The sequence below is a fragment of the Kordiimonas aestuarii genome (genome assembly GCF_025574465.1).
Classification (GTDB): Bacteria; Pseudomonadota; Alphaproteobacteria; order Sphingomonadales; family Kordiimonadaceae; genus Kordiimonas; species Kordiimonas aestuarii.
Map to the genome: position 1 here is coordinate 1 of NZ_JAOBPP010000011.1, position 56465 is coordinate 56465.

Consider the following 56465-nt stretch of genomic DNA (forward strand, 5'->3'; position numbering starts at 1 on the left):
AACAAAAAGGGGGAGCCGGTTGGCTCCCCCAGTTTTCTTGGTGCTTATTACCGAGATGGCTTATGCGATATCGATCGCCACCACGATCTCAGCGGAGGTAACGCCTGCCACGAAGATCGATTCGTCATCACTGGTGGTCAGCAACACACCACTTGTACCGTTGAGCGACGTATCGATCATCTCGAGGTCGTCCAGTTCGGTAATCGAGGTGATCGCCGTCAGGTCAAGCGTATCCTCATCAACGTTGAAGCCGTTGATGACGTCGTTGCCATGGCCCGCGCTGAAGATGAACGTATCTGCACCGGCTCCGCCATCAAGCGTGTCGCTGCCAGCATCGCTGGTGAACTCGTCGTCACCGGCACCGCCATACATCACATCGTTACCTGCGCCACCCGTGAGCGTATCGTCACCGGCATCGCCGTTCAGTGTGTCGTTACCAGCATCGCCAGACAGGTCATCGTTGCCGTCACCACCGGAAACAACGTCATTGTTGGCACCACCGGCCACAACGTCGTCACCAGCACCGCCGTCAAGCGTATCGTTGCCTGCGTCACCCATCACGCTGTCAACACCAGCGCCGCCGTTGATCACGTCCGCGCCTTCGTTGCCGTTCAGCGTGTCATTGCCTGCACCGCCCCAGATGGTGTCGTCACCAAGCTGACCGGTAACCACGTCGGCACCTGCACCAGCCCAGATAAGATCATCACCGGCCGCGCCATAAGCAAAGTCGTTGCCGTCGCCACCCCAGAGAGTGTCGTCACCAGCGTTGCCCGAAAGCGTGTCGATGCCGGCACCGCCGAAGATCAGGTCGTCGCCGTCGCCGCCACGGAGAGCATCCGTGCCGCTGTCGCCGCCGCCATAGATCGTGTCGTCGCCGTCGCCGCCGTCAACGTCGTCGTTGCCGTTGCCAGCACCGATAACATCATCGCCGTAGCCGCCCGTAACAGTGTCATCACCGTTACCAGCCCAGACAGTCGAATCACCATCGGTGTTCGCGCCCGTGCCGGAAGCAATGCTGTCATCGCCCGTGCCGCCGTAGATCAGGTTCGAACCGTTACCACCGGTGATCGTGTCGTCACCAGCACCGCCACCAATGGTGTCGTCGCCGTTGCCGCCTGCAACAACATCGTTGCCTGCGCCAGCCCAGATAACGTCATCACCTGCGTCACCGCTAAGCGAATCAGCACCGTTGCCGCCGTTGAGCGTGTCGTCACCAAGACCACCGTCCATGGTGTCGTCGCCGTTGTTGCCAACAAAGCGATCGTCGCCGTTGCCGCCGTCAAAGTCTTCGCTGTCTGCGTCGCCTGTGATCGTCGAACCGGTTTCAGCCGCATCGTAGTTATAGTCTTCAACAACCGTTGTCGTAACGTCCATCGAGATGGAAACGTCGTCGTTCGAAACGTCTGTCAGCGTGATCGTGAACTCATCATCAACGTTCGAGCTTTCGTTCGCAAACGCGGTCGAGGCTTTGAAGCTGATGCTGTCGATGTTGCCATCGCTGTCCGTGTCAAGCGCGGTGATCGTGCCGTTGTCAACAGCAACCGTGTCGCCGTTTGAATCAACTGCCGTACCATTGATCGCCGTGATACCCCACTCGGTACCCGCGGTCGCCGTCGTGACAATCGCGTCCGCTGAGGCGTCCCAAACCAGAACGTCGTCATTGTAGTTCGAACCCGTCGCCGAAGCGCCAGCCACTGCAGAGAGGCTGTTCGAGATCGAGAAGTTAACGTCGTCGTTCGAGCCCATGTCGATCGTTACGTTGTCTGCCTGGAACACTTCAACGTTCGTCACCGTGTCAGCGTTGCCGTCGCCGTCAAGGTCAATCGTGACCGTGCCGCCCGATACCGTCAGGTCCGTCGTCTCGTCGATAGTACCGTCGATGACAAACGTATCGTCGCCAAGGCCGCCGTCTACAACGTCCTGGCCTGTGCCATCGTTGAAGACGTCATCGCCGTTGCCGCCGTCCATCGTCTCTGTGCCGGAAGCGCTGCTGGCATTGCCGCTCGAGAGCGTGTCATCGCCTTCACCGCCGATAAGGCTGTCGTCGCCGTTGCCGCCGGAAATGTCATCCGCGCCGTCACCGCCGTCAACTGTATCGTCGCCCGTGCCGCCCGTCAGAACGTCGTCGCCCGGACCACCATAAACTTCGTCGTTACCTGCGCCGCCGTCGACTGTATCGTCGCCGCCGTTGCCAGATACCTTATCATCGTTCGCACCGCCGGAAACATTGTCGTTACCGTCGCCACCAACGAGGCTGTCATCGCCTGCGCCGCCCGACAGTTCATCGTCGTTCGCGCCGCCTGTCAGCGTGTCGTTGCCTGCCTCGCCATAAAGCGAGTCATTACCTGTACCGCCAGAAAGCTGATCGTTGCCTTCAGCACCATACGTGACATCGTCATCCGCCGTGCCGAAAATCGAATCGTTACTTTCCGTACCGAAACGTGTGTAAATAGCCATAGTGTTCCTCCTAAAAGCCCTTCGAGGTCGATTTCACGGGTGACGAACAGACCACCCCCCTTGACACTCGCTAACTATATAAGTTGCACATTGTCAACCAGATACGCACTAAAACAGTCGTTTTAGCGCATCTTGTTGCAATTTAACCCAATCATTTCGCATCGTTATACATATTCGACCGAAATTTAACTCATTACCAACATCTTATTTTGACGAGCGTGTTACAAAGGTTACAGGTGCTACACGAATTAGGCGAAATTATGCTCAAGTGCGGCACCACCCGTCATTATCACAAGCGCAGGATAACCCCCGCCGACACTGCAATCTGATACAGCAGGCCAACAACATCCTTTGCCAACTGGAAATTCTTGGTCTGAACCCGCGGCAGAACAAAAATCTCATCCCCCGGATTAAGCTCTATCCGTCGGCTGTCGAGATCGCCATTGTCGAGCTTGTCGAAGGTCCCGTCGCGGTGCAGTATAAGCACATTGGTGCTGCCGCGCGTCTGTACAAAACCACCCGCCATATCGATATAATCCTGCGGAGTACGTTTTTCGGCAAAAGCCATCGCGCTCGGGAACAGGACATCCCCATGCACCATGACGAGATTGCTCCGGCGCGGGATGCGGATGATATCGCCGGCTTCCAGCAGGATATCATCGCGAATATGGTCACCGCCAGCAAGCGCTACCTGCCCCCTTGGCTCGATGTCCTTGGCGCGCGCAACCCACTGCATGACCAGTTCCGCCTCACGTTGGCGCAGTTCCGCTTCCTCGTTGGTTTTGGACCGCGCGGTCAGAACGCTGCTTTCCAGTGCCTGCAACTGGGCCATCAGCATTTCTTTCTGGCGTACCTTCACACTTTTGCGGAACAGCTGGATCGCGCCCTTTTCCGCGTTGGGTGAAAATTCAATCTTCGCCAGAACATCAGATAGTTTTGCCCCATAGGGCAGGATATATTCCTGACGACTCTGGTGTTCCCCTTCCACACGCACCGCGATCGTGCCCGGCATCTTGTCGGAGGTCGCCTCGATCACATCCCCGGCCTCGACGATGACATCGTCCAGTTTGCCAAGGGAGTAGTATTCCACTTCCTCTTTGATGCGATTGTTGCGATGAACACGAACATGAGTTGCCCGCGAGGTTGGGCGCGCCATTTCAAGGATCTTGTGCGCGGAGACCGGGCTTTCGCTGAATTCAAATACAAACGGATTTTGCACAAGGCCGAGTACGCCAACCTGGGCCTTCACGCTCTTCACCAGAATGGTGTCGCCGTCAAAAAGCTGCTGCGCCGGCAAACGGCCCTCAAAAATAAAATCATAGAGATTGAAGGATTTGACAACCTCGCCGCGGCGCAACAGTTCAAGGGCGATAAAGCTACCGCGCGCCGGATCTATCCCGCCCGCCAGGTCAAGAAAGCGGAGCACACTGTCAGAAGAATGGCCCGCGTAAAGCCCCGGCTTGCGAACAAACCCGGTAACAAAGACCTTCACCGGCTCGGCCTCCGCAAGGGACGCGTAAACCCCGACATTATTCTTATAGACTGTTTGCACCGCCTCGGTGATCAGTTCGTTCACGTCGGCATTGCGCACACCGCGCACCTTCACAGGCCCGACCTTCGGCAAAAAGATGTTGCCCTGATTATCAACAATCAGGCCACCCTGAAAATCAAAGCCACCCCATAGCTGAATGGCGATCTGGTCGCCGGTCGCCACGCGATAGTCCGGATTAAAGCCGGTAAATTGCTGCTTGGAAAACTGTCCGTCGAAAATCCAGTCACCAAAGACCCGGTGCCCTTCAAGGGCGCGTGTTTCGCCCGTCTGGGCGGGCGAGGCATTCTGGCTGATAGCCTCCATCTGTGCGTGCGCACCGGAAACCGGAGACAGGCACCACATCATAAGCAGCAGCGCCGCGGCAAATGCCCGGCGTAAGGTGGCCTGGAAAGAGCCCGCGCTCAGGCTGGTTCTGATCATGTGTTTATTCTTATACATCACGGTGTTCCCTTACCGTCGCAACAACCAGTGCTGTGATACCGTATGCGAGGGTCATCAGTACAAATATTGTCAGCAGCATATAAGCCCGCCGCGGGTGGGCGGCTTCCTCAGGCAGTGATGCAGCCTGTACCACCACCAGATGCTTGAGCTTGCGATAGGCGTCCACCCGGGTCTGCTCAAGCGTGGCGAATGCGGACTTATAGACATCCATCGCAAACTGCAGTTTAAGCTCAAGCTCTTTGTAATCCAGATTAACCTCACCAAGCGTCTTTTCGTTGGTTTTGCCGGTGGTCAGCTTGTCCTGCTCTTGCGCAAGCTGCTCCTCGATCGCGGCAATACGCGACCGCATGGAGACAACCTCAGGCGCTTTTTCATTGAGATAGCTTGTCAGTACCTTTTCCTCGGCCCGCAGGCGAACAAGCTCTGCCTTGAGGCCCGACATCACTTGCTGGAAGGCCTGCCCCTCTGCTTCAGGACTCAGTGTCTGGTACTGCGATTGAAACATCAAAAGCGCGCGCTGGCGCTCCTGCAGTTCAAGCCGTGCACGATCAAGCTCGCCTTCCACGAAGCGGATTTCCTTCAGGGCGATATCCTGGCCAACCTTGTTGATAAAGGCCTCGCCCTCAACAAGGATATGCTGCGTCAGCTTCATGGCATATTCAGGTGTGAACGCCTCCGCCTTGATGCTCAGGATGCCGCTTGACTCATCAAGCTCCAGCTCAACATGGTCACGGTAATAGTCAAGAAAATCCTCCTCCGAAGCGCTACTCGGCAGGCGGGAAAGAAAGTCGGCTTCCTCCGTCTGGTAATGTTCCCTCAGGCTGATCTTTTCTTCCAACTGCATCAACATGTCATGGGAGTGCAGATAGCTTTGCAGCAGTGCAATATCGGGCGTGGTCGTCGCTGTACCTGTCAGCACCGAGAGCGCCGAAAGCTCCGTCGCCTGCTGCATCTTGACCGACTTGACATAGACCTGCACTTCAGGTGCATAGCGGTCCGACGCGATCAGCATGTAATAGAGAAAGCATATAAACCAAGCTACAAGCACCCAGAAAAAGGGCTTCTGCGCCTTGAAAAAACCAGCCGCGCGGCCGATCCGTTTAGTTTCTAATTCCACGAACGTTTCCACCCTCAGTCACCGGAGGTGTATCCACCGTTTTCGACTGGTTATTATCGACCGTCACCGGCCTGTTATCGACAGACGCCTTAAACGCTTGGATAGCATCCCGTCGATTGTCGTACAATCGACCAGATTGACCATCGAGCACAAGTATATAAGCATACTCCCTGCCTATTTCTTTTGGCTTGCCCGTCGCGAGAATGATAGAGGACTGCGACATTTTTTCAGCCATTTTCTCCTCAAACCGCTCCTTATTGGGCAAATTATTGAAACTGGGCTTACCGTCCAGCAACATGATATCGAAAGAAAAGCTCAGGCTGAGCGCCACGTTCAGCAGCCGCTGCTCGGGCTGGCGAAGCATCTCAACCGGGTTGCCAAATTCGCGCTCGAACCCCGTCAACTCATGGACCTGCTGCTGAATATCATCAAAATCGCGCACCCCCTGCACACGGCAGAGGAACCGCAGATTTTGCGACAGCGTCATCGACCGTTCGTACCGCATCTGGCCAAACGGCCAGGAAATTGTGCCTGCCCGCCTGATCTTGCCTCTGTCGGGATAGTCCACACCGCCGATCAAATTCACAAGCGTGGATTTCCCGCTGGCTTCGCCACCAATGATGGCCAGGTTGCTGCCACTGGGCACCTCGAACGAGAGATCACGCAGGACCCGCCGTCGCCCACCTTTCATCAAAAAAGATTTTGTCAGTCTGGTTACTCTGATCATGCCGCAACAATCTGCCGCCAGCGCAACCGGTAACACGCCATGGCAAGCGCCCAGAGACAGACGAGCCAAATGCCGTAATACCGAAGATCAAGCACCGGGCTGGTATAATGCGAGAACCACATTTCCCGAATCATCTCCATCGGATGCACAAGCGGATTATAGGACAGGTAGGTCCGGAAGGGTTCCGGCACGATGGTCATCGGGAAAAATACCGCGGACAAAAACAGAAGCGGCAAGTTGATAAGCCCGGTGATCTTGTCCATTTCCTTGGCAAACGAACCCAGTACACAAAAGATGATGCCCAGTCCAAAGCCAAAAAGCATGATCAGCGCAAGGCCAGCCAGGGTTTCGATCAAACGGTCAGGCACCGGATCATAGCCTACCCACGCAAGCCCCAGCGATATCACCACAAGCGACAAAAGAGCCGTCACACTCGTCAACAGGATGCGCGCGAGCATAAGGTCGAACAGGCTGACCTGCCTGAGCGCCTTGAACGCGCCGATACCGCGGCCCGACGTATTCACATTCTGCAGACTTTGGGTAAAAAGCACTTTGAAAGGCAGGAAGGAGGCGAGAATAAAAAGCGGCGGATCAATAAAACCGAACTCGCCACGGCCGCGCGCACCGAAAATCAGCATGAACACAAGGATCATCATTATCGGTTCAATCAGAGCCCAGACGACACCCAGTTTATAAGCGCCGAATTTACGGTACATTTCCCGGACTGCAAGTGCAAAGACAACACCCGACTGCACCGCGAGAGCAGACCGGACACGGTGTCCAAACTGTTGCTCCCGCGTAACCAATGCTTAGTCTCCGTGTTTGTAAATCCCGGCATAGCGGCCATGTTCATCAACCGCGACAAGGAACTTCACCTCGTCAGCACGCATTGTGCTCTCTGCCTCGTCTACAATAACATTCTTGCGGATGACAGAGAATTCCTTGCTCATGCACTGGTGTGCGGCAACTTCACGCACTCGGCGGGTCACCCGAAGAGCCACACCAAGCTGTCCTTTTGTCACAACACCAATGGGCTTCTTGTCGTCATCCACCACAACTGCGACGCCCGCAGGCCCACCAGCCATTTCAGCGGCAAGCTCCAGCAACACCATCCCTGGCGAGACCACAGGCACGCTTGAGGTCAGCATCACATCTTCCACTTTCATCAACAGGCGGCGCCCAAGCGACCCGCCTGGATGATACCGGGCAAAATCCTTGGCGTGGAAGTCACGAAGCTGCATCAGCGAGATCGCAAGCGCGTCACCGATCGCAACCGTCACCACAATAGAAGTGGTCGGCACCAGATTGTTCGGGCAGACTTCTTCCGCAATTGGAATTTCAAGCACGACATCAGATGCCCGGCCAAGGGTCGAGGATTTGGCACCGGTGATGCTGACGATCTTGTTGCCAAACGCCTTCAGGGACGGCAGCAACTGAACAATTTCCTGCGTTTCCCCGGAATAGGAGATCAGCAGGAGCGTATCGTCGGCGGTGACCATACCAAGGTCACCGTGGGATGCTTCAGCTGGGTGCAGGAAAAAAGAAGGCGTGCCGGTGGACGCTAGTGTTGCGGAAATCTTCCGCGCGACATGACCAGACTTACCCATACCAATAACGATCAAGTGCCCACGGGTTTGAAGCGCCACGCGAATGGCTTCCCGATAGGTATTTTCGTCATAGGTTTGGGAAAGACGCTCAAGCGCCTGCCCCTGCTTCAGGAAACTTGCACCAATATTTTCAAGAGTATCGTTTAGATCCGCCTTCACACTGTTGGGAAGGTCAATGATATTTTCGCGAGATTGAGTCTCGTCTGCGGAGCTTTTCATATAAGATCCCCAAGCTCTTGTATTTGTTATTGCCCGACCAGATTGCCAACGCCTAGCACTACAAAATACAAATGTGGCAATTTGGTGCTTTTAAGGTGTGTCCGGAAAAATCGCCGCAAGCTATCACAGGGCTTTTTTATTCTCAACTGCCAAATTCGGCCGTCTCGATAATTCACACTGCCCTTACATGGAACGCCTGCTTAAACCGGCTCATACCCCCCTTGTGACCATTGAAAACGTCTTGCCCAAGAATATAACGAAACAGGAAAACGCTACCACAGTCTTACTACAATATACTGAACGGAAACAAAAATCCTTCGCGTTATCAGCCATATATGAATAGAGACACTTTCTTCTCAGGTCAATTTTGCATGTTAAATTTTAATTAATAATTTTTTTAGGTAGTTTGCATCGTGCCCAAAGAACCGAATTTGTCACTCATGTTAAAAGTCACTTGGCTGACAACGTTAAACCGTTTGAAAGCCGGGGACGGTTTTGCTACGTGAGGCATGAACACAAGATGAACGGCGCTTTAGCGGCGCACAGTCCGGAAGGCGGGAGACGGAATGCACGCTGAAACATCGCTGGGGTCAACGGCCACCATGGCGCGCCTCAACGTCCTTTTCCTGCAAGGGTTGGCGACCCCTTTTTTTGCCCGCCTTGGCGAGAAGCTTGCCGCAGATGGGCATACTGTTCACCGGCTCAATTTCTGTGGCGCCGATTGGATTTTCCGGCATGACCGGCTCAATAACATCATCCAGCACCGGTTTTGCGGTAAAATGCAAACGTTGCCCGCTTTCTACCGGGATTTTTTCAGCCGCAAACGTATCGATGTCATTATTCTGTTCGGCGACTGCCGTCCAGTCCACCGCGTTGCCTGCGAAGCAGCACAAGAGGCGGGCACCACAGTATATGTGTTTGATGAAGGCTATATCCGTCCCGGTTTTGTCACGCTTGAGCTTGGCGGCAGCAATGGCTATTCCAGCATGCCCCGCAGGATTGCCCCGATTGAAGGCCTGTTTACCCGGCGTCCGGCGCGCCATGGCCCCGACCTGCCGCCCGTAGCCACCAACATGGGCAGGCGCGCCCGCATGGATATCGCGGGGCACGCCGCCAATCTAATGTATAAGGTGCGCTTCCCTGACTACCGTGGGCACCGGCCCGCAACATTGGATGCGGAGGCCAAGGGCTGGTTCCTGCGCATCCTGCGCACAGCACGCCACCGCCGCGCCGACCGCGCCACCGCCACCCGGTTCGAGCAGACAGACAAGCCTTTTTTCCTCGTCCCCCTGCAACTGAACAGCGATTATCAGATCCGCGTGCATTCACACTATGGCGGCGTTGTGCCTTTCATCCACGAGGTGCTCTCCTCCTTTGCCGCCCATGCACCTGCGGAGCACAACCTTTTCTTCAAGAACCACCCTCTTGATAACGGCATGATCGACTATCGCTCGCTGATCGCCGACATGGCTCGGGAACTGAAGCTTGAGAGCCGGGTTTTCTTTGCTTCAGGTGGTGACCTTGAAGCGATGGTGCGGAGCGCACGGGGCGTAGTTCTCATCAACAGCACGGTCGGCTACGCAACATTGCGCCTTGGCACCCCTATGAAGGTGATGGGCACTGCCCTTTATGACCTGGAGGGCCTGACCGATCAGCGTTCGCTTGATACCTTCTGGCAAAACCCCACTCCGCCACAACAAAGGCTTGCGGACGAATTCCTCACTGTTGTAAGGACATATACGCAAATTCGGGGTGACTTCTTCTCAGACGCAGGCATCGCGCTCGCAGTTGGGGAAGCCGTCAAGGTCATAAACGGCGAAATCCCCCGCCTGCCCGCCGCCTGAAACGCGTCAGGCCTGACCGGCTATTCTTATTTCGGGTAAAGTGGTGACTGTGGCTATATTTCTGACAGCATTTGTCCTCGTGATCCTGCCGCTTCTTCTCGAGGCTAAAGTGCATGTGGGCTTTCGGTGTGAAAAAGGGCCCCGGCACCCGCTTTTTTATGTCCTCACTCCTGTTGTCTCGGGCATCACCTATATCAGTTTTGCCGTGCTGCTGGGCCACCCGGTTATTGCCTTCATTGGCTGGATGTTCATCTATGTCAGCCTGACCGCTGTTTCCAACCTGAAGAATGCCGTACTTGGTGAACCACTTTGCGCTCCGGACCTTGAAACCACGCGCCACCTGTTCATCTACCCTGAATTTTACGTGAATTATGTCGGCTCCGTCCGCTTCGCATCGATCCTCGGCGGCTTTTTCCTCGCCATTCTCCTGAGCTATATTTTCGAGACTTCCTTCGCCAGTCACCAGACCCTACTGCCAAGCTGGGCAGCGTGGCTTGCTGGTGTCATCGTCTGGTTTGGTGGGGTTTTCCTGTTGGCCAGGCTGACGGCAAGGTTTTTCACCCACAAGCGGGCGCGTGCACTGGGCCTGAAGTTCGACATCAACCCCGATACCGCGCGTTTTGGCTTTTTCCCCCTTATGCTGCTTTACGTCCTGCTGTTGCTGGACAAAAGTGAAAAAGCCGCGCCTGACAGCGCGCCAAAGACACTGACGCATGACGACAGACTGCCAGATATCATTGCCGTGCAGGCCGAGAGCTATTTTGACCTGGACCGGCTCTACCAGCGTATTGAAGGCCATGAAAACCATACGTGGGCTGCGCTCGAACGACTGAAGGAAGCCGGGGCCACCACCGGGCCGCTGGCGGTTGCCGCATGGGGCGCATCCACCATGAAAAGCGAGTTTTCCTTCCTGAGCGGTATCGCGAATACCGCACTGGGTATTGACCGCATCAACCCCTATCAGCGGGCAGCACACACCGGCGTGGAAACCATTGCCATGCGCCTGCGCGCCAAGGGCTATCGCACCGTATGTGTGCACCCGGCGCGCAAGGAATTTTTCCGTCGCAGCACTGTCATTCCCAAGATGGGCTTTGACGACTTCATCGGCCTGGAGGCTTTCGGTGATGGCCAGCAATTTGGCCCCTACATCTCTGACGCGGCGCTGGGCGACAAGGTGGAAGCGCTGATGGCCGACCATAAAGCACACTGCGACCAACCCATTTTTGTGTTCACCATCACGATTGAAAGCCACGGACCATGGGAGGCCGGGCGCCTTGCCAACTGGCTTGATGAAGAGGCGGCAAGCGGCGCTGACCCCAGCGGCGATCGGTCGTTCGCACTTTACCGCACGCATATGGACAATGTACTTGAGCTGTTTGCCCGGTTGGGTCCGCAGGCCACACTGTCTGAGAGCCGCCCACGCACCATGGTGCTTTATGGTGACCATCAGCCCGCGCTGCGAGACCTGTTTGACCGGCACGGCCTGACAGATGAAGCGGTCGACTATATCCTGTGGCACAGCCACACCAGCGCCGGTGAGCATGGCCCGCTTAGGGTGGAAGAGCTTGGCGACAAACTGCTTGAGATCGCGGGTTTTCGTACTGCCCGCTAGAAGCGTCAGCTTTGCAACAGCCCAATCATCTCCTCGCGGGCGAGGCGGGTTTCCGGCATATCAAGCATCACCCAGCAATGGAACATATCCTGATACTGGCGGAAACTGTATTTAACCCCGGCGGCGGCCAGCTTGTCTGCGAACAGTTTGGCGTCCGGCAGCAGGATATCCCGCGTACCCATCAGGATATGGGTTTTGGGCAAACCTTCAAGCTTGCCGAAGGTGGGGCTGATGCGTGGGTCTTTAACGCCCCAGTCGCCAGCATAGCGGCGGCCCGCTTCTGCAAGCCCAACCTGCGTGAGCCAGGGGTCGCTGGCGTCAAGCGCTTTGATATCCGGGTTTTCCATCGACACATCCACCCATGGGCTGACCAAAATCATCCGGCGGGCGGCACATTTACCAAATTCAGCCACTTCGGCCTGGGCCAGCGCGACCGCAAGGCCAGCGCCAGCACTGTCCCCGACAAAATGGATATGCATGCCCTCAACCCTGTCATCAAGGTGACGGTACACCTTGCGCACAAACGGTAAGGTAATCGCGGCGTCATGTTCCGGTGCCAGCGGATAGATTGGCACCGTGACCTGCGAATGCGTGCGTGCCGCCAGATGCGCGATAAACTCCCACTGCTGTGGCAGTATCTCGCCCACATAGGCGCCGCCATGCAGATACAGGAGATGCTGCCGCACCGATGTGCTTTTTTCTCTGAGGGTGATTACGGGGAAGCCGTCAACCACCGTTTCCGTGATTGTAAAATACTGCGCAAGGTCCTTGGGCGGCTGGTAATTATCCTGCTTGCGGCGCTTCGCGATATCCTGATAAAACGCCTCAACCGTCGCGCGGTTGCGCTTTTTGCCCATCAGTTTCAGCATCAACACCCAGTATCTGGACTTCAAGCTCGCCATACATCCCCCGCTTGTTCTTGTAGCGCCATACTGGCAGTTAGTGTTTCGCTCGCGCAAGAAAATCCGGCACTCTCACATTAAATTCATACGAGCTTCCATGCCATTAGATGATTAGGCACGCTGAATTCTAAAATTTTAACAATTGTTCAGCCTCTGCCCGCCCTTGTTTCGCGCAGGTAAACCGGCAGGTCGGTGGGGATAGGCTTGATAGGGATCTGGTTCAGCATGTCGCCGACAAAACCACGGTGATACTGCGTGTGGGTCGCGAGGTGCAGCAGCATCTCGGCCCGAGTCATCTCACCCTGCCCGCCGTCGACAAAGTCGAAGGTGATCACCTCGTCAAGTGCTGCTTCACTCACGCCTTCGGCATAGTCCACATACCACGCGTCCAGCGCCTGCTGCTTTTGCCACAACTTCGGCACGCTGGGGCAGTCCGCCGTGTTGCGGCTGGTATAGTTGTGGCGAATGCCCGTCAGATGCGCGCGGAAGATATCGTCAATGACATACACATGGTTGAGGGTAAAGGCGATGGAGCGGAAGTGTGTCTTGCGTTCGCGCGTCACCTGCTCCTCAGGAGCATCCAGCACCACCTCATACGTCCGCGCATTGGCCCACGCACGGTAGCGCGTCATCATCACAACGGTCTCTCTCAGGCTCATTCATCTCTCCTCACCTCATAAACAAAAAAGGCCGGGGAGAACCTCGGCCTTTTCTATGTCTCTCAATGCTGCCACGGATCAGGCTTTGCCGTTTCCGTTCGCGCTCAGGTATCCGTTTTTCTCCAGATACTCGATGATCTTGTCCGCGCAGTCTTCCGCACTCATCTCATCGGTTTTCACGTGGATGTCGGCGCTTTCAGGTGCTTCATAGGGGCTGTCATAGCCGGTGAAATTCTTGATCTCGCCTGCCTTGGCTTTTTTATACAGCCCCTTGGGGTCGCGGCTTGCGCAGACTTCAATCGGCGTATCAACGAAGACTTCAACAAACTCGCCGTTGTCCACGAGGCCACGCACCATGTCGCGCTCGGCCCGGAAGGGGCTGATAAAGCTGGTCATCACCATCAGGCCCGCGTCGATCATCAGCTTCGACACTTCGCCCACCCGGCGGATATTTTCCACCCGGTCGACATCGGTGAAGCCAAGGTCGTGGTTCAGGCCGTGGCGCACGTTGTCACCGTCCAGCACATAGGTATGCCGGCCGCGCGCGAACAGGCGTTTCTCAATGATGTTGGCAATCGTCGACTTGCCTGAGCCCGAAAGGCCCGTGAACCACAGGATGGCCGGGCGCTGGTGCTTCAGCTCAGCGCGTGCGGCTTTGTTCACATCGAGCGCCTGCCAGTGGATGTTCGACGCACGGCGGAGCGCGAAGTCGATCATGCCGACACCCACGGTGGTGTTGGTCAGCCGGTCGATGATGATAAACGCACCGGTATCGCGGCTGGTGTCGTAAGGATCAAACGCGACACGGCGGTCAAGCGAAATGTTGCACACGCCAATCTCATTGAGGTCCAGATGCTTGGCGGCCGTGTGTTCCATGGTGTTGACATTGACCTTGTGTTTGAGGTCCGTCACCTGCCCTGGTACAAGCTTGTTGGCGGTTTTGAAAATATAGGGCCTGCCGGGCAGCATTGGCTCGCCCGACATCCAGATGATCTTGGCTTCAAACTGGTCAGCCACCTCTGGTGGGTGGTCCTTGCCCGCAATAATGTCCCCGCGGGAGATATCGATCTCGTCCTCAAGGGTGATGGTCACGGCTTCGCCGGCAACCGCCTCGTCAAGGTCACCGTCATAGGTGACGATGGATTTCACCCGGCTGGTCTCGGCGCTTGGCAGCACCTTGATCTCGTCACCCGGCTTGACAGTCCCCGCCGCAATGGTGCCGGAGAAACCGCGAAAATCAAGGTTCGGGCGGTTCACCCACTGCACCGGCAGGCGGAAGGGCGCAGAGGCGCGCATGTCATCAACCTGCACCGTCTCAAGGTGGTGCATGAGGGTCGGGCCGTCATACCATGGTGTGGCGTCTGACTTGGTGAGGATATTATCGCCCCGAAGCGCGGACAGCGGGATCGACCTGATTTCCTTGAAACCGAAGTCTTTCGCAAACTCGCGGTATTCTTCCTCAATCTCGTTCAAGACCTTCTGGCTATAGTCCACAAGGTCCATCTTGTTCACCGCCAGCACGACATGCTTGATGCCCAGAAGCGAGGCGATAAAGCTGTGGCGGCGGGTTTGCGTCAGCACCCCCTTGCGCGCGTCAATCAGCAAAATCGCGAGGTCAGCCGTGGAGGCACCCGTCGCCATGTTGCGGGTATATTGCTCATGCCCCGGCGTATCAGCGACGATGAACTTGCGCTTGTCGGTGGAGAAGAAGCGGTAAGCCACATCGATGGTGATGCCCTGCTCGCGCTCAGCCGCCAGGCCGTCCACCAGAAGCGCGAAGTCAATCTCCTGTCCCTGGGTGCCAACCTTCTTGCTGTCGGCTTCAAGCGCCGAGAGCTGGTCTTCGAAAATGAGCTTGCTGTCATACAGCAGGCGACCGATGAGCGTGGATTTACCGTCATCCACGCTGCCGCAGGTGATAAAGCGCAGCATGGATTTCTCTTCCTGCGCCTTGAGATAGGCGGTGATATCTTCAGCAATGAGGTCAGATTGGTGGCTCATTAGAAATACCCCTCTTGCTTTTTCTTCTCCATCGAGGCGGCGCTGTCATGGTCGATCACCCGGCCCTGACGCTCGCTCGATTTGGTGAGAAGCATTTCCTGTATCACTTGTTCAAGCGTGTCGGCGGTACTTTCAACCGCCCCCGTCAGCGGGTAACAGCCCAGCGTGCGGAAGCGCACCATCTTCATCTCCGGCGTCTCACCGTCGCGCATTGGCATGCGCTCGTCATCCACCATGATCAGTTGACCGTCGCGTTCCACCACCGGGCGTTCCTTCGCCAGATACAGCGGCACAATGGGGATGCTTTCAAGGTGGATATATTGCCAGATATCAAGCTCGGTCCAATTGGAAAGCGGGAAGACACGGATGCTCTCCCCCTTTGCCTTGCGGGTGTTATAAAGGCTCCACAGTTCAGGACGCTGGTTCTTCGGGTCCCAGCGGTGCTGCGCGGAACGGAAGGAGAAAATACGTTCCTTGGCGCGGGACTTTTCCTCGTCGCGCCGCGCGCCACCAAAGGCTGCGTCAAAACCGTATTTGTCCAGCGCCTGTTTCAGGCCCTGTGTTTTCATCACATCGGTGTGGTAGGCGGAACCATGGGTGAACGGGCCAACGCCCTCTTTCACGCCTTCCTCATTGATGTGTACAATCAGTTCAAGGCCAAGGTCTTTTGTCAGCCTGTCGCGAAATTCGATCATCTCGCGGAACTTCCACGTGGTGTCCACGTGCATCACCGGGAAAGGCGGCAGGCTGGGGTAAAATGCCTTCATCGCCAGATGCAGCATTACCGCACTATCCTTGCCAATGGAATACAGCATCACCGGATTGTCGGCTTCGGCCGCAACCTCGCGCATGATCTGAATGCTTTCAGCCTCAAGCCGCTTCAGGTGAGTAAGCGTTTTTGTCATGAAATCCGCACCAATATTTAAAAAATTTTAGACCTGCTAAGCCTCAGGGTTTTAAAGATGGGGCGGGTGTAACGCAAGGATAAGAGCTTTGGGAAATTATTTTTTCTTTTCTCGGCAGCCAGCCGAAGTTTATTAGTATATCTTTCCTATTTATCGCCATATCAAGAATTTTATTGCGCCATGAAACAAAAACCGCCCTCTACATTTCAAAAGCTGGCTCCGGTGTGCGCCACCCTGTGCCATATCTGGCCTCCGTCACCGCCTCCGGGTCGCGGGGCGCCGGGAATTTTTCGCCTTTAAATTCCATCTCGCCGATCGGCAGGAAAATGCTGGCATCTTCCTCATAAATCTCCAGCCGACGGTGCGGCCAATATATCTTTCCATCCTTGTGCCCAAGCACAAACAGGTCGATTGTCACCTCAGACTGCGAATAATGGATGATGGGTTTCGCGCGCTCCACCGGCTTGCAGGGGACCCCGTTTTCATTGAGAAGGGCGACAATTCTGTCGCGTTCCGCCACAAGGTCATCCGGCCCGACACCATCAACGATAATGGCCGTATCAAGATCATCGTCGTGCGGAATAAAACCCTTTTCGCGTATCGCGCCCAGAAGTGTGCCGTACATCAGCATGGGCTTCAGTCCAAGGGCGCCCAGCGCGTCGCGGAACTGAACAAGGTCCGCCACCATTTTTTTCTCATCACGTTCCGACAGCGGGATATGCATGCCATGCTTGGTGAAACTCAGCCGTGCGGCGTAGTTTACCTGAGGCGCGACAGTGGTCGAACCCGCCAGCGCCTCATCAAGCCAGGCCTGACTGTTTCGTAAGATGCGCACCAGCGGCCGCGCCAGACTCCGGCAGCGGTACAGCGTGAACAGTTTGGCAAAAAGACCAGCATATCCCGCGGGCAACTTGTCCCCGGCCAGCATATCCACGAACGGCCGCACCGCCATGATGGCATGATAAATTTCACCGTGGTCATACAAGGTCCGCCAAACGTTGCCGTCATCGCTGACCGATATCCGCGTCAGCATGGTGCTGTCAGCATTGGGGCGGTTGTGGTTCCATACCTTTATCCCGTTGAAGGATTTTCTTTCGCCAAGGTCCATGATTCGGACGCCCATCGTGCCCCCAAGATTGGCAGCAAATGACACGCTGTCCACATAGCCCCCGAGCCAGCTTTCCGGCTTGCACGCCGCCCGGTCAGCGGCATGTACCACATCGCCCTCGCCCGGTCCGTTTGTGAGGTACAGCCCGCCGATACCACCACCGGACGAATCATACGTGCGGACCCTGATATACCGCGCTTTTGTCTCCGGTACCGAGATGTCCAAACCGGCCTCCGGCGAAAAACCGAAATCCGACACCGCACGGGTGACCACATCAAGGGCACTGACCAGTTGTCGTGCCGCGATTACCCCGGACGGCAAGCCCGCGACACCACAAAAGCGCGCAATCTGCCATCGGTGGCGCAATCTGCGCCAGCGGGCAGCAAAGGTATTTTTCTTCCGGCGCCTGAGGTCCGCGATATGCACATCATCCAGCAGTGCCGAGAGGCTGGCCATCGCCTGGAAAAACCACTGGTCAAACTCGGGCAGGTCTTCAACCCGACACAGCCGCCGCATCGTTTTCAAGCTGGCAAATGCACTTTCAACCTTGCCCCAACTGTAGGCCTTAAGCTCGGCGGTTGGCTGGTAAAGTATCACCTCGCCCTGCTCGCCCATGCCGCGTATCCGCAGCGTCTCTGCCCTGTAAGCACGCTTCCCCAACCGATGATAAAAATAGATATGGCTTACGCGCACCCCGGCTGGGAAATCCGCCCGCCACCACGGCCGGGCTTCAAGTTTGCTATGTATATTCATGGCAAAGCGCGCGCCGGTTATGGCCGCCGACGGGTCCGGCCTGCTGTCATGCACGCTGCTTTGGCTGCAGGCCGCAAACTGCGAGACATCCTGCAAACCCACCTTGTTGTCCAGGTAACCGATGAACTTGACCGACGAGAAGTTCAACAGTTCAGGGCGCGGCTTGGTAAGGTCGAAGATAAACGACGTACAAGGCTCATTCACCGGTACCGAGACCGGAAACATGGAACCGATGGCCGAAACAAGGGGCCTTGGGAACAGCCCTTTCAAGGCCTGCCTGTTCGAGCGGGAGAAAAAATCCCATAACTGCACTCGCGTAGCTTCTAGGGTCGCGTCAAAGCGGCTGCTTGCGCTCATTTTTTCGTTCATTAAAAAAACCTGGCTGCTTTTAGTAAAATGACATTTTTATTTACATTATTTTACAGTTTCTTTACAACACAAGTGAACCGACAAGAAACTAAAACGTGCATTTTTCAAGGAATTAAACGGCATCATGAAACGTATTCTTACGTTTGGAACCTATGATTTGTTGCATGTGGGGCATGTGCGCTTGCTCAAGCGTGCCGCCGCACTTGGCGACAAGTTGATTGTCGGTGTGTCCAGTGACGAGCTGAACATCAGCAAGAAAGGCCGTGCGCCGGTCTATTCAACTGCTGAGCGTCTTGAAATCGTGCGCTCGCTTTCCTGTGTTGATGAAGCCTTCATCGAACATTCGCTTGAAGCCAAGGGTGACTATATCCGCGAGCACAAGGCCGATGTTCTCGTGATGGGCGACGACTGGGCCGGGCGTTTTGATATGTTTGGCAACCTGTGTGAAGTGGTGTACCTGACGCGCACGGAAGGCATCTCGACCACCTATCTTATCAGCAGCATCTCAGAGGGTAGCCGGACCGCCGTGGGCGGCGCCTGACCTGCCAGCTTCCTTGCTTCGTTCCGCGAGGCCTTTCAAATGTTCAATGCGGCTTAGAAGCGCGGCCTCCGGCTTATGCGCCAGTGCCGCTTCGGCCCGTGCAATCGCATCCCCTGCCCGCCCCTGACCAAAGGCCGCCCGCGCCAACTGGAATTCCGTTGCGGCATCGGCTGCCCCTTTGCCCAGGATTGGCATCAGCACCTGCTCCGCCGCGGTATAATTCCCTTCTGCAAGCAGGATATTGGCATAAAGGCGGGCGTTTTTCTCACCGCGGCGCTCTCTGTCAACGTAAAGCAATTCGATAATGCGCCGGGCCGCCTCGTGCATCTGGTACCGGTTATAGAGATTGGCCAGGCGGAAACAGGCGTCGTCCGGCAAGGTGGCTATCTCCGCCTGCGCCGTATCAAGAAAACACGTCAAGCACTTCTGCGCGGCCTGCGGCCTTGCATTGGTCAGCAACGTCCGCACAACCGGTTCCAGAAGCGCGGCGGAGGCCTTTGGCCGCATCAACAACTCAACCGCCGCCGTGATCTGGTCCCTGACACGGTTGCGTTTTTTCACAAATTCCGGGTAGATCGTCCTGCCTTCAGGCCGTGCATCGGTTTTGCGCCGGACACGGCTGGCTGCCAGGGCAATGCGCGCCACCTCTGTGCGCCATGCGGCCGCGGGTTTAGCCACCGCACCCACCGGATGCGCACCCCGCGGCATCAGCCCGGCATCACGGCAGCGGAAGTGATAGTCGCCCAACCGGGCGGCGTATTGCTCCCTGAAGCGTTCGGTGCGTTCGGCTGAAAACGCCGCCCGCAACAGCTCGGGCATCGTCTCCGGCGTTACCTCTGCAAGCGCCACATTGGGAATGGCGAAGTGGTTGGTCAGTTCCCGCACCCTCAGGTCTTTATAAACAAAAAGCGCGGGGCGGGATGCCTGAAGCGCAACCACGCCGCCATGGAACCTGTCGCCGAAGTAAAAGTCATGCATGGCAGCAAACTGACGCCATGACCGCGCATCGCGGAAATGCCACATGCCATCAAAGTCAATCGGTTCCTGCCCATAAGCCTGCATATAGGCCGCAATCGCCGCCTTGTCACATTCGCCTGTGGCGTCATCATAAATCCCCGGCAGGTCGCCAAGTTCATGATAGCTATAGATATCATTCTGAAAGACATAGTTCACCCGGTAGCGGGAAGCCAGCGCCCGCAGGAAGTCCACCCGCTCCGCCTGATAACCTGTCAGATGCCTGAGACCCAGATAACCCGCTGTCAGCACCTTGTGCTTTTTTCTTGCTTTCAGAGGCGCGATTTTGAGGATGTTTTCCGGATAGACATAAAGGCTTGGGCAGCCAAGCGCGACCGCGTGCACGCAGCCCATGCCATGCAGGAAAGCTTCCGTTTCCGCGCCGCGAACGCCGAAAATTTCAGCCTTTTTATCAATCAGCTTCAAAAGCTCCCGCATGGACGGCACCAGCGGCGACGCATCGGTCAATGCCTCCTGCATCCCCATGCCAAACACATAAAGCGGTATGGGCAGGGCTTCCACCACTTCGCACAGGCGGGCCATGTGCCGCTCCTGCGCGTCGGCCCTGCCCTGCAGCGGCGGTGCAATCAGATTGGCATAGGAAAAGACCACCGCATCAAAATTGGCCGTAAGACAGGATGCAAAGTCAGCGGTGCGTCCGCCACATTCCGTAAAATATAGATGCTCGATCGACGACAGGCAGCTTTTCGCGCGGTCAACCTCAAACGATTTTGCCACCGCTTCGTTATGAACAATATTGCCGACATTCAATGTCGTGGCGGCGATTTCAGCCTTCAGGTCCGCGATCGAGCGTGCAGCAGAGAGCGGCAGCGAAGCCTTGTGTACCAGCTTCGCGTTGTTGGCCGCCACACCAAAATTGGCCGGGTGAAATAGGATACGTTTCATATAACCTGTACTCTCGAGCAGATATTCGCGGCCAGAAGACCGCCTGAGCAAGCTCGGAAGAGTAGTCAGGAATTATGACAACGGGGTTTCAGTCCCCGCGCGTAAGCTTTTTCACGTCAGGATGCATGCTGCTGGAGAAACCGACGGACACCGACATTCCCTTCATCAAGCGTCAGCGCGTGCTCAGCGGCTTCGCGGGCCTTCTCGGTCAGCCCCTGGTGCTGAAGCACATAGGCAAGGCCGACATAGGCATCGATATAACCGTCATGCAGGGCAATGGCTTTTTCGTAGCAGGCCCGCGCCATTGCCGGATATTTGTGCCGCATATAGACAGCAGCCTTTTCCTTTTCCGACCGCGCAACGGCAAACTTCATCCGTTGGCGCGTCGGGATAGGCGTGGAGCGGATAACCGGTGCATACCGCGGGTGGTTGCGCTTCGCCAGTGCCAGATGCAGTTGCGCCGCTTCCATCAGGTCATTGTGACGGAAAAAATGCACCAGCCGTTCATAGGCCATGCGGATCTGCTCCGCCTTGGTAAAGCTGCCACTCAATCGCTTGAGACTGTCCTGGAACGCCGCGTCGTCATAGGCCAGCGGGCCAGTGGTGCCGTCAGGGCCCGCGCCGTCGAGCACGGCTTTATGCATCTTATAATCAAGCGGACAACGCTCATACACTTCCTCTGGCGTGAGGCCCTCAAGGTCAGCCTTGTTCGTTGAAACCCTGTGGCGTCCCTCCACCGGCGGTATCCCCAGTTCGACCGAGATCGGCGCCGAATGTTCCGTCAGCTTTTCGGTTGCGCACAGAAAACGGAACTGCTTGAGGATGTGTATGATTTTTTCCTCGCTGACCGGTGCGTCGGCTTCGGGATAGAGATGGGTGAAAAACTTGCACAGCTCACCGGAAACCCGGTTTTCCTGCCACTCCTTGAAATACTCGCGCGCGCCAACGTGGCGCCCCTCACCACGGATAACACTGAGATGGTATTTATACTGGGAGACAAAATGCGTGAAAGGGTCACGCAGCACGGTAAAAAGCGCTGGCTTGTCGCCTGAAAGCCCGGCAAGGATATAATCGTTCACATGGTGCCCAAAGACAAACTTGACCGGCGCGCGTTCTTCTTGTGTCAGCTCTTCCCAAAGCGGGCGTCCACTGAAAAAACGCTCTGATGCAGGGTGTTGGCCATAACCAAAATAGGCCTCCGGCCCCAAATGGTTCTGGATATGGTGCATAACGGTTGTGCCGCCCGTTTTTGCCACATGATATCCAACAATCAGCATTATGACCTCTCCTGAAAAATCTCGAGCCGTTTATGACCGCATGTGCGGCAACAGGCAAGCCCACTCGGCACCTTCGCACACTTTTCGCACAAAAATATGGTATTGCCGCACAGTTTTGGCACAACGCCCCATCAGTTCAGCAATGCCTCGATGAGGTATCGTATTTTGCGGAAGACACTGCCCAGCGGCGACGGCTTTTTGCCGCCCGTGCTCTCGGCCTCCCGCCGAATGCTCTCCACTATTGCCTCCGGCGACGTGGATATGCCACCGGGCCAGGCAACATAGCGGCCATAAACACACAGCAGCCCATAGACGAGGCCATCCAGTGGCACCTTCTTGCCGCGGTGGCCCGTTGGCTCCTGCCGGTCACAGGTCAGACCCCAGCCCGCATAAAACGGCATGCCATATGTAGTCACTGGCACACCCCGCAACAACGCCTCAAATCCGGTGAGGCTTGTCATGGTATGCACCTCATCCACGGCCTCAAGGCAGTCGATAATATCTGCCGCCGCAATTGTTTCGTTTACGCAACAATCAAGGATATGCTTATCCACTGCCCCGTCCCGGTTGCCACTGACCACATCAGGATGCGGCTTGAAGACAATATAGCCATCCGGGTTTGCGTCTCGCACCGCCTCAAGCAGCCCGGCGTTTGTCATGATCTCCGGCGAGCCATAGGCAAGCGACGCGTCGCCCTCAACCTGCCCCGGCACAAGAATGATTTTCCGGGCCCCCGCCCTTGCACGGAAATCGATGCCGCCGCGTTCCCCCACATTATATTTACTGACCCGCGCCGCAAGAATGGCCTCGCGGAGCGCGCGACCCCGTGCCAGCTCATAATCGTCAAACTTGTGGTTGGCGAAAAAATGCTCAAGGTCGCTTGGACTGGTAGCGTCATAATAGATGCCGCGCCGGTCCAGAACGAGGGATGCCGGACGCCTGAGGTCAGAGCCAAGACCCACCGAACGCAGGAAGCCGTCTTCCATATGCCAGATGGGGATATCGTCCGGCACATCGTCCAGCCGGATATCAAATTTGCGCCCCCAGGACATCACGCAATCGCCGCTTTCGAACTCGAACTTGTCAATATCCGCGGGTTTGATATGCACCACATGACCAATCCCGGGGCCAAAAAACTTCGATACAAACTTGCGTTTCCAGAAGGAAAAACCCACAGCCACGGCGCGGTTTCCGCGCGGCCGGCGCATCTGGCGCTCGGCAACCAGAAGGTCAAGGATGCGTTCCATCTCCACGCGTTCGCCGGTGAAGGGGTCCAGATAGCGGCTGTAGACGATGAAGGCTGCTGCGAACAGTTCTTCAAGCGTGCGGTTGGCAATGCGAGCCTCACACAGCTGCCGGTCGTGCGTCAGGCCCCAGCCAGCGTAAAACGGCAAGCCGAAACAGCTTACCTTCTTACCTGCGATCAGTCCCTCAAGCCCCATCTGCGAGGTCACCACATAAACATGGTCCACCCGCTCAATAAGAGCGATGGGGGCAACATCATCCGCGACAAACAGCACGCGGTCGTAGGTGCGCTCCACATCAAAATGGCCCTTTTTCTTCCCGGCCAGTACATCGGGGTGGATCTTGACAATCACCAGCGCCGTCGGGTTTTCCTCCAGCGCGGTTTCAAGCATCTCGCCAAACATGGCGTCCGACGCCATGCCATGCATAATGGATTTGTCGCCATATGTCTGGTCCACCAATAGGACCTTCGGCCCCTTGAATGCCGCCAGCTTGGCCTCAAGCGCGGGCGACAGGTCAAAGGGTGCATGGTTATATTTGGAGATACGCCAGCGGCGGATGCGCCCCATCGCTGCGCGTGCCCGGTTGAGCAATTCTTCCGTGACCCAGTCATCGCGGTTCAGCAGCGCTTCGAGGTCGCTGGGGGTATGGGCGTCATAATAGATGCCGCTTTTGTCCACCACCAGCGACAGGCGGCGCTTGTCCCTGCTTGGGTGGTTCAGGTAACCAAGGAAACCGTCCTCAAGCCGCCAGTATTCAAGCTCGTTCTTTTTGGCGAACGCGCGGGCATCGGCGGTGTTTTCCTTCTGCCCCCAGCCAACGATAACGTCACCCTCGCGCGCGCCTTTCAGCCCGCGCCGGACAGGCCGCCCAAGCAGCGCTTCCATGCCGACGCCGTTCACGATCCCGCGCGAGGTGGTCAGCGCGCGGGCGGCACGGGTTTGCTGCGCGCTCACGACCGGGCCTCCATCAATATACGCACGGCGTCAAGGTCTGCCGGTGTATCCACGCCATGCGGCGGTGCCTGTGCAATCTCCACCACCTTTATAAGCAGACCGTGATAGAGCGCCCGCAACTGCTCAAGCGCTTCCAGTTCCTCCGTGGGGGCCGGAGGCAGTTTGGTGAGTTTCTTCAGGGTCGAAACACGGTAGGCATAGATCCCGATATGCCGCTGGTAGGAACAGATGCTGGGGTCCGGCTCGTCCGCGCCGCGCAGGTGCGGGATGGCGCTGCGGGAAAAATAATGGGCGAACCCGGCCGCATCGGTCACCACCTTCACGATATTGGGGTTCAGCACGTCCGCCCCTTCGTGAATGCGTGTGCAGGCGGTTGCCATGGCGGCATCATCATCATTCGCGAGGCACTGCCCCACCACACTGATGAGCGAGGACGGCATCAGGGGCTCATCTCCCTGCACGTTCACCACAATTTCATTGTCGGCCCAGCCAAGCTGGCTGGCCACCTCGGCAATACGGTCAGTGCCTGAGACATGGTCCGCGCGGGTCATGACCGCCTGCCCGCCATGGGCGCGCATGGCGTCCAGAATACGCTTGTCGTCGGCTGCCACATAAATATGCTCAGGCGCAAGGGCCTCGGCGGCACGGTCAAACACATGGGTGATCATTGGCCTGCCCGCGATATCGGCCAGGGGTTTGCCCGGCAGCCGGGTCGAAGCATATCGCGCCGGAATAACAATCTTCATTGCACCAGTATCCGTGTTTCGCCTTCCGCTGCGGCCTTGAGGCTGCTGTCCAGCTGTCTGGCGAGATGCTCGCACGCGTCGCGCACGGCACCATGTCCGCCACCATGCGGGCTGACATAGTCAGCGATGGCTTTGACATCGTCGACCGCATTGGCCGGGGCAATGGCATACCCCGACGCCAGCATCGCGCCCATGTCGATAAGGTCGTCGCCCATGAAAGCGACATCTTCAAGGGGCAGTTCAAGCTCCGACGCCAGTTCTGCAAGCGCCGTTACCTTGTCGGCGCAACGCAGGCGGCGATGCGTGATGCCAAGGTCATCAAGCCGCTTTTCAAGTGCCGCACTCTTGCGCCCTGAAATCACAGCGATTTCCACCCCCAGCTTGTGCAGAAGCTTCATCCCAAGCCCGTCATGGGCGTGGAAGGCTTTCATCTCTTCCCCATAGGCGGTGTAATATAGCGTGCCGTCGGTCAATACCCCGTCCACATCCAGCGCAAGCAGGCGAATAGCCATTATTTACTCCGTCACCAGCGGTTTGAAGCTTTTGGTCAGGTCATCGATAGCCTTCATCTGGCTGAGGTAGTCCTCAAGCTTGGCAAGCGGCAGGGCGCACGGCCCATCACACAGCGCTTCATCGGGGTTGGGGTGTGCTTCGATGAACAGGCCCGCGATACCCAGCGCCATGCCCGCACGCGCCAGGGCGGCTGCCTGCTCACGCCGGCCGCCCGCGCTGTCGGTCTGCCCACCGGGACGCTGAAGCGCATGGGTGGCATCAAACACCACAGGGGCGTAGGTTTTCATCACATCCATGCCCAGCATGTCGACAATCAGGTTATTGTAACCAAAGCAGCTGCCGCGCTCACACAGCATCACGTCTGCCTTGCCGCTTTCGGCGAATTTCTTGATGATGTGGCGCATTTCTTCAGGTGCGAGGAACTGCGGCTTTTTCACATTCACCACGGCGTCCGTTGCGGCCATCGCGCTTACGAGGTCCGTCTGCCGCGCGAGGAAGGCAGGCAGTTGGATAACATCCGCCACCTCGGCCGCTGGCGCGGCTTGATGCGGCTCATGCACATCGGTGATCACAGGCACCTCAAATTTTGCCTTGAGATCCGCCAGCAGTTCAAGCCCACGGTCGAGGCCGGGGCCCCGAAAGCTGTGCACGCTTGACCGGTTGGCCTTGTCAAACGAGGCCTTAAAAACATACGGAATGCCAAGCTTGCCGGTGACGGCGACGAAGTTTTCGGCCACTTCAAACGCCAGCTCCCGGCTTTCGAGCACATTCATGCCGCCAAACAGAACAAAAGGCGCGTCATTCGCAACCTTGATTTTATTGCCGATGGTAACGGACCGGACCATGAACTCCCCCGGAGACAGTTAGTATTCAGACCTAGCCATGGCTACCCCGGCAGCCCAAAAAGCGCAAGAGTGTGATTGCTCCGAAAGCTGGCGGGAGAGGTGCTTTTTACCTGAACAGCGTGAGGATGGCCGACGGGCTTTGGTTAGCGATGGACAGCGCCTGCAGACCAAGCTGCTGTTTCACCTGCAGGGCTTGCAGGTTTGCCGCTTCCTTGGCAAGATCCGCGTCTACAAGGTTGCCGATGCCGATCTCGATCGTATCCGACAATTTGGCAACAAAAGACTGCTGGATTTCCAGCCGTTTGGCGCCTGCACCAAGGGTCGAGAGCGAGGCGTTGACATTATCAATCGCCGTCGTCAGTTGGTCCACCGCCAAGGAGGCAAAAGCCACCGTGTCGATGGTTTGCCCCGCGCTGATGGAAACATTGGCGCCGCCCAGGGACAGGTCCTGCGCAGCGATATTCAGTGACTTGCTGGCCGTGGGGTCCGTGATGGCGCTGATGTCGCGCCCGTTCGCCTTGACCGCGTTGACTCCGTTAAACTCGGCATTCTCGATGATGGAGGTGATCTGGTCACGAAGCTGGGCAAAGTCGCGGCTGAGGGATTGGCGGCTGGCGGTATCAAGCCCGCTGTCCTTCGCGGCCACCGCTTTTTCCTTCATCTCGATGAGGAGGTCAGACACCGCTTCCGCCGCTGCAATGGCAACATCAAGTGATGAGCCCGCGCGTTTGAGCGAGTTCGAGACAGCGCCAAGCCCCGCCACATCACCGCGCAGTTTCTGCGCAATGGCATATGTCGCCGCGTCATCCTTGGCGCTGGAGACCTTCAGTCCGGTGTTGATACGGGTCTGGGTCCGCGCCAAATCCCTGTTGGTTTTGTGCAGGTTTTGCAGCGCAAGGAACGCGCTTGCATTTGTATTGACTGAAAAGCCCATGTGCCTTCTGCCTTTTACACCCAAAACTCTATAGCGTGTTGCCTGCGCGCTTTTTGCGCGCGGCCGGTACTACTGTCACCCTGTGACCTGTATACCATAATTTCACATTGCGGCATAAGTAAGAAAACACGCGGCGGGCTTAAGCATCACCTGCGTTCAGAAGCGGGTCGGGCCGCCGCTCCATCGGCTGGATGTCGCAGTTGAGGTCAATTTCAACCGGATCGGCAGAAACCAGCGCAATCATAAGCTGATGGTCGGGCACAAAATGGAAATAGATCATGGCGTCTTCCCGGCCGCCGGGCGTGGGCGCCGCCAGCTTGGGCGGGCGGGCCGTGAGGTCCACCTGCACATGCCTCAGGTAAGGCATCAATTTGCCGTCTTCCATTTTGACAAACGCCTCACGGATGGACCAAAGGGTGAAAAACAGCATGCGGCCAATCTCGTCCGACATATTGGCAAGCAGCGCCCAGTCCTCACTTGGAAAGCGCCGTTGCGCCACGCGACGCCAGTCCATCACCGGGTCAAGCTGCTGGATGTCGATCCCGATGGGGGTGGTCTCCGATACCGCAACGGCGGCGATACCCGCCTCGGCCGCACCCGTGTGCGACACAGAGAAGAAAGGCGGCTCATTGTCGGAAAAGCCTTCGATGCGCACACGCCCCGCCCCCTCCTGGACAAGTGGTATGGCACCGGGCAACAAGCCCATATATTCACCAAGCGATGCCCTGAGCATACGCCGCGCAGTCACAAACGCCGGGCGAGCACCCTCATGCATTCTGGCCAGCCGCTCATGCTCCGCCGCCGACAGGTCTTCCTGCCCCGAAAGCGCAGGGTCCGCCGCCCGGATATTGAGGATCACTCTCTCCAAATGCTTTTCAGCACTTTCTGTCATAAACGCCTGTATTTACCGCCGAGTGTCTGATTTTGCCATATAAAGCCGATACTTGCCAAGGCGCAAGGCTTTTGCCGCCTCGTGCAGGCCAAAGACAAACACCCCGCCGGTCGGGGCGGGGTGTTGGTGTCGGTGTTGTATCAGGCGGGTCAGAAGACGTAATCGATGCCTGAAAGGTCACCCACGGTCAGGCCGACAAGGAAGATGCTGTCACCACCGCCGGTGTTGATCAGCACGCCGCTTTCAGCGCCAACGGTGGCAATGCTCGCCGCAGCCTCGACCTCCGCTACGCTGGTGAAATCGGTCGTCGTGTTCCCGATGCCGAGTGTGTCGAGCGTGGTGTCAAAGTCCGCCACCACATCATCACCGTGGCCAGAGGCGAAGGCAAAACGGTCGCTGCCGCTATCGCCCGTAAGCGTGTCATCGCCCGCGCCGCCCCACAGCACGTCGCTGCCCGAGCCGCCATCAAGCACGTCATTGTCGTCACCGCCATAAAGCGTGTCACTGCCGCTGTCGCCCATCACGCTGTCTGCGCCGATGCCGCCAAAGATATTGTCGCTGCCGGAGCCGCCAGACAGCGTGTCGGCCGATACACTGGCCGCGCCCTTGCCGCCATAGATGACGTCATTGCCGCCATGGCCATAAACCGCGTCATTGCCAACACCGCCGCCCAGCGTATCGCGGGCATCACCGCCATAGAGCACGTCCTCGCCGTCACCGGCCCAGATGACATTGCGGCCATCGGTGGAGGCCAGCACAATTTCGCCAGCTTCCACAACGCCGTCACCGTCATCATCCCACGAGGAACCGACAAGCGTGTCGTCGCCAGTGCCACCATAAAGCGTGTCGGCGCCACTCGCGCCCAGGCTGCTTGAAGTGAACACAGACGCATCCGCGCCGTCACCAATGACGATATCATCGCCCGAGCCGCCGCCGACGATGTCATTACCGTCGTCGCCGCGCATGGTGTCGTCGCCGTCACCGCCTGCGTAAATTTCGTCATTGCCGTCGCCGCCCGCGACCACATCGTTGCCGTCACCGCCACGCAGGAAGTCATTGTCCTCGTCGCCGTAAACGCTGTCATTGCCGGCGCCGCCGGTCACGCTGTCGTTGCCCGCGCCTGCCTGCACAAGGTCGTTACCTGCGAGAGCATCAATGCTGTCTGCGCCGGAGGTTCCCGTCAGGATGTCATTGCCGGAACCTGGCTCCGCAGGTTCAGGCGCTGTGTCGCCAAAGCTGGCGGCGGTCAGGGCATCAACCGCCACGCCCATCACCTTGATGGTGTTGCCGGTGCCGTCAGCCACCAGTGCATAGGCACTGCCTTCGACGATGATAAGGTCGCTGAAGCTAAGGCCCGCGCCAGAGAGGTCGATCACATCTTCACCAACGACAAAATCCTCGATGGTGTCATCGTCCCAGTTTTCGCCAAAGACAAAAACGTCGCCGCCCGCGCCGCCGGTCAGCGTATCATCTGCCAGGCCACCAGCCAGCGTATCCGCGCCCGCGCCACCAGACAGCGTGTCCTCGCCACGCCCGCCGACAAGGGAATTGGCCGCATCGTTGCCGATCAGTTCATCGCGACCGTTCCCCCCAATAGCGTTTTCAATGGTGATTTCCGGTGGGGTATAAACGGTATCTGTCTTGGTGAAATTCCGTGTCGTGCCGTAGAGCGTAACCGTGGTGCCCACGTCGCTCCAGCTGCCGGGTGTCAGGTCAAGCTTCACGCCGCTTGAAATGCCGGAGGCGTCGTAGGTGTCTGCCCCGCCCGTATCCCAGACAGTTTCATAGTATCGGTTTCCGAACTGGAAGAGGTAGGTGGTGTCGCCAGCGTCTTTCTCGACCGCGCCATAAAGATGCTGAAGCGCGAGGATATCAAGATACATATATGTGGTCGGGTTCATGCTGGCCCCGATAATATTCTCGTTCCCCGCAACCGTATTGTAGGACATGATCGTATAGTCGTTACCGTCATATTCTGACGACAGGACCACGCCCGAGCCGTCCTCATCAAACGGGTGTTTGAGCCCAACGGCATGGCCAAGTTCATGCAGCAACACGTTGTGAAAATAGGACCCCGTGCCCCCCGATGACTGGTTGTCTGTCAACAGCCAGATATCACCCGCTTTTACCGAACCTGATGGTGTATATGCCCATGCAGCCGCGCCCTCGTCCTCAATGCCTGTCCATGCTACCCGCACGGTCCCGGCCGAGTTGCCTGCGTCGGTTACCTCGTCAAAGGTGACGGCGGCGAAACTCTCGATCTGGGCAAGCGCATCACGAAACAGGGCTTCTTCCGACGCGGTCAGGTAACTGATATCCTGCCAGGGCTCGCCATCGCCGCTCTGTGCGCCATATCCGCCATTTTCATCTGTCGACCAACTGCTGCCGGTATCTGGAATACTGAAGGTAATATGGGTGGTCTCCGCTCCTTCTACATTCTGGTAGCGAAACAGGGTCAGCAGGCTGTCGAGACTGTCATTGCCGGAGATATCAACCTGATCCACCACCGCCCGCGAGGTCACGGTCGGTGTTTCGGCCTGATATTCCGAGAGGGTCATGGTGAAGGAGCCTGTTTCTGTCTCCCACGCGCCAGCAGACACATAATAGGTCCCGCTTTCGCTGGGCGTGAACACAAGCTGGCTGTTACGACTGCCTGCGCCGTCATCATCATAGCGGTTCAGCGATGTGCCACTCGCATCATACAGTCCCTTGATGAAGGGGTCATCAAGGCTACCCTGACCAACGGTCGACCCCAGCATCTGAATTGAATATGTCGTCCCGGCCTGAAGGGTGACGGCGATCCAGTCCTCATCACCCACCGTTTCAATATTGCCGCTATAGGAGCCACCAAACGACAGTGTTGCCGTTGTGTTGGTATTGCTTGGAATATCTGCCACTACTCATCCTTACACAAGGCAACAGCCGCCGCGCTGCCACCCACCATTCAACCTTTACGGTTGATCCATATGCCTGTCGCCACGCTAGCCTGCCACAGTTTAAAAAACGTTGCCAAGCTAGAAAAATTTTAGCCGCAATTGCGGCAACACCGGGGCCCGGACGCAAAAAGGGCGCCGCCCGAAGGCGGCGTCAGTTGCTCTTAAGGGGATGACCATGCCCCTTTTCCGGGGCTTGCGTGACCCTAGAAGATCACGTCCATGCCATAGAGGTCATCCAAGGTTATTCCCGTCAGGAATATGCTGTCGTTCGCTGTCGTCTCAATCATGAGGCCAGACGTGCCGCCGACCACGGTTTCGTATGAGTAATAGGCGAGGTCATCCATGTCTTGGATGTCGTTGAAATTATCCAGCACAAGGCTGTCATAGAGCACGTCGAAATCTTCGACAAAGTCGTCACCATGGCCTTCTTCAAAGATGAAATAGTCAAACCCGGTGCCGCCATAAAGGACATCATCCCCCGCGCCGCCATAGATGTCGTCATCGCCCGCACCGCCGAAGATAATATCGTGGCCATAGGCGTCGTCATTACCGTCGCCCCACAGGGTATCGTTGCCCGAACCACCGTAAAGGATGTCGTCGTCGTCACCGCCCACGGCAATATCCGCATCGGCACCGCCATAAAGCGTATCGTCGCCCTCATCGCCAAAGAGGATGTCAAACCCGGTACCGCCGCCCATTCTGTCGTCACCGTCGTCACCATAGAGGTCGTCATACCCGTCGCCACCCCAGATGGTGTCATCACCCGCACCGCCTTCAACCGTGTCGTCGCCCGTGCCGCCATACAGCACATCGTCGCCGCGCCGGCCGTAGATATCGTCATCGCCGGCACCGCCGCCAATGGTATCCGCCACGTTGCCGCCAACCGCAAGGTCGTCACCCGACCCGGCCCAGATAACATTTTCAGAAAGATATGGACCGATCGCCGAATAGGCGGAAATGTCGGTTGAGACATCTTCTCCAAGGTCGAACTTGCCATTGTCATTGACAAGACCGTCGTCCCAGCCACCGCCAACGATTGTATCATCGCCCGCGCCGCCCATCAGCAGGTCAGCCCCTTCATACCAGGGGCCATCGGGTACAATCGCGACGAAATAATTATCGTCGCCATACCAGTCGATATCATAATAGTAGCCGTCGTCCATGCCGCCGCCGATGATGAAATCATTGCCGCCAGCGCCCATGAGCGTGTCGTCACCGCCGCCGCCCAGCAGAAAGTCATTGCTGGCGAGGCCTCGGAAATACGTATTTTCGCCAGAGCCGTTAAAGACGATGTGTCCGTCAACTACGTTATAGAAAGCCATTTCAAATCCCCCGAAGTGCCGTGTCCCGGTTTATGTTGTGTGTGGGGGATTTATCGCAGGACGTGCCTGAACCCAAAATGAACGCATGTGTAAGGAAAGAGCCATGCCGCCCCGAACCCATGCCCTCGACACACTGGCCTACAGCGGGGCCTGATGGATCGCACAGGCTGATGGATCGCACAGGCTGGCGGGTTGCACAGGCTGGCGGGTTATCGTCTGCGCATGGCGGACCGGTCCGCGTCGGTACCGATAAATTCTTCAACATCAAGCACACGTTTCAGTTCATCAACCATGCGCTCAAGCGCGACACGTTCCTCAAGCCCACGACATCCGGTATACCATTGAAGGTTGCCGGTCAGGGCTTCGCTTTTTACCTCAACATGAATGGTAGGGTGGTCGGTCGCGGCCATTTTGCAGCTGGAGGGGTCATAGACACCGGCAAGGCTTTCAAAATCATGCGCCTTGAGGGTTTCAAGGGCATCGAGAAACTGCCCGACGCTGCGGCTGGCCAGATGCTGACCACTGACTTTCGAGAAGCGGTTGCCGTGAAAGACAACCCGACCGTCCCCCTTGAGGGTAAAATCATACACCGGGCAGGCGCCAAAGCAGGGGCCTTCGCTGATTTTGATGTAATCCATCGGGCTTGGGTCACGGGCGGGTGTTGTATCCATGCTTTCGCCCGTGGAAGGACCACCGCCACAGCCAGCTACAGCAAAAAGCAGGCAAAACGCGAGGCAGGAAAACAGGCGGGACCGAAATTTCATGGTATCTCCTAAATCTGAAACGGTCCTTATTGTGCGGCAAGACAGGTTGCATTTCTACCGTTTTCAGGCGCGAAGCCCTGCACCCACAAAAAAAGGGAGGCAGAAACCTGCCTCCCCGTGCCGGACTTCAATTCAGGTAACCATCAGAATTGGGCGCGGAAACCAACGTAAAAGGAACGCCCGACCACATCATAGTGGATCGGATTGGTTGCCGCCGTGGAGATAAAGTCCAGCGGGATGACCGGGGGGTCGTTATCCAGCACGTTGTTGACACCGCCATACAGCTCGATGGTTTCGGTCAACTGATAGCGCCCGGAAAGGTCAAAATACACTTCCGCGCCGATATCATTGTTTTCGTCGGAAAGATCTTCCGGGCCCCAAAGCACGTTATATTTGCCGGAGCCGACATAACGCATATTGGCATAAAGGCCGAAGCGGCTTGTCTGGTAAGACACATTGCCGCGCATCTTCAATTTCGGCAGGCCAAAGAGGTTTATCGTGCCAACATCACCAGCATAGTTCACCGCCGTCACACCGTCTGGTGCAATATCCTTGGCATAAACATAGCTGCCCAGAAGCTTGAAGCCGAGGTCAGCCCCGTTATCAAGGCCGATACTGTACTGCGCTTCAAAATCAACGCCGCGCACACGGTATGTACCAAGGTTCAAAAGCTTGTTGGTAATGGATTGTACGCTGTTGCCGGAACCAAACTGCACCAGGTCACAGAATTCAGCGTTACCGGCATAACATTCTTCCACGATGCTCTGGCTTGAGACAGACTGAATGGCATCGCTGATATCAATGTCGTACCAGTCGACAGAAAGCCGCAGGCCATCGGCCCAGCCCGGGGAATAAACAAGACCCAGGGTCTTTGTCAGCGCACGCTCTTCCTGCAGGTCGGTGTTACCTGTGTTCAGGATCTGCGACAGGTCCACATTGCCGGTGAACGGGTTTTCGATGTTTTCGAACAACAGAAGGGTTTTCAGGAACACTTCACCAATTGCGGGCGCGCGGATATCACGTGAGATGGTAGCGCGCAGACGCAGCTCGTCAATCGGGTCATAGGTCAACCCGGCCTTCCATGTCAGTACGGTACCGCTTGTGCTGTAATCGGTATACCGCATCGCACCGTTGAAGGTCAGCGCCTGGCCAAACTCGGCCGCGTCCAACAATGGTACAAGGACCTCACCAAACGCTTCCTTCACGTTATAGCTGCCTTCCAGCGGCTGTGCGTTTGTGATCAGGAAGCCAGCCTGTTCGGATACCTCATCCACTTCACGCTTGAGCGACTCTTTCCGGTACTCCACACCAAAGGCAGTGGACACGGGCCCCGCCCAGCCTTCAAACAGGTCCCCGGAAATACTTGCCGCCACAACCTGCTGCTTGAGCGCCGTTTGAGACATGCCGGTCCCGGTTACATATCCAATTGCCGCCGGGCTGGGTGAGCCTTCGCCAAACAGGTTGATCGGCACGCAGGAACTGTCCGCGCCGCTCAGCGCCGCCGCGCACACTACATCGCCCGTGTCAGGGTCTACCACAGCGTTTGCCGCCATGCTCAGCTTGCCGGGAATCAGGTTGTTGGTCTGATTGTTCGAAAAGTCACTGCGCCCATACTGATAATAGACATCCCATGACCAGTCGCTCGCCAGCATGCCTTTCAACCCGCCCACAAAACGGTAGTTGTTCGTCTGGCTCACGGAGGTGATCGGTCCGAATTCATGGCCAATGCGGTAGAGATCAAATGAACTTGTCCCGGTGGCGTCCATGGTGGCCTGCACACTGTCCGGGATATAGGGGTTGCCGGAGTGGATTGTCTCACCAAGCATGAAGCCGTCAACCAGTGCCCCTTCCGAGTTTGACTGACCTGCGTTTCCCTCGAAATAGAAGCTGATATCGTCATTCAGCTGATAGTCAAACGCCGCCATGATATTCTTGCGTTCAACCGGGATCGCAAGGGCTGTCACGTCGCCGAGATACGCCCCGCTCCCACCGATCATGAATACACCGCCAATGGTGCCAAGCTCGCGGTCTGTTGCTGTGCCGTCGGGCAGGAACTCAAGGTTGCCCAAAGGCCCGCCTGGCAGGGTCACGCCATTATTGGTCGCAAGAAACAGGTTTACATCATCTGCGAAAATATAAGCCGGGTTTCCATCCGATGTGCCGGTGTTATCCGGGTTAGGCAGAATGCCTGGGTGCCGCAGGGACCAGTCCCGCGCACGGGAATCCGTAATGCCTTTATTGTCATTATAGTCCGCCGCTATCAGAATGTGACCACGGTCATCTGCAATCTTGCTGCCGAACGCCATGGAGAGGCGATAGTTTTCGTTGTCCCCCTCGTCGGAAACACCGTACTGCGCCTCAACCTTCAGGCCTTCAAGTTCTTTGTTGTAGATGACATTGATCACACCCGAGACCGCGTCGGAGCCCCAGGCCGCGGATGCACCGCCGGTCACAACCTCGACACGCTCAACCGCCAGGGTAGGGATGACATTCATATCCACCACGCCAAACTCATCCGTCGGCACATGGCGGCGGCCATTCACAAGAACAAGGTTGCGGTTTCCGCCAAGGCCTCGCAGGTCAACGACGTTGGTACCGCTACCGCGCGAGTTGAGCACCGTCGCGGTTGGCGTGATCGTCCCTGTGAAGCCTGGCAGCTCATTCACGAGGTCCGCCACGTTAGTGGTCCCGCGCGCTTCCAGTTCATCACTGCCCAGCACCGTTACAGGTGTTGGTGCCTCGAAACCTGACTTCTTGATCCGTGACGAGCTGACGACAATTTCTTCAAACTCGAAGGATTCCCCTTCGCTGCTTTCCTGCGCCGCAGCCCCGTTTGCACCAATCAGTGCAACACCGGACACGGCACTCAGCAGGCTGTATTTGCCGATAATGTTTCTAACCACTTTTTCCTCCCAGATTGCAATTTTCCCTGTGGGTAACGGACCATCAGCCCCGCTAAATTTCCGCCTTATTTTTCATTAAGGCTGAATTGTTATAATAATAACGCTGTTATGTAAATAATTTTAACAGCCTTATATTATTATATTGATGATATTGACTGCCAAAATCGTAGATCTTTTGATCAGGGGGAAATTGCACTAGAAATATCGGAGAAGTGAGAATGAGAATCTTTGAATGGCCGCAATCAGCACAAATACAAACGAGGCTCGCAGCGCAGAGACACAGGCGACCTATGAGCAAATCATGGACGCCATCGTCACGCAAAAGCTGGCGCCCAGCCAGAAAGTCTCCGAGAGCGTGTTGTGCGATATGTTCGCTATCAGCCGATCGGTCGCACGCGCCATTATCGAACGCCTGATAGCAAGGCATTTCCTCGTATCCGTTTCGCCACGGGTAACCATCGTGGCTCCGCTGACACTGTCGCAGATCAAAGAGAACTTCATGCTACGCAAAATACTGCTGCCAGAAATTTTCTCCCTCGCGTCAAGGCATGCGGATTATGATGAGCTATATGGCCTGAACAGGCAGCTCAACAGGATGTTGCCGACAGAAGACGATAAAGCAGCGCTGGATGTCCTGAAACTCAACAAACGGCTGAATCTGGCGATCTGCGAAAAATCGGATTATCCACTCATGCTGGATTGGGCACAGCAGCTTGAAGATACGGTCATGCGCATTTACTGGCTGTATGTGAAGGTAAACAATTCTTTTTTCTACTCCGAAGAGCAGATAGAAATGAGTTTGGAGGTCATGAAAAAAGGCGAAGCAGCCCACACGCGCCAAGTGATGTACGACCTACTGTGCCAGACAGAAGAGCGCATTCTTAACTCGATATTTTCTCACAAGAAGTTCTGCAGCCAGGACCTGATCTTATAAAGGCGGGCCGTCCCTTGACCTGCGTCTGCGGCCTCTTCAGGCAACACGCAGATGGCCTTCTTCCGGCACGCCATGGCCCACGTCCACAAAATAGGCGAAATACATCTCGCCCCCGGTGATGGGGCTGGCATCGCCCAGCAGACCGTACAGGTGCCGGCTATCGGCAAAATCCGTGACGGAGACGAGTTGCCTGCCCTGACGGGAGGTCACCGGCAGGTAAAGCGTTTCGTGCCTCAGGTCGTTGCCCGACGCTTTGAAGAGCTTGCGCCCGACATAAATGCCGCAGGGTTGTGCAAGCGCGGCCAGCGCTTTTGCATCCGGCAGGTTCACATCATGCCTGAGCGCCATGGTGCCACTTCCCGCCCCTACGACGTTACGGCCCCAAATATGGTCAATCGCCGTGCCTGACTGCACGACAACAAGATCATCGCCCTCGCCCCTCCGAAGCACGAGGAAACAAGACGCAAGTGCCCCCAGGCGCGACAAGGTAAAGTCACGGCGATCCGGCAAGTTGCCGGGTGAGTTAAACTCTGCCCAGATCGCGGCCAGCCGCGACGCCCCTCCCCCGAGGTTCTTGTGCAACTTCAATAGATAAACTCCGTACTTTTGCTTGTTCGAGTCAGTGCGGCGGACCCCCGCCCCGTCGCGCAGAATCCAAGTCCTGCCTGATTCGAATTTGCGCATAGTATGTTTCTGGACCGATCAGTCCAGAGACGGATAAAATTTTATCTATTTTTTACAAGTCATTAACCATGGCCAAAAAATCGGGGGTCAAAACCAAACCACGCGGCTTTAACTTTTTTTTTATCGTCTATCCGTCACAAAAGGCATAACGTCGCATCGTCAGCAGGACCGCTATCGTGTACATGAAACACAAGTGACCGTTTTTCATTCAACGCTTCTATGAGGACACCGGCTTCCATGAAGACCGCCAACACTACAGCAGATTCACCCTCGGCAAACCAGCAAGTCACCAGCGCATCGCTGGATAGCAACCCACCCGCACGCGAAGCTGAAGGCAGCACCGAACCACGCGCTGGCAGCAAGCATATACTGGTGGTGGAAGATAACCCGGTGATGGGCAGCATCATGGGCAAACTGCTGGCACGCTTTAACGTCTCCTTCGATATCGCAAACAACGGTGAGGAAGCCATCGCATTATCGAGAGCAAACACCTACGACCTGATTATGATGGATATCATGATGCCAAAGATGGGCGGGGTGACCGCCACGCGGGAGATACGGAAACTGTCTGCGCATTATGAGGCAGCACCGATTGTCGCGGTTACCGCCCGCGTTTCCGACAGGGATGTGGAGGAATATCTGAAAGAGGGCATGTCCAGCGTGATCAAGAAGCCGATCAACCGGGTCAATCTGGCTGGCGTTCTGCAGGACCATCTGGATATCGCCGAAGAAACAGGCACCGGCACCGAAAAAGAGATGCCGGAGCTTTATGACGAAGACGATCTCAATGCCCTGAACTGGGAGACGTTCAATGAATACCGGGCGCTCCTGCGCGACAAGTTCGCCCGTTTCCTGAAAGACTATCTGGTGGCAGGCCCCGATATGCTGGCCGAAATCAGCAGTGTGGTCATGGAAGACGACGCTGCACAGATCCAGTTCCTGTGCCATAAGCTCAAATCCACCTCGCAGGTGTTTGGCGCCGACAGCGTGGCCGACCTCGCGGCCCAGCTTGAGATCATGGGCAAGAAGGGGGAAACAAAGCAGGCGCCCGCCGTTTATAATGAACTGCATATCGCTTATGAGCGCACACAGCGCGTACTCAAGCGCAAATATATTGTGATGCAGAATATGGGGTGATGCTGGCATGGTTAACAAAATTTAACCAATAATTGCAATTATACCACCCGTGGTAACTGTTCCTTTACTGCCCGGCCATACACTTGGGGGTATAAGAAGATAATATCACCATCGACTTTCGGGTGGGGTACCCCATGAAACCGGTGATTGGCAAATCTGGTCCTGATGGCCATCCCCACCCCGTCTTTCCCCCGCACGGTACTTTGCCGTCAATCGGCTTTCCAGCGGTCGCGGCTGACGCCCTTGATCTTCTCCACCGTGCGCAGGCCGCCAAGGCCCAGCATGGACAACAGCACCGTCATAAGGGTCTCGGTGCCACCAAAGACAGGCGGTGCCGGCATGTCGGGGAAGAAAGCCACGCGCAACCAGTTGACGATATCCTGCCCGATGAAGTGCCAGGCGAGAGCCGCCCCACAAACCCAGCCTATGAACGGCCGCCATCCGGCAACAAATACGCTGGGGTGGCTGGCCTCTGCCTTGTTTATCTCCATCTGCGCGAGGCCTGCGCGCAGCACCTCAAGCTCCAGTTCGTGCTCAAAACGCTGGCGTTCATTCTTATCGGGGATAAGCCGGTCAAGCGGGGTTTTCACGATACCCAAGAGGGTATCAAGGATGGGAATTCCCATGACGTCTACTCCGGTTCGGTGTTGGAGAGGGCTGGCTTCAGGCCCAGCCCGTCGGGCACGGTTTTGGCCCATAACTTATGAAATCATCCAGATATTTCTCTGGCGTGGCTTTGCCAAAATCCGTGTTCCAGTACCGTTTGGCATAGGCTGCCAGTGCCATGTCATCACTGACAACAGGCAAGGCATCTGGCACACGGGCATAGAGCAAACGCGCCGCCGCGCAGGCATAGCGGTCATCATGCTCAAGCGCGTCGATACGGCCCATGCCAGCAGGCAGATAAATATCCAGCATGGCCTGTCGCCCGGGACGGTAGGCCAGATAGTTTTGATACAGGTCCTCAAGCGTTGCCGGTTCGATCTGGAAATAGGAAAGCGCCGGGCCACCGACCTGCGCACGGTAACGAAAGCCCATGCTTTCATGCGCGGCTGTCATCATCAAAAGCTTCTCAGCTGCCGGGCTGTCCATGCCAAGATCCCGCAGCACGGGGATGATAACCCCATCAAGGAATGTGTTGGCGTCTGTCTGTGGCTGTGGTGCTGGCATTTTGGTGCCCCTTTCCGGCGCTTTTATAACAGAAAACCACACCCGTTTCAGCAGAAGCTTTTATTGCAGGCGAGGCCGTTTTTCCGGCACCGGCCCGTTGATCCAACCGATGATCCAGCCAAGCCCGAACGTCAGCGGCGCAGCCACAATGGCAAGCGGGGTAAAAAGCATGGGAAAGGCAGAGATACACGCTACACCCGCGCTGCGCCAGAATGGATCAACACCCTTGCGGTTTACATACACGAGGAAAGGCATGCTGGTCATGGCGTGGTATAAAATCACCCAAGGGCCAAGATAGAAAAACATGCCAAGGATAGCAACGACAGCCCCCAGAACCGTATCCAGCACAGCCGGTATATCCATGGGACCGGGCGGGCGCATGCGAAGCGGCATCAACAGGAAGGCATAGATTACCGTCCCGAGCGCGAGACTGATCAGATACCGCCAGATACGCATTCCCCCTCCTTCAGCGCATGGACGCGAGACCAGCAACGATGCTTCGGTCAACACCACCCCAGATCTGTTCCGCATGTGACTCGTTCACACAGGCCAGAAACCCAAACGGGTCCCCGTAACTAGCCGTGCCTTCACCATAGGTGCCGACATATAGAAAGCCCTTGTGGCGCACAATTTTACGCAGCACGGCCCCCGGATGCAGCATATGCTCCCCCTCGATGGTATAATTGACCAACGCATGGTCATTAGGCAACAACTTATGCGAGACAACCCCCACCGTCAGTTCCGAGAGGCTATTCTCATCCGCGCCCTCATACCCGTCCAGCATCGGTGCAGGAAAACGCTTCAGCAGAGCATAGGCATTGCCAACCGAACACCTGCCTTTCGGGGTTTCGCGGCATAGCGGCGTTGCATGGCAATACTTGTGGAAGTTGGGGTCGCTGTGGTCATATTCAAAGTGATGGTGCGCAAGCGACCTGAGCTCATTCGCGATTGCCGGGACCGAACAGGCACCGGTGAAGGCTTGTGCTGGCTGCGCCGCTTTGGATTGCAACAGCAGCCATGTATTTTTAAGCGCCGGCTGCCAATGCACCGGCGCATACGCATTCCTCAGCCGGGTGTACATCCGCTTGCAGGCCATCTGCTTGTTCAGGCCAATCTCGGGGCTGTACCGTGCAAGTTCCAACATCAGTTCAAACCTGTACGGGTTGCGGGATTTCATCTGCGTCACCTGTGCCAGGATATTCTCCTGCTCCGCCAGCGTCATGATCATTTTCTTCAACTGGTCAGCTTCCGCTTTTGGTAGCTGGGCGTCCTTGTCCACCATGCGGCAAACTTGCGCCGCGTCCCGGCGCAGGCGATTTTTTTGCGCAAAGCTCAGCGCGTTTTCCGGCGGGTCCTGCATTTTACGCTGCCAATCCTGCGCCTGGTGCGAACAGCCCGCTCGCCTCATGGCGGATGCCGTCGCGCGTCATGGCGTGGTGTAGCTGTTGACGGTTTTCATCCATCCGGCGGTGACTGACGTAAAGCCATGTCTGCACTGCGCCTGAGGCCAACACCCGGCGCTCGTGCACTAACCGGTCAAACGGCAGGTCATCCATGGCACTGATCGTCAGCGCGGCATCACACGGCTTGACACCGGTGACCAGAATGTCCGCTGCTTCACCGCGGATATGCGCACTTTGGCGCACACCGCCCAGCAGGCGGTTCAAGGTATCAGTACGGTACGCGGAAAGCACGGTAATGCGTCGGCCAAAACGGCCCTGAAGCGGCACCAGAACCCGTTCGCACAGCGCCTTGAGGTTGGCCACCACACTTACATCGCGCGGCAGGTTATAAAGCCCATACCGCTGCGCTACACGGCTATTGGTAAAGTCCTGCAGCGTGAAGCCGCCGCCCATGGATATGTGGCGGTGAATGCCGGCGGTCATGACAACCACCCAAGCTTGTCAGTGATCAGGAACAGCAGAAGCGCACCCAGCTTCATCAGCGCCAGCAACAACAGCCGGATGGCCAGCCCCCAGCGGCGACCGCACTCTTCCTCATGCCGTTCGATCCGGTCAAGCGCGAGCGTGGCCTTGACCAACGCCGCGTTGGCGGTGTCAGAACCCTCAAGCACCGGCTTGAAATATTCCCGTTTAAAGCCCGCTTCTGTCATGGCGTCCAGCCAAACTGCGCGGTGATATAAAGCCCGAGCAAAAGCGCGCCTGCCACGGCCATGAAGCGTCGGCGCTCCAGCGCATGCCAGCGCCAGAACAGGAACGCGTTGAGGGGGGGCAGGGCAAACACATCGTCCCAATCTGTGGCCGCTCGTTCCGCCGCCATACCGAGGAAAAGGCCAAAAAGAAAAGCACACCAGATGAACATGAAAAGCGTCAGCGCAAGAGGCACAATCCCCTGCCCGCCTTTCAGCGCAAAGAAGCTAAGCGGCAGCAACACCACAAGCTGTAACGCCAGCACCAGCGCACCCCGCTTAAGCGCCGGGCGAGTGTAGAAAAAGCGCGCCGCCACACCCTTGAGCGCAGCAACGGGGGAAGCCGTTGAGGCGGAGGCTTTGGGCGCAGCATCAAACGCGCGCGCGACAACCCCCGCTACCAGTTGGCAGAGGATAATAAAGATTTGCATTCTATAAGCTCTTGGTTGAGGGGGTTAGAGGGCGGGCCACACAAGCATGGGGAGGATACCAGTGATCTCTTCCGCGTCGGTCGCTTCATTAATCTGTCGTTTTGCGCTCAGGCGAACCGCTTCAATCGCGGCAAGGGCGGCCTTGCTCTCATCGGCGCGGATAATAACTGCCACAGCCACTTCCGCCAGCGTGTCGCCTGTGATGCCCACCTCTGCCGCCAGCAAGGGATAGGCATCCACAACAGGCACAGCATCAAAGGCACAGGCCCGCGCTTCGCATTCTTTCGCGAGATACAGCATTTCCTGGCCAAAGCCGTCCGTCAGTGCCTCCGCGCGCAGGCGGGCAGCGTGGGCGTCTACCGCTGCTTTGGCTGAATGGCGCAAAGGGTCGAGTGGCGGCGGGACAAAACCCTGCAACTCCACATCCCATACACAGTCATCCGGCCAGCCTTCCGGCACGTCTGTGGTGTGGCACCCGGTGAGGTCAACACCGTCCAGATCATCAACCACTTCCCGCAGCACACCACTTGTCGTCTCTATGATACCAATCATCTGTCGCTCCTATCCCAGCCGCACTGAAAAGCTGCCCGGGTTGTTTTGAAGGCTGGCACCACTGCCCGCGTGGCGTTGCAGCAAGCGGTAGTCCCAGACCCCGGCTGTTGAAGGGGCCGCATAGCTATGGTTAGCTGTCATGAAGGCGGGCTCCGTACTTTCCCCAAAGACCGGGTCTGCCGTCAGAACCGTTTCCCAGGTGCCGCCGGAAGGCCTGCGCTGGAACCGCATATACTGTGTGTCACCCGATCCGCTTGCGCGGAAGTTCAACTGCGCCGCCATATGCACCGTGCCACCGCCCGAAAGCGCGAGGGTGAGAACACCCGGTGAGGTATGCTGTGTGTAAGATGTCGCCGTTGCAGGATAGACATCGCCCTCAGCATAGGTGGCGGACGTCCCGTCCCTTGATTTTGACAGGCTGATACGCACGGTCAGCGATACCCCGCCATAGCTTGCCGTCACATCGACAAAAGCGCTGTCGTCCGACATGCCAGTGATGGTTACAAGGCCTGAGCCGCTCACCGATGCGCTGCAATTGCTGGCAACCCGGCTGTAGCTCGCGCTTGCGGCCACATTGCTGGTGCCAGCAAACAGCGCAACCTGCGATGTCTTGTTGAACTCTCCTGACTTGGGCGTGCCATCAGGTGAACAGGCCACCGTATGCGATGTGGGCGACGCATTGATCGTCAGCCCGCTGCTGCCGTCCTCCCCGCGCCACTGCGACCATGTGTAGTGGGATTTGTTTGTGCTTTCGCTTGCTGTCGTTTTGTTGGTGGCAATGCCGATATATTTGGTGTTTGACTGCGGGGTATCCGTCAGTCCCGTGCCATCTGCATTCGCACTATATTTGATCCAGGTGTAGGTGGTCTGCCCATCCGCGCCCGGCGCGCCCGCCACTCCGGTGTTTCCCTGCGCCCCCTGAATGAGCGACCACGTATAGTCAGACGCGATGTTACTTTCGTAAGGCGACGTTTTATTATAGGCGAAGCCGATATAAGCCTTGCCAGAAGGGTCATTGCTGATACCGCTGCCTGACGCGTTGCTGGCATAGCGTATCCAGGTATAGGTGGTTTGCCCGTCTGCGCCGGGCGCGCCCGCCACACCCTGCGGGCCCTGTATGCCTTGCTCCCCCTTCCAGCGTGACCAGACATAATCCGCCTTGTTATTGCTTTCGCTGGCGGTGGTTTTATTGACCGCGATGCCGATATAAACCGTATTGGCTTGCGGCGTATCGGTCAGGCCGGTGCCATCTGCGTTGGCGCTGTATTTGATCCAGGTATATGTCGTCTGACCGTCCGCGCCGGGAGCACCCGCCACGCCGGTATTGCCCTGTGGCCCCTGTACAAGCGACCATATGTAATCAGCCGGCGTATTGCTTTCCGCGGCAGTCGGTTTGTTGTAGGCAAAACCGATATAGGCCCGGCCTGTCGGGTCATTGCTGATCCCCGCGCCCGCGGCGCTGTCGGCATAGCGTATCCAGGTATAGGTGGTTTGGCCGTCAACGCCCGGCGCGCCGGGCACGCCCTGTGGCCCCTGTCCCGCCAGCAAGGTCCAGAACGTGGTGTTTGTCGGCTCAACCCCCGTGGCGGCGCTCAGGCTGATGAAAACAAAGCTGCTGCCGTCATATGTCACCACATCGCCGCGCACATAAGTGGCCGTGTCGTCATACACGCCGCGAAAGACATTGCGGGTGGCACCCGGCTCAATGTCATCCAGCTTTGACGGTGTAGCCGGCAGCTCAATCATTTGCCCGGCCGCAAGGCTCTCCTGCCCGCGCTGGGTCCAGTAGGTCAATTGCACGTCATAAAACGCGCCATCAACCAGCCCGCTGATGCGGGCAGACAGCGTGTCACGCCCCAGATAGCGCTGGCCGGTATACTCTGCGTCGCCCGCCTTGCGCCATTTCAGCTCAAACCGGTCCATGCCCACTGTGCTTGTCGGCGCGTCCCAGTTCACATCAATGCCACTGATCATGCTGCCGTCGGCTTTTGCTTCATGGAAGCTGACAAGTTGCAGGTCGGTAGGGGCCCCAGGGTCTGCCCACAGGTCCGGCGCATCGCCAACGGAATTCAGCGGTTCGGGCCAGATGGCCTCCCCGCCATAAACGGTGGGGTCGTAAAGCGCGAGGTCCACCTCCACCTCAAGGAACGCGCTGACGGAGATTTTCTCCACGATAAACAACCGCGCGTCGAACCCGCGTTCCGGGTAATCGACCTCAATCACGTCACCGGGTTCCAGAAGCAGCGCCTTGCGCGCCAACTTCAGCCCCTCGACATGAAAACCGACCCGGCTTTTTCGCACCAGAAATTCGGCAAATGCCTGCGCCTGATAATAGTCGGTGATGGTTTTCACCGGCACATTGGTGTGAAGGGCGGCACCATTGTCGTGCGCCTTGAAATCGGCATACTCCGGGCTGTCCAACAGCGGCCAGGAAACCGCGTCTTCCTCATAGTCCTTGTTGGCATTTGAAAATTCGACCGTTACCCGGTTCAGCCGCCCCTGACGCAGGCCATGTTCGCAGGTCCAGCCGCCAAGGATATCATCTTCGGTGACGGTCATCACCGGGCCTGAGACAAGATCCTCAAGCACAAGGCGGTGCCGCCCGTTTGACCAGGGCATGGACCAGCCAAACCCTTCGAGAAGCTTCTTCAGATTGTCGATAACATTTTCTTTGGGGTCAATGACCGCATCCGTAGTCCAGCGTGCCTGCGAGGTACCCACCTGATCAGGCCGGTAAGCGGGGTATATATCGCCGTCATGTATCGGGACAAACTCGCCGTAGCGCGGGTCCCACACGTTTTCTGTCGGGCCGGTATGTGTCAACACGGCAGGGATGACCATGGGCTGGTGATCTTGAGTTCCACCCGCGCGCTGGTATCGTCCTCGATCTCGCGCCAGCTGTGGACAGAGCCTTTGTAAAGCCTGATTGCCTTGCCCCCGATGACACCACTCTCGCCCTCAAGCAGCACAAGCGACACGGTGACCGGACGACCAACGAGGTAGCGCATGCGAAACAGCGCTGCCTCCACCCTGTCGCTGCCGACAAGGCGGATGGTGTAACTTTGCAATTTGATATCCCGCTCCCGCACGATGGCGGGCAGGCCAGCGACCTGGCCTTCGGATACATAGGTCACGCCTTCAACCACAAGGTCATGGCCGTGGGTGGTCCAGCGCCAGTGTTCGATGTCGCCTTCGATATCGATCAGCCAGGCAAAATGCACATGGTCGCTCTCAAGCGCGGGCAGGACGCCCGTCTCTACACTCAGCATGGCTACACCCTTTCGATCACGTCAATTTCAAGTCGGATAAGCCCCTGCGCATTAAGGCGGATCTCCTGCACGTCGCTTGCCAGCGAACAGCGCATCTTCAGCCCGGTTGTGACAAGCGTGCCACCCGGCACCCGCGCAGGCGGGGAAACCGTCAGCGGGCTGGTGCTGGTGATAACGTGGATCTTGCTGTCGTTGTCGAACCGGGCGAAATTGCCAACCGCCACGCCCGATACACCGGTCAAATTGTCCAGCGGCACATCAAAGATACCGCCGCGTCCCCGCATGGCATGCAGAAAGGCGATCAGCTCTGCCGCTTGCGCCCGCAGCATGGGCGGGTAGACAAGGGTCATTTCAAAAAAGTGGCCACCGTATTCACTGGTCAAAATCTTGCCGCTCATGGCCTGGCCAGATTTAGTGCGCTGGTGCGGTTTCACCGTCATGGCCGCCAGTGTTATTGTGCCCGGCAGTTCGAGAAAACTCATGCTTAATCTCCCTCAGCCGAATGGCGCTTCCATTGCGTAGTCGGCAAAAATCTCGCGGATCATGCTCTCAAGCGCGCCCCTGTTGCTGTGCACGGCGTCTGGTGCCGCGCCCGCGCCAATGGTCAGGTTGATATTGGGGGCAAGTGTCGTGCTGGTGCTGTTTGTGGTGCTGCTACTGTTTTGTGCCACGCCCTGCTGCACGGTAAGAAAGCGGGAAAGATCCGCGTTCAGGCGGCGGTCTACCACTCGTTCCCCCTGCTCCAGCAGATAGGTGCCGGAGGACGGAATACTGTCGATCCCGTCGTGGGCCTGCCCCTTCACCGCCGCCAGTTGTGCAGCACCGGTGACAGTAGCAAAGGCGATGGCTGGCAGGTTCGATGGAAACGGCGCGGACGCAACGGCCTTGGCGATGCCACGGGCGGTATCCATCACCACACCACCAATGGCAAAAGCCTTGCGAATCTTGCCCAGTGCCTTGGTGCTTTTCAGCGCGTTGCCCACGATCCCGGCCCATGCCTTGGCATTGGCTTTCTCGCGTTCTTCCTCCGCGTTCACCGCGTCCTTTGCTTCGTCCTTTTGGACTTTGGCGGCATCGCTGGCCTCCGCTGGCGCTTCACCGGTCTTGCGTGGTGTGGTGCCCGCCGCGTCACCAAAGGGATCTTCCCCCGTTTTCTGCTTTTCCCCTTCCTCGTCACTTGGGAAAAGATTGGGCGCTTCGGCTTTTATCGTTGCGCCAATATCGCCCACCAGCTCGGAGAAAAAGGCTTTATAATCGGTCGCGATAGCGGGGATGCCGTCCAGATAAGTGCCGCCGGCCCCGCCGCCGCCAAGCGAAATGCCAGCGAACGACGAACCGCCCGCCGCGCTGGCTATCTTGTCAGCCATGTCCTCCATCGACTTGGTCAGCTTCTCCAGCCGGTAATTCATCTGGTCCATGGAACGCGCAAAGTTAACCGGCACACCAACCGTGATCGGCTTCGTTGTCTGCATCATGCATACCTTTCAAGAAGTTCGTTCAGCCGGGCACCGCTCATGGCTTTAGACCGGGCGTCCGGCATGTCCTTGTCGGGGTTGATGCCGTGTGCACGCTGGTAACCGCGCATGGCAAACTTCAACTCGGGCAAGGTGCAGGCAAGCGTGACTGCCGGGCTTAACCCCAGCATGGCGCCAACCTCGATAAACTGGCCCCATGCAATGGGTTCGGCTGCCTTGCCCCCCGTCAGCCCGGGACTTTCGTCGCTTTCAGGGGGTGCGGCTTTCCCGGCTCTGGCGCGGATAGTGTGTTTTCAAGGCACTGCGAAATAGCGGTCGCGCTTTCCGCCAAGCCTGCCTTCAGTAGCTTTTCACCCGCCTTGCGCCGGGCATCGGCATCACCAAAGTCACCGCCAGTCATGGCAAGAAACAGCGCCGCCATATCCGACAGGCGAAACTCCGTCAGCCTGCTCGTCAGGAAAGGCACCAGCCCCATACCAAAATAGTCTTCAAGGTCCATCATTGTGCCTATATCAAGGCGCAGGCGCACATTTCGTGCCCCGATGCGCACGCGGGCTTCGCCCATCATGCGCCGCGCCACTTATGCGACCTCCGGTGTGAAGGTGATCACCCCCGAGCTACTGAAGGAAATGGAATAATTAACCTCATCGGCTTCACGGCCCATCAGTTCAAGGTTGGTAATGGCAAACTTACCTTCATAGGTGCCGTGGCCCGGCACAATCACACGGCAAAGCGGATGTGTCGCATTCATCATATGGTCATGGACAGTTTGAAACGCAGCGTCGGACAGGAAAGTACCGGCAGCTGTGGACGAAAAGGAGCGCTGGCCACCGCCGTCAAGCGACTCTTTGAAGCCGCCACTATCCTTGCTGGTGATATCCACCTCGCTGTTGGTTATCTTGATATCATTTGAGTTGAAACCACCCACTGCAACATAGTTGCTGTCTTCGTAGGAGCTGCTGCCGTCGTGAATTTTGAGAAGCAGTTCCCTGCCAAGTTGCGCTGCCATGCTTGTATCCTTTCAAGGCTGTGTGACGCGAGGTCGTGACAAAAATTCCCGCCGCAGCGGTTTTAAAAGCTGCTATACTAGCCGCTTCGGGACGGGAGTTTTAAGATGCGCGGGACCGTGAGAACCCCACAAATCGGAGCTGTGCTGGCGCTGTGCATGATGGTGTCAGCGGCAGCCGAAGCCGCCGCACGCACCCGCCCCATCAGCGTTCTGGATGAAAATAAAATCGATATTGCCGAGCGCTGTATCAGCCATCTGAAGGCCTATCGCGGCGCGATAGGGTTTCTTGAGAAACGGTTGGAAAGAAGCCCGCCCCACGTGACATATGTCACCCGGGGTGGTGACCAACTGACGGTCATCAATCGCACCCATATGATCATGCGGATGGAACGCCGCGTGCTGGAGGCAGGGATGCAGGCTCGTGAACGCGCCTGCAATAATGCGCTCCTGAGCTAGGCCGCATCCTCTTCATAAAGCTGCACCTTATAGGCCAACCGGCCACGATACCGACTGCCATTCTCCGCATACTGGCGGGTAACAGCTGCCCCGGTCAGGATAATCTCACCGGCGTGACACCCCGGTACAGTCGGCTTGTGGCGTGACAACAAGCGATCGACCGCTGCCAGCAAGTCCTTGCATTCAAGCTGGCCGTCACCATCAGACCACACCCAAAGCGCGAAAGTAACGACGTTGCCCTGACGGTCTTTCAATCCGGCGGGGCTTATATTCGTCTCCCCCATCGCAAGGTAGGGCATGGATGCGCCAAGCGGCACCTCGTCATAGAGACCGCTCAGGCGGGCGCTTAGTTCCTCGTCCGCCATCAGCTGGGCAAACACCACTTCCTGCAGGCGGTGACAATAAAAGGCTGTCATACCGTGATCCTTTTCCTCAATTTCACGATGCGCGCACGCCGTCAAAGCTGATAAGCCGCACGGTCGTACCGGTGAGGCTATAGCCCTCAAGCCGGTAAAGGCGGCCTTCCCATTCGGCATGCCGCGCAGCTAGATACGCGGCCTGATAGGGTACCGTGAAATCTGCTTTTCCGGTGTGTTCCGGTGCCTCGGTGGTGCCCGCTGCGAAGCGGCCACTCTGAGACACTTCAGCCCATACATCGGCAATGATCAGGCGGTTTTTCTGCAAACGCCCGCCCGCTCCCTGGCTCAGTTCTTCGCCCATAAGGGTAACGCGGTGTCGACGCGCGCCGATCATAATTTCACCTGCCGGTATTGGCTGACCATGGACGCGGCACCGCTGGCGTGCACCGCATCTTCAGCACCCTCGTCACCGCGATGGGTATATAGATATGCCACCAGTTGCAGCAGGGCATGTCGGATAAGCTCGGGCACCGCGTTCCAGTTTTCGCCAAAGCCAGTGCGGGCAGTGATGCGGACGCCTGCGCGCTCACGCGATGGTACCGGCCAGCTGGTACCAGCGGCGAGGTGCAGCATGGGTAAAAGCCCGGGGGTTATGTTGTAATTGCTCGCCGGCCAGCTTTGCCAGCCCGGTGCCTGCCAGACTTCAATGCTGGCAATGCTGATCAGCGGCCTCAGCGGCAGGGGAAAAGACCGCGCACTGGCGTGCAGCCAGCTCATCGGGCCTTCGCGGGTGCCTTGCCACCACCTGTCAGCTGTCCCACTGCATGAGGCCGGAAAGCTGTCCAGCGACAGGACCATATCACGCGCCACAAGCGCAGCGCCAAGATGGGCTTCCATCAATGCTTCGGCTGTGCGCGCAAGGACCGCAAGTCCTGCATCGTCTTCCGCGCTGTCCAACCGCAGGTGACCGCGCACATCATCCAGCAGCAAGGTGTCTGTTTCAGGGGGCGTCAGGGTTTCCATTAACATGTTACCGCTCCATCACATAAAGGCTTAGGCTGCGTTCGCCGGTGCGGCCAGCGTCTGTCTCGATCGTGCAGGTCAGCCGGTAGCGCGCACCGCGCACACCCCCCGACACGAGGATGCCCCGCGTATGCCCGCCATTCACAGGGTTTGACAATGTCGGCGCGTCGTCGCCTGCGGGGTCAACACGCCAGTCTGCATTTGTGATTGTCTCGCCGCCAGTCAGCCAGGCGGCCCAGTCAAAACTATAGTCCACCGTTGCCGATGGATCCTTGGCATGCATGGCCATGCGGGGCCTCCGTCTTTTAAGAATTGGGTTGTGCCGTGAGCGTGAACCAGCCGCCTGTGGGTGGACTGACGCCAAATGCACCGCGCTGCGCCTCAACCGCGCCACCGGCGGGCGACAGGTCAACAAGACCAAAGAGCGCATCTTCAGCCTTTGGTTTGCCAGGCAGGCTCATCAGCAGAGCCAAGAAACGCGCAGGCGGCAGATCTACCGGATCACCCCAGATGATGGGATCGGTGAAAAAGGCGGCACCACCGGGCACGGGCTCCACCCGCACGCCAGCAACAGCTACGGGCCCGTAGTCACCACCCGACAGCTCATAAGGCGTGATATGCGAATAGCGATCATGCTGGCTCATATCCGGCACATACCGGCCATCCAGCAACACCGCTGAAAGACGCGCCAACGGCAGCCTGAGCACCCCTGTCATGAGATGCTCAAAAGGCGGTGCATAAAGGATCATCGGACCTGTGTTCATAAGGCTATATCTCTTCGTTTGAGGCGTTTCACCGGAACGGCACGGCCCAAATGCGACGCCCGTGCCTGTCGGTCATGGCTGAGGCCGAGGTTTTCATGCGCATCGGTCACTGCCGTGTCTGACGCCGCCAAAACCGGGCTGGGTACCGCCGGCGCCATGGCCGCGCTTTGGGCATAGTCACCCCCCAGGGGCGATGACGCGAATGCGCTTGAGGCCGGGGCCATCAGATACCCCCCTCAGGTGCCCAGGTGTCTGCGGTATCTTGTGGCGGCTTCTCTGCAGGTTTTGCAATGGTGCTCAGGCTGTTGCACACCTCAACAAAGGCAGGCATTTCAGCACCCTGAAGCTGGGTGCGCTGCAGAAACTGGAGGATAATGGTGGCGTGTTTGGCCGACAGGGCCGGTTGGTCCTTTGACATGATCATATCCTTTTTTTTAGACTTAAGCCGCTGCGCCGGCGGCATCGACCCACTGGCTGCCATCTGACCAGATCGGTTTGCCAAGCGTGGTATCAAACATTTGCGCGCCTGCGCCCACACTCACTGCGGACGGTCGGTTTACCGTGCTGTCTGACTTACCCCTCAGTACGCCGTCGGTAACGAGGTCTCCTGCCAGCGACGCACCGCCATCGGCAAAAATGGTGAAAACATCGTTACTGCCATCGCTGCATTTGAGGTATGTGGCGCTCTGATCCATGGGTGAGTTGGAGAGGATGAAACGCGCAACTTCCGGGCTTGTGCCACTTTGGTTCTCAAATCGCACTACCGGGGCATTGGCAATGCCAGCCGCATTGCGGATTTCGTTTGAATAGAAGTGCCAGACCCCGACGTCGTGATCGTAGCTCAGTTCCGGGCTACTGGCAGAGCGGAATTCAATGTCATAGGCTCGGCTTGCATGTGCATCGCCATAAAGCGCAAGGTTCGCCCCCTTGTTCGTGGCAGAACTGCCGGACAATAGCAGATTGGCCGTGTCGAGTGTTTTAACAATATTGCTGGTGATCGCGAGTGAACTCTCAAGCCGCACTTCCTTGAAAAAACGAAACGTACCGTTACCGCCGGCGTAATCATCATCATAGTGCAGCACAGCACTGGCACCACGCCGGACGGCAAAATCAAAGGCGTCTTCCGGGTGCGCGTCGCCAAGAAGATAGAGGTTTGCACCTTCGTTTGGCGCTGCACCCCCGGACAGGTAAAGCCCTTCATTTGACATGAGTTTCAGAATGTCACAGCCGGAACCGCCCGAAAGATCACCCGATGGCCCGATTTGCCAGCGCAGGGTACCCGATACGGTCGTGCTGTCCATGGCGGTATAAAATCCGACCCGGCTGGCAGCATTCATGATGGTGGAGCCACCCCCGACGGACACCGTATTTTCGCTTTCCTGTGCAAGTGCAAAAAACAGCGCCAGCGGCTCTTCCGCCTTGATATAATGCGGCACAGCGATACGTCCCACCTTGGTGGTGCCGTCGCCAAGTGACGGGCCGGTGCTATCTGATCCCACGACCAGCGCCACGGAAGAACCATTGTTAACCCAAAGCCCGCTCGCATTTGTAACGCCGGCATTGACGCCAATAACCGCCCGCGTCACACCCCCAGCGGAAAAGCCGATCTGATCAACCGACCTTCTGAATATACCGGTGTCCGAGGCACCTACAAAAGTATATGAGGGACTAGTTTCTGCTCCGCCGCCATTTCTTATATTGGCATTGTTGGCCATTTGGAGGCCACCGCCATCCATACGGGCTTTTTCCGCGCCTCCAAGGCTAAATCCCATGGAGTTTTCGTCAACACGGTATAGCCCTTCCTCGGCGAACGCGAAAGCCGGCTTTATGGCATTCCCTTGTGCCGTGTACACATTACCAGCGACAGACAAGTCGCCCTGGTCTGCCGACAGCGACATCAGGCATATATCGCTGCTATTCTCCCAAAGGAACCCATAGGCTGGATCCACGGGCGCCCTGTGTCGCAAATGCAACCCTGCCCGACCATCAAGGGCGGGAGCACATGACGTATCCGCAAGCGATGTGCCCCCATTACTGGCGGCAAGATACGTTCCCCAGTTGGCGTTGTCATCATCCCACCAGAAAATGCCATGGTCAGGACCGCCATTCACCTTGTTCTGCACGCTGATCTTGCCGCCACCACCAACGGACAATTTACCTGCCACATCGACCCCCGGCCTCGCATACCAGTGGTCGAGCGCGGGATCAAAGCCAAATTCGCGGTTAAAGTCCGGCACGCCCGCAATGAGCGGCGCGAACCAGGCCCCGCCGCCACTGTCGCCCATCTGTATTGAAGGGTGTTCAAACACCGTGGCTTTGGCTTTGCCGGAAACCGTCAACGTATCGCCGTCCACCCGGAGTTTTTCTACCCCGCCCGTCTCAACCAGAAGCCCGGCCGAGAAGGTCGCCCCGCCGTCTTTCAATGTTACCCCGTCCACCGTCACCCCGGCATCCTCAGTCACTTCACGAATGACATCCGCAGCGACCTCGGGCCTGTTCAGATAGTCGGAGGTCAACGCACAAAACACACGCGCATTGCCGGAAAGCGGGATGGCCTCAGGGGCGGCGCGGTCAAACACACCGTTCAGCAGCGTTTCGCTGACACTGGTACGCTCCAGCCTGTTTGCCGCAGCGAGTGTGCCTGTGCCAATTTCATAATTGTCGCCATCCTCAACGACATAAGCAACTTCGTCCGCCACGGCAAAAGCGTCGGAGAAGCGTACATGCCCCTTGAGCGCTCCGCCCAGGGTAATGTCGCCAGTGCCTTCGGTATTGGTATATTCGCGCACACGGTTTGCCAGCATTGTCAGTCACTCTCGCTTTTGGGAAAAGAAAGGGGCGGCGGGACCTCCGCACCGCCCCGTCGGTTGGTTATGGGCGGTTATGTCGCCGAGAACTTCAGCAGCTTCAGCGCATCATCGTTGACCAGCGCCCCGCCCACGCGCCGCGTGGCATAAAAATGTACATAAGGCTTGTTGGTATATGGATCGCGCAGCACACGGGTTCCCGTACGCTCAATGAGCGTATAGGCACGCTCAAAATTACCGAACGCGATGGCGCAGGCGTCCGAACTCACATCGGGCATGTCCTCCACTTCCACCACAGGATAACCCAGAAGCGTATCCGGCTGGCCTTCACTGAGTCCGGCACGCCAGATGAAATTGCCATCCGTGTCCTTGAACTTACGCACCATCGCCAGCGTTTTGGAATTCATCACAAAACGCGCGCCAGCGCGGTACCGCGCAGAGAGCGTATGCACAAGGTCAATGAGCATATCCGCCGGATCGGTCGCCGGGAAAGCGCCGTCCGCACCGGTGATCACATGCTGGATCTCGCCAAACGTGCGGCTGGCATCCCCGTCGGCAGATGTCGTGTACGTCAGAAAGCCCTTGGGCTTGTTCTCGCCGTCGCCGTTCACGATCGCCGCGCCTTCCTGTGCCGCGAACTCTTCGGCCACTTCTTCATTCAACCAGGCCTCGGCGTCGAACTGCATGTCATCGAGCGCGCGCTGCGTGGCAGCAGCGTTGGCATATATCTCACCCGGGGTGATCGCAACTTCCCGCAGGGACGGTGTCGCCGTAGCGGCACGACCATCCGTCTCGCCTACCCAACCGGAGGACGCGCCGCCCGTGTTCACAAGGCGCTTGTAATTTCCGCTCTCAACCTCTTTGACTTTCACAATCGAGCGCAACGGCGACAGCACGCGCAATTGTTTTTCAATCTCGGCATCAATCACGAGCGGCACGGCAAAACCACCATCACCGCCGGAGGACGTCGAAAGTGCCTTTATCTCAACAGCCTTCAGGCCGTCCGTGTCACCCTTTTGCATGAAGCCAGCAATAAACGCTGACTTGTGCTGATCATCATAGCCAGAACCGCCGTGCGCCAGCGCACCTGGCCTGTGCATGGAGACCTCAAGTGTATCAAGGCGCGACTGCACCTCCATCAGGCTCGTTTCCGCCGCACTTGTATAGTCATCAATAGCGGCTTTCAGATCGGTCATTTCCATGACATCTGTCCTTTCTGTTTCATATTTTCACGATTGGCCGGAACACATGCTCCAGCCACGAAGGCAAAGCCGCCCGCCTGCCTCACGCAGGCGATGGGAGGTGCCGGTTCTGCCGCCGCCCTGCCGGCATCACACAGGCGGGCCACGGCGGGCGAGGGACATTGCCCTCTTTAACTTCAGGTTTCTTCTGCTAGTCTTGTTCGCTCAGGGGTCAGGCAAAGAGGGGCAACCATCATGAAACAGAGCAACTTTTCAGGTATTTTACGCGCAGTCACACTCGCGGGCGTTATCGCGGCGCTTCCCTGCACAGGCGTAAGCGCCGATGACGCGCTCGAAGCACGGCTCAAGGCGCTGGAAGGCGAAGTGCGCGCGCTCAGGGTTCAGGTCGCAGACCTGAGCGCGGAACTGCGCACGCTGAAGGCCACCCCGTCGACTGCAATAATCACCGAGCAGTCAAACTGCGTGGAACGTATCAATGCACTCGACACCAAACGCGCCAAACTCAAGGACATGGGCCTCAGCGACAGGCACCCTGACGTCATCAACATGAGCGTTCGGCTGGACGAGCTGAAGGCAAGCTGCAAAGATAAATAGCCGGCCACATTCCCCGATACTTGCAATTCGTTCACTTTTTGTTCAAGGTGACTTCCTGCAACCTGTGGAAGACAGGCAACACACAACCCGGGGGATATCATGAAAGCATTTTGGGCGGGTCTACTTCTTGGCAGCGCGGCTGCCGGTTTATTTGTCTATGCGTCCATGCGCAGCACCGACCCGGTCGCCGACCTACGGGAAGCGATGCTGGATCTCCCGAACATGCCCTCTGGCGAGGCGATACTTCGGCAACAGTTAAGCATGGAGTTTTACAACACCAGTGTGGGCATGCCTGCCCTCACCCGCGTGCCCCCGTCCGAGGAGGTGACCGATGAAAACACGCTCGGCACCATTTATGCCGTAGAGCCCAAAGCAAAGCTCAC

Annotated in this window: 56 protein-coding genes (1 of these 56 running past the window's edge); 8 read left to right on the plus strand and 48 right to left on the minus strand. The window is 57.3% G+C overall.

What is annotated here, in order from left to right; genetic code table 11:
• Positions 1-60: 60 nt before the first annotated feature.
• The 6 genes from OEU85_RS01915 to OEU85_RS01940 all read right to left on the minus strand — a co-directional run bounded on the left by OEU85_RS01915 (position 61) and on the right by OEU85_RS01940 (position 8120).
• The gene (locus OEU85_RS01915; protein WP_262689455.1) at positions 61-2457 is read right to left on the minus strand and encodes a calcium-binding protein; all 2397 of its coding nucleotides are present in this window, start codon (positions 2455-2457) and stop codon (positions 61-63) included.
• Between the two features lie 289 nt (positions 2458-2746).
• Positions 2747-4429, minus strand: coding sequence for a polysaccharide biosynthesis/export family protein (locus OEU85_RS01920; protein ID WP_262689742.1), 1683 nt, complete (start codon positions 4427-4429; stop codon positions 2747-2749).
• Positions 4430-4439: 10 nt separating this feature from the next.
• Complete coding sequence (locus OEU85_RS01925; protein ID WP_262689743.1) at positions 4440-5567, minus strand: hypothetical protein; 1128 nt, start codon at positions 5565-5567, stop codon at positions 4440-4442.
• Positions 5551-6294: an ATP-binding cassette domain-containing protein gene (locus OEU85_RS01930; RefSeq protein WP_262689744.1), complete on the minus strand. Its 744-nt coding sequence runs from the start codon at positions 6292-6294 to the stop codon at positions 5551-5553. The genes OEU85_RS01925 and OEU85_RS01930 overlap by 17 nt, the downstream gene beginning before the upstream one ends.
• Positions 6291-7100 carry an ABC transporter permease gene (locus OEU85_RS01935; RefSeq protein WP_262689745.1) on the minus strand — a complete coding sequence of 270 codons (810 nt, stop codon included), beginning with the start codon at positions 7098-7100 and terminating at the stop codon, positions 6291-6293. Before OEU85_RS01935 ends, OEU85_RS01930 begins: the two co-directional genes overlap by 4 nt.
• A gap of 3 nt (positions 7101-7103) precedes the next feature.
• Positions 7104-8120, minus strand: a complete 1017-nt coding sequence (locus OEU85_RS01940; RefSeq protein WP_262689746.1) for a KpsF/GutQ family sugar-phosphate isomerase — start codon at positions 8118-8120, stop codon at positions 7104-7106.
• A 566-nt stretch (positions 8121-8686) separates the two neighbouring features.
• Between OEU85_RS01940 and OEU85_RS01945 the strand changes: the two genes are divergently transcribed.
• Positions 8687-9964 carry a capsule biosynthesis protein gene (locus OEU85_RS01945; protein WP_262689747.1) on the plus strand — a complete coding sequence of 426 codons (1278 nt, stop codon included), beginning with the start codon at positions 8687-8689 and terminating at the stop codon, positions 9962-9964.
• Between the two features lie 49 nt (positions 9965-10013).
• Positions 10014-11576, plus strand: a complete 1563-nt coding sequence (locus OEU85_RS01950) for an LTA synthase family protein (protein ID WP_262689748.1) — start codon at positions 10014-10016, stop codon at positions 11574-11576.
• Between the two features lie 5 nt (positions 11577-11581).
• Here OEU85_RS01950 and OEU85_RS01955 read toward each other — a convergent pair whose 3' ends face one another.
• From OEU85_RS01955 to OEU85_RS01975, 5 genes are all read right to left on the minus strand, one after another.
• Positions 11582-12478: an alpha/beta hydrolase gene (locus tag OEU85_RS01955; RefSeq protein WP_262689749.1), complete on the minus strand. Its 897-nt coding sequence runs from the start codon at positions 12476-12478 to the stop codon at positions 11582-11584.
• 146 nt (positions 12479-12624) lie between these two features.
• Positions 12625-13137: a DinB family protein gene (locus tag OEU85_RS01960; RefSeq protein WP_262689750.1), complete on the minus strand. Its 513-nt coding sequence runs from the start codon at positions 13135-13137 to the stop codon at positions 12625-12627.
• Positions 13138-13215: 78 nt separating this feature from the next.
• The gene (gene cysN, locus OEU85_RS01965) at positions 13216-15138 is read right to left on the minus strand and encodes a sulfate adenylyltransferase subunit CysN (RefSeq protein ID WP_262689751.1); all 1923 of its coding nucleotides are present in this window, start codon (positions 15136-15138) and stop codon (positions 13216-13218) included.
• On the minus strand, positions 15138-16043 hold the full coding sequence (gene cysD, locus OEU85_RS01970) for a sulfate adenylyltransferase subunit CysD (protein ID WP_262689752.1): 906 nt from the start codon (positions 16041-16043) through the stop codon (positions 15138-15140). The genes cysN and cysD overlap by 1 nt, the downstream gene beginning before the upstream one ends.
• A gap of 199 nt (positions 16044-16242) precedes the next feature.
• A complete protein-coding gene (locus OEU85_RS01975; protein ID WP_262689753.1) occupies positions 16243-18261 on the minus strand; it encodes a LicD family protein in 2019 nt (672 codons plus the stop codon).
• A gap of 136 nt (positions 18262-18397) precedes the next feature.
• Here OEU85_RS01975 and OEU85_RS01980 point away from each other — a divergent pair, with 136 nt between their 5' ends.
• Positions 18398-18814, plus strand: coding sequence for an adenylyltransferase/cytidyltransferase family protein (locus tag OEU85_RS01980; RefSeq protein ID WP_262689754.1), 417 nt, complete (start codon positions 18398-18400; stop codon positions 18812-18814).
• Here the strand turns inward: OEU85_RS01980 and OEU85_RS01985 are convergent.
• From OEU85_RS01985 to OEU85_RS02040, 12 genes are all read right to left on the minus strand, one after another.
• Entirely contained in the window at positions 18779-20734 is a 1956-nt protein-coding gene (locus OEU85_RS01985) for a polysaccharide pyruvyl transferase family protein (RefSeq protein WP_262689755.1), read from the minus strand. The genes OEU85_RS01980 and OEU85_RS01985 overlap by 36 nt on opposite strands.
• A gap of 116 nt (positions 20735-20850) precedes the next feature.
• On the minus strand, positions 20851-22011 hold the full coding sequence (locus tag OEU85_RS01990) for a hypothetical protein (RefSeq protein WP_262689756.1): 1161 nt from the start codon (positions 22009-22011) through the stop codon (positions 20851-20853).
• A 131-nt stretch (positions 22012-22142) separates the two neighbouring features.
• Positions 22143-24212, minus strand: a complete 2070-nt coding sequence (locus tag OEU85_RS01995) for a capsular polysaccharide biosynthesis protein (RefSeq protein WP_262689757.1) — start codon at positions 24210-24212, stop codon at positions 22143-22145.
• A complete protein-coding gene (kdsB, locus tag OEU85_RS02000) occupies positions 24209-24958 on the minus strand; it encodes a 3-deoxy-manno-octulosonate cytidylyltransferase (protein ID WP_262689758.1) in 750 nt (249 codons plus the stop codon). The genes OEU85_RS01995 and kdsB overlap by 4 nt, the downstream gene beginning before the upstream one ends.
• Positions 24955-25470 carry a KdsC family phosphatase gene (locus OEU85_RS02005; protein WP_262689759.1) on the minus strand — a complete coding sequence of 172 codons (516 nt, stop codon included), beginning with the start codon at positions 25468-25470 and terminating at the stop codon, positions 24955-24957. The genes kdsB and OEU85_RS02005 overlap by 4 nt, the downstream gene beginning before the upstream one ends.
• Before the next feature lie 3 nt (positions 25471-25473).
• The gene (gene kdsA / locus OEU85_RS02010; protein ID WP_262689760.1) at positions 25474-26316 is read right to left on the minus strand and encodes a 3-deoxy-8-phosphooctulonate synthase; all 843 of its coding nucleotides are present in this window, start codon (positions 26314-26316) and stop codon (positions 25474-25476) included.
• 106 nt (positions 26317-26422) lie between these two features.
• On the minus strand, positions 26423-27250 hold the full coding sequence (locus OEU85_RS02015) for a flagellin (RefSeq protein WP_262689761.1): 828 nt from the start codon (positions 27248-27250) through the stop codon (positions 26423-26425).
• Between the two features lie 139 nt (positions 27251-27389).
• Positions 27390-28142 (minus strand): 4'-phosphopantetheinyl transferase family protein, encoded by a 753-nt coding sequence (locus OEU85_RS02020; protein WP_262689762.1) that lies wholly within the window; start codon positions 28140-28142, stop codon positions 27390-27392.
• Positions 28143-28291: 149 nt separating this feature from the next.
• Positions 28292-31039, minus strand: a complete 2748-nt coding sequence (locus OEU85_RS02025) for a M10 family metallopeptidase (RefSeq protein WP_262689763.1) — start codon at positions 31037-31039, stop codon at positions 28292-28294.
• Between the two features lie 242 nt (positions 31040-31281).
• On the minus strand, positions 31282-32400 hold the full coding sequence (locus tag OEU85_RS02030; RefSeq protein ID WP_262689764.1) for a calcium-binding protein: 1119 nt from the start codon (positions 32398-32400) through the stop codon (positions 31282-31284).
• A gap of 209 nt (positions 32401-32609) precedes the next feature.
• A complete protein-coding gene (locus tag OEU85_RS02035) occupies positions 32610-33164 on the minus strand; it encodes a DUF6438 domain-containing protein (RefSeq protein ID WP_262689765.1) in 555 nt (184 codons plus the stop codon).
• A 143-nt stretch (positions 33165-33307) separates the two neighbouring features.
• Positions 33308-36067, minus strand: coding sequence for a TonB-dependent receptor (locus OEU85_RS02040; protein ID WP_262689766.1), 2760 nt, complete (start codon positions 36065-36067; stop codon positions 33308-33310).
• 301 nt (positions 36068-36368) lie between these two features.
• On the opposite strand from OEU85_RS02040, the gene OEU85_RS02045 reads away from it, so the two are divergent.
• Complete coding sequence (locus OEU85_RS02045) at positions 36369-37001, plus strand: GntR family transcriptional regulator (protein ID WP_317277409.1); 633 nt, start codon at positions 36369-36371, stop codon at positions 36999-37001.
• Between the two features lie 36 nt (positions 37002-37037).
• On the opposite strand, the gene OEU85_RS02050 is transcribed toward OEU85_RS02045, so the two are convergent.
• Positions 37038-37589, minus strand: coding sequence for a PAS domain-containing protein (locus OEU85_RS02050; protein WP_262689768.1), 552 nt, complete (start codon positions 37587-37589; stop codon positions 37038-37040).
• A 333-nt stretch (positions 37590-37922) separates the two neighbouring features.
• On the opposite strand from OEU85_RS02050, the gene OEU85_RS02055 reads away from it, so the two are divergent.
• Positions 37923-38822, plus strand: coding sequence for a response regulator (locus OEU85_RS02055; protein WP_262689769.1), 900 nt, complete (start codon positions 37923-37925; stop codon positions 38820-38822).
• A 209-nt stretch (positions 38823-39031) separates the two neighbouring features.
• Here the strand turns inward: OEU85_RS02055 and OEU85_RS02060 are convergent, their stop codons facing one another.
• The 15 genes from OEU85_RS02060 to OEU85_RS02130 are packed head-to-tail and all read right to left on the minus strand — an operon-like array spanning position 39032 to position 48877.
• Positions 39032-39448, minus strand: a complete 417-nt coding sequence (locus tag OEU85_RS02060) for a holin family protein (protein ID WP_262689770.1) — start codon at positions 39446-39448, stop codon at positions 39032-39034.
• 37 nt (positions 39449-39485) lie between these two features.
• Entirely contained in the window at positions 39486-39992 is a 507-nt protein-coding gene (locus OEU85_RS02065) for a hypothetical protein (protein WP_262689771.1), read from the minus strand.
• A gap of 60 nt (positions 39993-40052) precedes the next feature.
• The gene (locus OEU85_RS02070; RefSeq protein ID WP_262689772.1) at positions 40053-40448 is read right to left on the minus strand and encodes a hypothetical protein; all 396 of its coding nucleotides are present in this window, start codon (positions 40446-40448) and stop codon (positions 40053-40055) included.
• A gap of 10 nt (positions 40449-40458) precedes the next feature.
• Positions 40459-41352 (minus strand): hypothetical protein, encoded by an 894-nt coding sequence (locus OEU85_RS02075; RefSeq protein ID WP_262689773.1) that lies wholly within the window; start codon positions 41350-41352, stop codon positions 40459-40461.
• Between the two features lies 1 nt (position 41353).
• On the minus strand, positions 41354-41878 hold the full coding sequence (locus OEU85_RS02080) for a D-Ala-D-Ala carboxypeptidase family metallohydrolase (RefSeq protein WP_262689774.1): 525 nt from the start codon (positions 41876-41878) through the stop codon (positions 41354-41356).
• A complete protein-coding gene (locus OEU85_RS02085; protein WP_262689775.1) occupies positions 41875-42105 on the minus strand; it encodes a hypothetical protein in 231 nt (76 codons plus the stop codon). Before OEU85_RS02085 ends, OEU85_RS02080 begins: the two co-directional genes overlap by 4 nt.
• A complete protein-coding gene (locus tag OEU85_RS02090) occupies positions 42102-42572 on the minus strand; it encodes a hypothetical protein (RefSeq protein ID WP_262689776.1) in 471 nt (156 codons plus the stop codon). Before OEU85_RS02090 ends, OEU85_RS02085 begins: the two co-directional genes overlap by 4 nt.
• Positions 42573-42596: 24 nt before the next feature.
• Positions 42597-43124, minus strand: coding sequence for a hypothetical protein (locus OEU85_RS02095; RefSeq protein ID WP_262689777.1), 528 nt, complete (start codon positions 43122-43124; stop codon positions 42597-42599).
• Between the two features lie 9 nt (positions 43125-43133).
• A complete protein-coding gene (locus OEU85_RS02100) occupies positions 43134-45965 on the minus strand; it encodes a phage tail protein (protein WP_262689778.1) in 2832 nt (943 codons plus the stop codon).
• Positions 45944-46393: a hypothetical protein gene (locus OEU85_RS02105; protein ID WP_262689779.1), complete on the minus strand. Its 450-nt coding sequence runs from the start codon at positions 46391-46393 to the stop codon at positions 45944-45946. The genes OEU85_RS02100 and OEU85_RS02105 overlap by 22 nt, the downstream gene beginning before the upstream one ends.
• A gap of 2 nt (positions 46394-46395) precedes the next feature.
• On the minus strand, positions 46396-46875 hold the full coding sequence (locus tag OEU85_RS02110; protein ID WP_262689780.1) for a hypothetical protein: 480 nt from the start codon (positions 46873-46875) through the stop codon (positions 46396-46398).
• A 12-nt stretch (positions 46876-46887) separates the two neighbouring features.
• A complete protein-coding gene (locus OEU85_RS02115) occupies positions 46888-47868 on the minus strand; it encodes a hypothetical protein (protein WP_262689781.1) in 981 nt (326 codons plus the stop codon).
• A complete protein-coding gene (locus OEU85_RS02120; RefSeq protein ID WP_262689782.1) occupies positions 47865-48038 on the minus strand; it encodes a hypothetical protein in 174 nt (57 codons plus the stop codon). The genes OEU85_RS02115 and OEU85_RS02120 overlap by 4 nt, the downstream gene beginning before the upstream one ends.
• Positions 48039-48094: 56 nt before the next feature.
• A complete protein-coding gene (locus OEU85_RS02125; RefSeq protein WP_262689783.1) occupies positions 48095-48448 on the minus strand; it encodes a gene transfer agent family protein in 354 nt (117 codons plus the stop codon).
• Positions 48449-48877 (minus strand): phage major tail protein, TP901-1 family, encoded by a 429-nt coding sequence (locus OEU85_RS02130; protein ID WP_262689784.1) that lies wholly within the window; start codon positions 48875-48877, stop codon positions 48449-48451.
• Positions 48878-48982: 105 nt separating this feature from the next.
• On the opposite strand from OEU85_RS02130, the gene OEU85_RS02135 reads away from it, so the two are divergent.
• Entirely contained in the window at positions 48983-49333 is a 351-nt protein-coding gene (locus OEU85_RS02135) for a hypothetical protein (protein WP_262689785.1), read from the plus strand.
• Here the strand turns inward: OEU85_RS02135 and OEU85_RS02140 are convergent.
• The 9 genes from OEU85_RS02140 to OEU85_RS02180 form a co-directional block, all read right to left on the minus strand.
• A complete protein-coding gene (locus OEU85_RS02140; RefSeq protein WP_262689786.1) occupies positions 49330-49749 on the minus strand; it encodes a DUF3168 domain-containing protein in 420 nt (139 codons plus the stop codon). The genes OEU85_RS02135 and OEU85_RS02140 overlap by 4 nt on opposite strands.
• A 22-nt stretch (positions 49750-49771) precedes the next feature.
• Positions 49772-50086 (minus strand): head-tail adaptor protein, encoded by a 315-nt coding sequence (locus OEU85_RS02145; RefSeq protein WP_262689787.1) that lies wholly within the window; start codon positions 50084-50086, stop codon positions 49772-49774.
• On the minus strand, positions 50083-50721 hold the full coding sequence (locus OEU85_RS02150; RefSeq protein WP_262689788.1) for a head-tail connector protein: 639 nt from the start codon (positions 50719-50721) through the stop codon (positions 50083-50085). The genes OEU85_RS02145 and OEU85_RS02150 overlap by 4 nt, the downstream gene beginning before the upstream one ends.
• 1 nt (position 50722) lies before the next feature.
• Positions 50723-51004 carry a phage fiber-tail adaptor protein gene (locus tag OEU85_RS02155; RefSeq protein WP_262689789.1) on the minus strand — a complete coding sequence of 94 codons (282 nt, stop codon included), beginning with the start codon at positions 51002-51004 and terminating at the stop codon, positions 50723-50725.
• 16 nt (positions 51005-51020) lie between these two features.
• A complete protein-coding gene (locus OEU85_RS02160) occupies positions 51021-51479 on the minus strand; it encodes a hypothetical protein (protein WP_262689790.1) in 459 nt (152 codons plus the stop codon).
• On the minus strand, positions 51476-51703 hold the full coding sequence (locus OEU85_RS02165; RefSeq protein ID WP_262689791.1) for a hypothetical protein: 228 nt from the start codon (positions 51701-51703) through the stop codon (positions 51476-51478). Before OEU85_RS02165 ends, OEU85_RS02160 begins: the two co-directional genes overlap by 4 nt.
• The gene (locus OEU85_RS02170) at positions 51703-51897 is read right to left on the minus strand and encodes a hypothetical protein (protein ID WP_262689792.1); all 195 of its coding nucleotides are present in this window, start codon (positions 51895-51897) and stop codon (positions 51703-51705) included. The genes OEU85_RS02165 and OEU85_RS02170 overlap by 1 nt, the downstream gene beginning before the upstream one ends.
• Before the next feature lie 22 nt (positions 51898-51919).
• The gene (locus OEU85_RS18670; protein WP_262689794.1) at positions 51920-54283 is read right to left on the minus strand and encodes a hypothetical protein; all 2364 of its coding nucleotides are present in this window, start codon (positions 54281-54283) and stop codon (positions 51920-51922) included.
• Between the two features lie 77 nt (positions 54284-54360).
• Complete coding sequence (locus OEU85_RS02180; protein ID WP_262689795.1) at positions 54361-55488, minus strand: phage major capsid protein; 1128 nt, start codon at positions 55486-55488, stop codon at positions 54361-54363.
• A 234-nt stretch (positions 55489-55722) separates the two neighbouring features.
• Between OEU85_RS02180 and OEU85_RS02185 the strand changes: the two genes are divergently transcribed.
• Positions 55723-56082 (plus strand): hypothetical protein, encoded by a 360-nt coding sequence (locus OEU85_RS02185; protein ID WP_262689796.1) that lies wholly within the window; start codon positions 55723-55725, stop codon positions 56080-56082.
• 99 nt (positions 56083-56181) lie between these two features.
• Positions 56182-56465 carry the start of a hypothetical protein gene (locus OEU85_RS02190; protein WP_262689797.1) on the plus strand. 418 nt of this gene lie beyond the right edge of the window, so the window shows 284 of its 702 coding nt (coding positions 1-284); the start codon lies at positions 56182-56184; its stop codon lies beyond the right edge, outside the window.

Excerpts from the sequence above, each read along its gene's own strand:
- OEU85_RS02065 (WP_262689771.1), bottom strand. The coding sequence starts at position 39,992 with ATGCCAGCACCACAGCCACAGACAGACGCCAACACATTCCTTGATGGG.
- OEU85_RS02030 (WP_262689764.1), bottom strand. The coding sequence starts at position 32,400 with ATGGCTTTCTATAACGTAGTTGACGGACACATCGTCTTTAACGGCTCT.
- OEU85_RS02135 (WP_262689785.1), top strand. The coding sequence starts at position 48,983 with ATGCGCGGGACCGTGAGAACCCCACAAATCGGAGCTGTGCTGGCGCTG.
- OEU85_RS02100 (WP_262689778.1), bottom strand. The coding sequence starts at position 45,965 with ATGGTCATCCCTGCCGTGTTGACACATACCGGCCCGACAGAAAACGTG.
- OEU85_RS02155 (WP_262689789.1), bottom strand. The coding sequence starts at position 51,004 with ATGGCCATGCATGCCAAGGATCCATCGGCAACGGTGGACTATAGTTTT.
- OEU85_RS02180 (WP_262689795.1), bottom strand. The coding sequence starts at position 55,488 with ATGGAAATGACCGATCTGAAAGCCGCTATTGATGACTATACAAGTGCG.
- OEU85_RS01940 (WP_262689746.1), bottom strand. The coding sequence starts at position 8,120 with ATGAAAAGCTCCGCAGACGAGACTCAATCTCGCGAAAATATCATTGAC.
- OEU85_RS02035 (WP_262689765.1), bottom strand. The coding sequence starts at position 33,164 with ATGAAATTTCGGTCCCGCCTGTTTTCCTGCCTCGCGTTTTGCCTGCTT.
- OEU85_RS02185 (WP_262689796.1), top strand. The coding sequence starts at position 55,723 with ATGAAACAGAGCAACTTTTCAGGTATTTTACGCGCAGTCACACTCGCG.
- OEU85_RS02105 (WP_262689779.1), bottom strand. The coding sequence starts at position 46,393 with ATGCTGAGTGTAGAGACGGGCGTCCTGCCCGCGCTTGAGAGCGACCAT.
- OEU85_RS02005 (WP_262689759.1), bottom strand. The coding sequence starts at position 25,470 with ATGGCTATTCGCCTGCTTGCGCTGGATGTGGACGGGGTATTGACCGAC.
- OEU85_RS02160 (WP_262689790.1), bottom strand. The coding sequence starts at position 51,479 with ATGAACACAGGTCCGATGATCCTTTATGCACCGCCTTTTGAGCATCTC.
- OEU85_RS02145 (WP_262689787.1), bottom strand. The coding sequence starts at position 50,086 with ATGATCGGCGCGCGTCGACACCGCGTTACCCTTATGGGCGAAGAACTG.
- OEU85_RS02090 (WP_262689776.1), bottom strand. The coding sequence starts at position 42,572 with ATGCAAATCTTTATTATCCTCTGCCAACTGGTAGCGGGGGTTGTCGCG.
- OEU85_RS18670 (WP_262689794.1), bottom strand. The coding sequence starts at position 54,283 with ATGCTGGCAAACCGTGTGCGCGAATATACCAATACCGAAGGCACTGGC.
- kdsB (WP_262689758.1), bottom strand. The coding sequence starts at position 24,958 with ATGAAGATTGTTATTCCGGCGCGATATGCTTCGACCCGGCTGCCGGGC.
- OEU85_RS02060 (WP_262689770.1), bottom strand. The coding sequence starts at position 39,448 with ATGGGAATTCCCATCCTTGATACCCTCTTGGGTATCGTGAAAACCCCG.
- OEU85_RS01930 (WP_262689744.1), bottom strand. The coding sequence starts at position 6,294 with ATGATCAGAGTAACCAGACTGACAAAATCTTTTTTGATGAAAGGTGGG.
- OEU85_RS01990 (WP_262689756.1), bottom strand. The coding sequence starts at position 22,011 with ATGCTGATTGTTGGATATCATGTGGCAAAAACGGGCGGCACAACCGTT.
- OEU85_RS01955 (WP_262689749.1), bottom strand. The coding sequence starts at position 12,478 with ATGGCGAGCTTGAAGTCCAGATACTGGGTGTTGATGCTGAAACTGATG.
- OEU85_RS02045 (WP_317277409.1), top strand. The coding sequence starts at position 36,369 with ATGGACGCCATCGTCACGCAAAAGCTGGCGCCCAGCCAGAAAGTCTCC.
- OEU85_RS02055 (WP_262689769.1), top strand. The coding sequence starts at position 37,923 with ATGAAGACCGCCAACACTACAGCAGATTCACCCTCGGCAAACCAGCAA.
- OEU85_RS01945 (WP_262689747.1), top strand. The coding sequence starts at position 8,687 with ATGCACGCTGAAACATCGCTGGGGTCAACGGCCACCATGGCGCGCCTC.
- OEU85_RS02110 (WP_262689780.1), bottom strand. The coding sequence starts at position 46,875 with ATGAGTTTTCTCGAACTGCCGGGCACAATAACACTGGCGGCCATGACG.
- OEU85_RS01920 (WP_262689742.1), bottom strand. The coding sequence starts at position 4,429 with ATGATCAGAACCAGCCTGAGCGCGGGCTCTTTCCAGGCCACCTTACGC.
- OEU85_RS02140 (WP_262689786.1), bottom strand. The coding sequence starts at position 49,749 with ATGACAGCCTTTTATTGTCACCGCCTGCAGGAAGTGGTGTTTGCCCAG.
- cysN (WP_262689751.1), bottom strand. The coding sequence starts at position 15,138 with ATGAGCCACCAATCTGACCTCATTGCTGAAGATATCACCGCCTATCTC.
- OEU85_RS02130 (WP_262689784.1), bottom strand. The coding sequence starts at position 48,877 with ATGGCAGCGCAACTTGGCAGGGAACTGCTTCTCAAAATTCACGACGGC.
- OEU85_RS02165 (WP_262689791.1), bottom strand. The coding sequence starts at position 51,703 with ATGGCCCCGGCCTCAAGCGCATTCGCGTCATCGCCCCTGGGGGGTGAC.
- OEU85_RS02095 (WP_262689777.1), bottom strand. The coding sequence starts at position 43,124 with ATGATTGGTATCATAGAGACGACAAGTGGTGTGCTGCGGGAAGTGGTT.
- OEU85_RS02015 (WP_262689761.1), bottom strand. The coding sequence starts at position 27,250 with ATGGGCTTTTCAGTCAATACAAATGCAAGCGCGTTCCTTGCGCTGCAA.
- OEU85_RS02170 (WP_262689792.1), bottom strand. The coding sequence starts at position 51,897 with ATGTCAAAGGACCAACCGGCCCTGTCGGCCAAACACGCCACCATTATC.
- OEU85_RS02075 (WP_262689773.1), bottom strand. The coding sequence starts at position 41,352 with ATGCAGGACCCGCCGGAAAACGCGCTGAGCTTTGCGCAAAAAAATCGC.
- OEU85_RS02120 (WP_262689782.1), bottom strand. The coding sequence starts at position 48,038 with ATGCTGGGGTTAAGCCCGGCAGTCACGCTTGCCTGCACCTTGCCCGAG.
- OEU85_RS01985 (WP_262689755.1), bottom strand. The coding sequence starts at position 20,734 with ATGAAACGTATCCTATTTCACCCGGCCAATTTTGGTGTGGCGGCCAAC.
- OEU85_RS01980 (WP_262689754.1), top strand. The coding sequence starts at position 18,398 with ATGAAACGTATTCTTACGTTTGGAACCTATGATTTGTTGCATGTGGGG.
- kdsA (WP_262689760.1), bottom strand. The coding sequence starts at position 26,316 with ATGGTCCGGTCCGTTACCATCGGCAATAAAATCAAGGTTGCGAATGAC.
- OEU85_RS02070 (WP_262689772.1), bottom strand. The coding sequence starts at position 40,448 with ATGCGTATCTGGCGGTATCTGATCAGTCTCGCGCTCGGGACGGTAATC.
- OEU85_RS02150 (WP_262689788.1), bottom strand. The coding sequence starts at position 50,721 with ATGTTAATGGAAACCCTGACGCCCCCTGAAACAGACACCTTGCTGCTG.
- OEU85_RS02020 (WP_262689762.1), bottom strand. The coding sequence starts at position 28,142 with ATGACAGAAAGTGCTGAAAAGCATTTGGAGAGAGTGATCCTCAATATC.
- OEU85_RS02115 (WP_262689781.1), bottom strand. The coding sequence starts at position 47,868 with ATGATGCAGACAACGAAGCCGATCACGGTTGGTGTGCCGGTTAACTTT.
- OEU85_RS02085 (WP_262689775.1), bottom strand. The coding sequence starts at position 42,105 with ATGACAGAAGCGGGCTTTAAACGGGAATATTTCAAGCCGGTGCTTGAG.
- OEU85_RS02080 (WP_262689774.1), bottom strand. The coding sequence starts at position 41,878 with ATGACCGCCGGCATTCACCGCCACATATCCATGGGCGGCGGCTTCACG.
- OEU85_RS01975 (WP_262689753.1), bottom strand. The coding sequence starts at position 18,261 with ATGAGCGCAAGCAGCCGCTTTGACGCGACCCTAGAAGCTACGCGAGTG.
- OEU85_RS01960 (WP_262689750.1), bottom strand. The coding sequence starts at position 13,137 with ATGAGCCTGAGAGAGACCGTTGTGATGATGACGCGCTACCGTGCGTGG.
- OEU85_RS01915 (WP_262689455.1), bottom strand. The coding sequence starts at position 2,457 with ATGGCTATTTACACACGTTTCGGTACGGAAAGTAACGATTCGATTTTC.
- cysD (WP_262689752.1), bottom strand. The coding sequence starts at position 16,043 with ATGACAAAAACGCTTACTCACCTGAAGCGGCTTGAGGCTGAAAGCATT.